Annotated in this window: 56 protein-coding genes (2 of these 56 cut by a window edge); 30 read left to right on the top strand and 26 right to left on the bottom strand. The window is 68.8% G+C overall.

The genetic code is table 11. The features are described from left to right. The 4 genes from ACIBG5_RS28645 to ACIBG5_RS28630 form a co-directional block, all read left to right on the top strand. Positions 1–1,070 carry the 3' portion of a hypothetical protein gene (locus ACIBG5_RS28645; RefSeq protein ID WP_396394562.1) on the top strand. 10 nt of this gene lie to the left of the window's left edge, so the window shows 1,070 of its 1,080 coding nt (coding positions 11–1,080); its start codon lies beyond the left edge, outside the window; the stop codon is at positions 1,068–1,070. A gap of 364 nt (positions 1,071–1,434) precedes the next feature. Beyond that, the gene (locus ACIBG5_RS28640) at positions 1,435–1,938 is read left to right on the top strand and encodes a helix-turn-helix domain-containing protein (protein ID WP_396394561.1); all 504 of its coding nucleotides are present in this window, start codon (positions 1,435–1,437) and stop codon (positions 1,936–1,938) included. Positions 1,939–2,072: 134 nt separating this feature from the next. Further along, a complete protein-coding gene (locus ACIBG5_RS28635) occupies positions 2,073–2,609 on the top strand; it encodes a dihydrofolate reductase family protein (protein ID WP_396394560.1) in 537 nt (178 codons plus the stop codon). A 339-nt stretch (positions 2,610–2,948) separates the two neighbouring features. After that, on the top strand, positions 2,949–4,130 hold the full coding sequence (locus ACIBG5_RS28630) for a M20 family metallopeptidase (RefSeq protein ID WP_396394559.1): 1,182 nt from the start codon (positions 2,949–2,951) through the stop codon (positions 4,128–4,130). Positions 4,131–4,176: 46 nt separating this feature from the next. Here the strand turns inward: ACIBG5_RS28630 and ACIBG5_RS28625 are convergent, their stop codons facing one another. Together ACIBG5_RS28625 and ACIBG5_RS28620 are read right to left on the bottom strand one after the other, a co-directional pair. Beyond that, complete coding sequence (locus ACIBG5_RS28625) at positions 4,177–5,610, bottom strand: pre-peptidase C-terminal domain-containing protein (protein WP_396394558.1); 1,434 nt, start codon at positions 5,608–5,610, stop codon at positions 4,177–4,179. Positions 5,611–5,712: 102 nt separating this feature from the next. Beyond that, a complete protein-coding gene (locus ACIBG5_RS28620; RefSeq protein ID WP_396394557.1) occupies positions 5,713–7,149 on the bottom strand; it encodes a M12 family metallo-peptidase in 1,437 nt (478 codons plus the stop codon). A gap of 150 nt (positions 7,150–7,299) precedes the next feature. On the opposite strand from ACIBG5_RS28620, the gene ACIBG5_RS28615 reads away from it, so the two are divergent. Next, positions 7,300–7,746, top strand: coding sequence for a YciI family protein (locus tag ACIBG5_RS28615; RefSeq protein ID WP_396394556.1), 447 nt, complete (start codon positions 7,300–7,302; stop codon positions 7,744–7,746). Here the strand turns inward: ACIBG5_RS28615 and ACIBG5_RS28610 are convergent. Both ACIBG5_RS28610 and ACIBG5_RS28605 read right to left on the bottom strand, forming a co-directional pair. After that, positions 7,728–8,831, bottom strand: coding sequence for a zinc-dependent alcohol dehydrogenase family protein (locus ACIBG5_RS28610; RefSeq protein ID WP_396394555.1), 1,104 nt, complete (start codon positions 8,829–8,831; stop codon positions 7,728–7,730). The genes ACIBG5_RS28615 and ACIBG5_RS28610 overlap by 19 nt on opposite strands. After that, complete coding sequence (locus tag ACIBG5_RS28605; protein ID WP_396394554.1) at positions 8,828–9,244, bottom strand: acyl-CoA thioesterase; 417 nt, start codon at positions 9,242–9,244, stop codon at positions 8,828–8,830. The genes ACIBG5_RS28610 and ACIBG5_RS28605 overlap by 4 nt, the downstream gene beginning before the upstream one ends. Positions 9,245–9,267: 23 nt before the next feature. On the opposite strand from ACIBG5_RS28605, the gene ACIBG5_RS28600 reads away from it, so the two are divergent. Genes ACIBG5_RS28600 through ACIBG5_RS28590 form a run of 3 tightly spaced genes read left to right on the top strand, consistent with a single transcriptional unit; the run spans position 9,268 to position 11,804 of the window. Beyond that, positions 9,268–9,891, top strand: a complete 624-nt coding sequence (locus ACIBG5_RS28600; protein WP_396394553.1) for an alpha/beta fold hydrolase — start codon at positions 9,268–9,270, stop codon at positions 9,889–9,891. A gap of 16 nt (positions 9,892–9,907) precedes the next feature. Next, on the top strand, positions 9,908–10,390 hold the full coding sequence (locus ACIBG5_RS28595; RefSeq protein WP_396394552.1) for a DUF4188 domain-containing protein: 483 nt from the start codon (positions 9,908–9,910) through the stop codon (positions 10,388–10,390). A 55-nt stretch (positions 10,391–10,445) separates the two neighbouring features. Continuing rightward, complete coding sequence (locus ACIBG5_RS28590; protein WP_396394551.1) at positions 10,446–11,804, top strand: MFS transporter; 1,359 nt, start codon at positions 10,446–10,448, stop codon at positions 11,802–11,804. On the opposite strand, the gene ACIBG5_RS28585 is transcribed toward ACIBG5_RS28590, so the two are convergent. From ACIBG5_RS28585 to ACIBG5_RS28570, 4 genes are all read right to left on the bottom strand, one after another. Then, a complete protein-coding gene (locus ACIBG5_RS28585) occupies positions 11,706–12,893 on the bottom strand; it encodes an ABC transporter permease (protein WP_360451535.1) in 1,188 nt (395 codons plus the stop codon). The two genes, ACIBG5_RS28590 and ACIBG5_RS28585, sit on opposite strands and share 99 nt — an antisense overlap. 149 nt (positions 12,894–13,042) lie before the next feature. After that, on the bottom strand, positions 13,043–13,729 hold the full coding sequence (locus ACIBG5_RS28580; protein WP_396394550.1) for an ABC transporter ATP-binding protein: 687 nt from the start codon (positions 13,727–13,729) through the stop codon (positions 13,043–13,045). Then, positions 13,726–15,021, bottom strand: a complete 1,296-nt coding sequence (locus ACIBG5_RS28575) for a peptidoglycan-binding protein (protein WP_396394549.1) — start codon at positions 15,019–15,021, stop codon at positions 13,726–13,728. The genes ACIBG5_RS28580 and ACIBG5_RS28575 overlap by 4 nt, the downstream gene beginning before the upstream one ends. Further along, positions 15,018–16,076 carry a hypothetical protein gene (locus ACIBG5_RS28570; RefSeq protein ID WP_396394548.1) on the bottom strand — a complete coding sequence of 353 codons (1,059 nt, stop codon included), beginning with the start codon at positions 16,074–16,076 and terminating at the stop codon, positions 15,018–15,020. Before ACIBG5_RS28570 ends, ACIBG5_RS28575 begins: the two co-directional genes overlap by 4 nt. 277 nt (positions 16,077–16,353) lie before the next feature. On the opposite strand from ACIBG5_RS28570, the gene ACIBG5_RS28565 reads away from it, so the two are divergent. The 4 genes from ACIBG5_RS28565 to ACIBG5_RS28550 are packed head-to-tail and all read left to right on the top strand — an operon-like array spanning position 16,354 to position 19,986. After that, positions 16,354–17,067 (top strand): response regulator transcription factor, encoded by a 714-nt coding sequence (locus tag ACIBG5_RS28565; protein ID WP_396394547.1) that lies wholly within the window; start codon positions 16,354–16,356, stop codon positions 17,065–17,067. Continuing rightward, entirely contained in the window at positions 17,057–18,919 is a 1,863-nt protein-coding gene (locus ACIBG5_RS28560; RefSeq protein ID WP_396394546.1) for a sensor histidine kinase, read from the top strand. Before ACIBG5_RS28565 ends, ACIBG5_RS28560 begins: the two co-directional genes overlap by 11 nt. 59 nt (positions 18,920–18,978) lie before the next feature. Further along, entirely contained in the window at positions 18,979–19,350 is a 372-nt protein-coding gene (locus ACIBG5_RS28555) for an MmcQ/YjbR family DNA-binding protein (RefSeq protein WP_396394545.1), read from the top strand. Between the two features lie 24 nt (positions 19,351–19,374). Continuing rightward, positions 19,375–19,986: a hypothetical protein gene (locus ACIBG5_RS28550; RefSeq protein WP_396394543.1), complete on the top strand. Its 612-nt coding sequence runs from the start codon at positions 19,375–19,377 to the stop codon at positions 19,984–19,986. Here the strand turns inward: ACIBG5_RS28550 and ACIBG5_RS28545 are convergent. The 6 genes from ACIBG5_RS28545 to ACIBG5_RS28520 are packed head-to-tail and all read right to left on the bottom strand — an operon-like array spanning position 19,973 to position 25,409. Beyond that, positions 19,973–20,929, bottom strand: coding sequence for an LLM class F420-dependent oxidoreductase (locus ACIBG5_RS28545; RefSeq protein ID WP_396394541.1), 957 nt, complete (start codon positions 20,927–20,929; stop codon positions 19,973–19,975). The genes ACIBG5_RS28550 and ACIBG5_RS28545 overlap by 14 nt on opposite strands. A gap of 3 nt (positions 20,930–20,932) precedes the next feature. Beyond that, a complete protein-coding gene (locus tag ACIBG5_RS28540) occupies positions 20,933–21,679 on the bottom strand; it encodes an SDR family oxidoreductase (RefSeq protein ID WP_396394540.1) in 747 nt (248 codons plus the stop codon). 8 nt (positions 21,680–21,687) lie between these two features. Next, positions 21,688–22,389, bottom strand: a complete 702-nt coding sequence (locus ACIBG5_RS28535; RefSeq protein WP_396394538.1) for a histidine phosphatase family protein — start codon at positions 22,387–22,389, stop codon at positions 21,688–21,690. Continuing rightward, a complete protein-coding gene (locus ACIBG5_RS28530; protein ID WP_396394536.1) occupies positions 22,356–23,405 on the bottom strand; it encodes a phosphotransferase family protein in 1,050 nt (349 codons plus the stop codon). Before ACIBG5_RS28530 ends, ACIBG5_RS28535 begins: the two co-directional genes overlap by 34 nt. Further along, the gene (locus ACIBG5_RS28525) at positions 23,398–24,177 is read right to left on the bottom strand and encodes an SDR family NAD(P)-dependent oxidoreductase (protein WP_396394534.1); all 780 of its coding nucleotides are present in this window, start codon (positions 24,175–24,177) and stop codon (positions 23,398–23,400) included. Before ACIBG5_RS28525 ends, ACIBG5_RS28530 begins: the two co-directional genes overlap by 8 nt. Continuing rightward, positions 24,174–25,409: an acyl-CoA dehydrogenase family protein gene (locus ACIBG5_RS28520; RefSeq protein ID WP_396394532.1), complete on the bottom strand. Its 1,236-nt coding sequence runs from the start codon at positions 25,407–25,409 to the stop codon at positions 24,174–24,176. Before ACIBG5_RS28520 ends, ACIBG5_RS28525 begins: the two co-directional genes overlap by 4 nt. 57 nt (positions 25,410–25,466) lie before the next feature. Here ACIBG5_RS28520 and ACIBG5_RS28515 point away from each other — a divergent pair, with 57 nt between their 5' ends. Then, entirely contained in the window at positions 25,467–26,054 is a 588-nt protein-coding gene (locus ACIBG5_RS28515) for a TetR/AcrR family transcriptional regulator (RefSeq protein ID WP_396394530.1), read from the top strand. 86 nt (positions 26,055–26,140) lie between these two features. Next, the gene (locus tag ACIBG5_RS28510; protein WP_396394528.1) at positions 26,141–28,045 is read left to right on the top strand and encodes a discoidin domain-containing protein; all 1,905 of its coding nucleotides are present in this window, start codon (positions 26,141–26,143) and stop codon (positions 28,043–28,045) included. 5 nt (positions 28,046–28,050) lie between these two features. Here the strand turns inward: ACIBG5_RS28510 and ACIBG5_RS28505 are convergent, their stop codons facing one another. Both ACIBG5_RS28505 and ACIBG5_RS28500 read right to left on the bottom strand, forming a co-directional pair. Beyond that, positions 28,051–29,310: an amidase gene (locus ACIBG5_RS28505; protein WP_396394526.1), complete on the bottom strand. Its 1,260-nt coding sequence runs from the start codon at positions 29,308–29,310 to the stop codon at positions 28,051–28,053. A 23-nt stretch (positions 29,311–29,333) separates the two neighbouring features. Next, the gene (locus ACIBG5_RS28500; protein ID WP_396394524.1) at positions 29,334–30,335 is read right to left on the bottom strand and encodes a sigma-70 family RNA polymerase sigma factor; all 1,002 of its coding nucleotides are present in this window, start codon (positions 30,333–30,335) and stop codon (positions 29,334–29,336) included. A 132-nt stretch (positions 30,336–30,467) separates the two neighbouring features. Between ACIBG5_RS28500 and ACIBG5_RS28495 the strand changes: the two genes are divergently transcribed. Further along, positions 30,468–31,052 (top strand): dihydrofolate reductase family protein, encoded by a 585-nt coding sequence (locus tag ACIBG5_RS28495; protein ID WP_396394522.1) that lies wholly within the window; start codon positions 30,468–30,470, stop codon positions 31,050–31,052. Positions 31,053–31,187: 135 nt separating this feature from the next. Beyond that, a complete protein-coding gene (locus ACIBG5_RS28490; RefSeq protein ID WP_396394521.1) occupies positions 31,188–31,646 on the top strand; it encodes a GNAT family N-acetyltransferase in 459 nt (152 codons plus the stop codon). Here ACIBG5_RS28490 and ACIBG5_RS28485 read toward each other — a convergent pair. Next, complete coding sequence (locus ACIBG5_RS28485; RefSeq protein ID WP_396394519.1) at positions 31,628–33,064, bottom strand: ATP-binding protein; 1,437 nt, start codon at positions 33,062–33,064, stop codon at positions 31,628–31,630. The genes ACIBG5_RS28490 and ACIBG5_RS28485 overlap by 19 nt on opposite strands. Positions 33,065–33,117: 53 nt before the next feature. After that, entirely contained in the window at positions 33,118–33,729 is a 612-nt protein-coding gene (locus ACIBG5_RS28480) for a hypothetical protein (RefSeq protein ID WP_396394517.1), read from the bottom strand. 53 nt (positions 33,730–33,782) lie between these two features. On the opposite strand from ACIBG5_RS28480, the gene ACIBG5_RS28475 reads away from it, so the two are divergent. Beyond that, on the top strand, positions 33,783–34,559 hold the full coding sequence (locus tag ACIBG5_RS28475; RefSeq protein WP_396394516.1) for an aminotransferase class IV: 777 nt from the start codon (positions 33,783–33,785) through the stop codon (positions 34,557–34,559). A gap of 3 nt (positions 34,560–34,562) precedes the next feature. Here the strand turns inward: ACIBG5_RS28475 and ACIBG5_RS28470 are convergent, their stop codons facing one another. Genes ACIBG5_RS28470 through ACIBG5_RS28460 form a run of 3 tightly spaced genes read right to left on the bottom strand, consistent with a single transcriptional unit; the run spans position 34,563 to position 37,431 of the window. Further along, a complete protein-coding gene (locus ACIBG5_RS28470) occupies positions 34,563–35,114 on the bottom strand; it encodes a hypothetical protein (RefSeq protein WP_396394514.1) in 552 nt (183 codons plus the stop codon). A 56-nt stretch (positions 35,115–35,170) separates the two neighbouring features. After that, positions 35,171–35,932: a hypothetical protein gene (locus ACIBG5_RS28465; RefSeq protein ID WP_396394513.1), complete on the bottom strand. Its 762-nt coding sequence runs from the start codon at positions 35,930–35,932 to the stop codon at positions 35,171–35,173. Positions 35,933–35,970: 38 nt separating this feature from the next. Further along, complete coding sequence (locus tag ACIBG5_RS28460) at positions 35,971–37,431, bottom strand: CCA tRNA nucleotidyltransferase (protein WP_396394512.1); 1,461 nt, start codon at positions 37,429–37,431, stop codon at positions 35,971–35,973. Between the two features lie 24 nt (positions 37,432–37,455). Between ACIBG5_RS28460 and ACIBG5_RS28455 the strand changes: the two genes are divergently transcribed. From ACIBG5_RS28455 to ACIBG5_RS28415, 9 genes are all read left to right on the top strand, one after another. Continuing rightward, on the top strand, positions 37,456–39,738 hold the full coding sequence (locus tag ACIBG5_RS28455) for a hypothetical protein (RefSeq protein ID WP_396394510.1): 2,283 nt from the start codon (positions 37,456–37,458) through the stop codon (positions 39,736–39,738). After that, positions 39,731–41,377 (top strand): murein biosynthesis integral membrane protein MurJ, encoded by a 1,647-nt coding sequence (murJ, locus tag ACIBG5_RS28450; protein ID WP_396394508.1) that lies wholly within the window; start codon positions 39,731–39,733, stop codon positions 41,375–41,377. The genes ACIBG5_RS28455 and murJ overlap by 8 nt, the downstream gene beginning before the upstream one ends. A 160-nt stretch (positions 41,378–41,537) precedes the next feature. Beyond that, a complete protein-coding gene (locus ACIBG5_RS28445; protein WP_396394507.1) occupies positions 41,538–43,202 on the top strand; it encodes a hypothetical protein in 1,665 nt (554 codons plus the stop codon). Further along, complete coding sequence (gene sigM / locus ACIBG5_RS28440) at positions 43,199–43,894, top strand: RNA polymerase sigma factor SigM (RefSeq protein WP_396394505.1); 696 nt, start codon at positions 43,199–43,201, stop codon at positions 43,892–43,894. The genes ACIBG5_RS28445 and sigM overlap by 4 nt, the downstream gene beginning before the upstream one ends. Positions 43,895–44,024: 130 nt before the next feature. Continuing rightward, complete coding sequence (locus ACIBG5_RS28435) at positions 44,025–44,789, top strand: anti-sigma factor family protein (protein WP_396394504.1); 765 nt, start codon at positions 44,025–44,027, stop codon at positions 44,787–44,789. A gap of 109 nt (positions 44,790–44,898) precedes the next feature. Beyond that, the gene (gene trxB / locus ACIBG5_RS28430; protein WP_396394503.1) at positions 44,899–45,885 is read left to right on the top strand and encodes a thioredoxin-disulfide reductase; all 987 of its coding nucleotides are present in this window, start codon (positions 44,899–44,901) and stop codon (positions 45,883–45,885) included. 29 nt (positions 45,886–45,914) lie between these two features. After that, complete coding sequence (trxA, locus tag ACIBG5_RS28425; RefSeq protein ID WP_396394501.1) at positions 45,915–46,244, top strand: thioredoxin; 330 nt, start codon at positions 45,915–45,917, stop codon at positions 46,242–46,244. Between the two features lie 44 nt (positions 46,245–46,288). After that, positions 46,289–47,425 (top strand): N-acetylmuramoyl-L-alanine amidase, encoded by a 1,137-nt coding sequence (locus ACIBG5_RS28420; RefSeq protein ID WP_396394500.1) that lies wholly within the window; start codon positions 46,289–46,291, stop codon positions 47,423–47,425. Positions 47,426–47,516: 91 nt separating this feature from the next. Continuing rightward, positions 47,517–47,867, top strand: coding sequence for a VOC family protein (locus ACIBG5_RS28415; RefSeq protein WP_396394499.1), 351 nt, complete (start codon positions 47,517–47,519; stop codon positions 47,865–47,867). Between the two features lie 46 nt (positions 47,868–47,913). On the opposite strand, the gene ACIBG5_RS28410 is transcribed toward ACIBG5_RS28415, so the two are convergent. Then, on the bottom strand, positions 47,914–50,064 hold the full coding sequence (locus tag ACIBG5_RS28410; RefSeq protein ID WP_396394498.1) for an MMPL family transporter: 2,151 nt from the start codon (positions 50,062–50,064) through the stop codon (positions 47,914–47,916). Between the two features lie 83 nt (positions 50,065–50,147). On the opposite strand from ACIBG5_RS28410, the gene ACIBG5_RS28405 reads away from it, so the two are divergent. Next, complete coding sequence (locus ACIBG5_RS28405) at positions 50,148–50,474, top strand: PadR family transcriptional regulator (RefSeq protein WP_396394497.1); 327 nt, start codon at positions 50,148–50,150, stop codon at positions 50,472–50,474. On the opposite strand, the gene ACIBG5_RS28400 is transcribed toward ACIBG5_RS28405, so the two are convergent. The 4 genes from ACIBG5_RS28400 to ACIBG5_RS28385 form a co-directional block, all read right to left on the bottom strand. Next, entirely contained in the window at positions 50,454–51,107 is a 654-nt protein-coding gene (locus ACIBG5_RS28400; protein WP_396394496.1) for a permease prefix domain 1-containing protein, read from the bottom strand. The two genes, ACIBG5_RS28405 and ACIBG5_RS28400, sit on opposite strands and share 21 nt — an antisense overlap. A gap of 30 nt (positions 51,108–51,137) precedes the next feature. Beyond that, complete coding sequence (locus ACIBG5_RS28395) at positions 51,138–51,530, bottom strand: DUF2784 domain-containing protein (protein ID WP_396394495.1); 393 nt, start codon at positions 51,528–51,530, stop codon at positions 51,138–51,140. Positions 51,531–51,542: 12 nt separating this feature from the next. Further along, positions 51,543–52,199 carry a GNAT family N-acetyltransferase gene (locus ACIBG5_RS28390; RefSeq protein ID WP_396394494.1) on the bottom strand — a complete coding sequence of 219 codons (657 nt, stop codon included), beginning with the start codon at positions 52,197–52,199 and terminating at the stop codon, positions 51,543–51,545. A gap of 85 nt (positions 52,200–52,284) precedes the next feature. Continuing rightward, positions 52,285–52,473, bottom strand: coding sequence for a hypothetical protein (locus ACIBG5_RS28385; protein WP_396394493.1), 189 nt, complete (start codon positions 52,471–52,473; stop codon positions 52,285–52,287). Between the two features lie 198 nt (positions 52,474–52,671). Here ACIBG5_RS28385 and ACIBG5_RS28380 point away from each other — a divergent pair, with 198 nt between their 5' ends. The 3 genes from ACIBG5_RS28380 to ACIBG5_RS28370 all read left to right on the top strand — a co-directional run. Further along, positions 52,672–53,982: a PLP-dependent aminotransferase family protein gene (locus ACIBG5_RS28380; RefSeq protein ID WP_396394492.1), complete on the top strand. Its 1,311-nt coding sequence runs from the start codon at positions 52,672–52,674 to the stop codon at positions 53,980–53,982. A 134-nt stretch (positions 53,983–54,116) separates the two neighbouring features. After that, positions 54,117–55,067, top strand: coding sequence for a D-alanine--D-alanine ligase (locus ACIBG5_RS28375; RefSeq protein WP_393385914.1), 951 nt, complete (start codon positions 54,117–54,119; stop codon positions 55,065–55,067). 7 nt (positions 55,068–55,074) lie between these two features. Further along, positions 55,075–55,152 carry the 5' portion of an SURF1 family protein gene (locus ACIBG5_RS28370; protein ID WP_396394491.1) on the top strand. It continues 786 nt past the right edge of the window, so only the first 78 of its 864 coding nucleotides appear in the window; its start codon is at positions 55,075–55,077; its stop codon lies off the right edge, out of view.

Below are 55,152 nucleotides of genomic sequence, written 5' to 3'. Positions count from 1 at the left end.
CCGTGGTCGCCGCGCCAGCGGCCTCGTTGGAGGAGCTGCTGGCGCGCAGTGGGCAGGTGGCAGTCGAAGTGTCCGGCGCAGGTCAGACTGCGTGGAACGGGCAGGTGGTTGAGACGGTCGGTGAAGTCCTCGGCCTCGCGCACTGGGACGGCACGCTGTATCTGGACAGCGAGTGCATCCTCGATCCACTGCGGCAGATGTACGCGCATGCGGGTGAGGAGCAGCCGCTCCCGGTCCTCGTCCAGTACCGCGAGTCGCTCGCCACGCTGCTGCACGAGCACGCGCACTTCCTCGGCCCGGCCGGCGCGACGCAGGAGGCGGCTCGGGGCGCCTTCACGCGTCCCGGCAGCCGCCAGCTCGAGGAAGGCGTCGCCGAAGCCTGGGCTCAGGACCACCTCAACGAGTACCTGACCCGCCTAGGCGTGGATAAAGTTGCCCCCGGCATCGAAGACGCCCGCGGCGGCGGCTACTACGCAGCCTTCGTCCCCGCCGTCCGCATCCTGGCTGCCGACCTGGAGACCCGCGGCGACCTCCAGCCCGGCGAGGTCCTCCGAGCCCTCAACCAGCAAACCGCCGAGGGCCAGTTCCCCCTCCTCACCACCCTCGTCTACAACTCCACCCGCCTCCCCGACCTCGAACGGTCGGACACCAGCACCCGCAACCACCTCGAAGCCATCCTCCGTCAAGGCTTCGCTCACCTCGACACCTTCGAACTCGCCCCTGCCGGCCTGGCCGCCGATCGATCCCGCTCCACCACCACAGCCCTCCTCCACCACCTCACCACCGAGATCCACAAAGCCGAGTCCCACTACACCCCCACCCACGAACTCCGACCCCCAACCCCACTCCCCCCGACCCCCGGCCCCCTCAAGACCACCCCACCAACTCCGCAACGCCTAACCTTCACTCCACCCGCCGCGCCCCACTCCACCTACAGATCCGCCCCGTCTCCCCTACAAACAGCCCTAGCCGGCATCTCCCCTCCCACACCGTCCGCCACCACCCGACCGGCGACACAGACCACGATCTCCACCCGGCCACCCGGTGTAGCGCGATGCCTACAGCGCTAGCCCTCAGCCCGGCAGCAACTGGTGCTCAGGCACCGCGCGTCAGCTACTCGCGCGCCCCACGCCGTGTGTTTCCGGCCGCTCGCTTCGCCAGGTGTTCCGTTCCGGCTGGCCTGCGTGGTCGACGTTTGCATCGTGGTGCAGGCGGTTGCGTGGGGTGCGCGGACGGGTTTCACTACGCTGCATGGGGCTCGACAGTCGCATTGTCGGTGGGCCGGTCGGGCCCTTGATGCAGGTTTGGTCTGCGGAGTGCGATCGTCCGACGGCATTCAGCTCCCTTGCCTCGACTACCGCGGGTATTGGGTTCGCACGGATTGGCGGGACCTGGGCTGTGCACCTGCGCGGTCCGGCGACCAGGGCGACGACCATGGTGTGTTCGGCCGACTCGGAGTACTTCGGAGCTGACTTCCGCCTCGGGGCGTACCTGCCGATGTTCCCGCCGGCCCGGCTCACCAACATGCGGGACGCGGTACTGCCGATCCTGTCGGACGGTCGCATCCTGCTGGACGGTCGGGCGTGGGAGATGCCGACTCCGCAGAACATCGACGTGTTCTTCGACCGGCTACGGCGTGCGGATCTGATGGTGTTCGATCCGCTGATCGACGAGTTGCGGCACGGCGTCGTGCGCACCATGCCGAAGCGGACCGTGCAGAGCCGGTTCGTGCGGGCGGTCGGGCTTCCACTCCGCACGCTGGAGCTGATCGAACGCGCAAGACGGGCGGTCCGGATGCTGCACGCGGGTAAGACGATCGCGGAGGTGGCCACCGAGGCGGGGTACTACGACCAGCCGCATCTGACCCGGTCGCTCCGGCAGCTGATTGGCCATACCCCGGCGGAGGTGGCGCAAGGCAGCGTGGTTTTAGGACTGTGAGCCGGACCGTGAGCTGGACCCGAGAGCCGGACCGTGAGCTGGACTGGGAGCTGGGCTGGGAGCTGGGCTGGGAGGACTCGGAGCTGCGTTTCCGTACAAGACGGATCTGATGCGAGTCAGTATTTTCCGTCGCCATGAGACTCATCGAATCGACGTACATCTCGCTGGACGGCATGGTGGCCGGGGATGCCTTCTGGGGTGCGCAGCAAGGCTTCCAGGGCGACCAGCACAACGAGCAGGCCGCGAAGCTGCTGAACGCCGCCGATGCGCTGCTGATGGGGCGAGCGACGTACGACGTCTTCTCGACCTCGTGGCCGGACCGGCCCGGCGAACTGGCCGACGCGATCAATCCGCTGCCGAAGTACGTCGCGTCGCGGACGCTGACCGACGCGACCTGGAACACCGAGGTCCTGCAGGGCGACGCCGTCGAGGCGGTCGCACAACTGAAGGCATCGCGTGAGGGGACGCTGCTCAAGTACGGCACCGGCTCGTTCAGCCAGGCGTTGGTGGAGGCCGGGCTCCTGGACGAGTTGCAGCTTTGGGTGCACCCGTTCGTCGCCGGGTCCGGAGAAGGTTTGCTGTCGGGGATCGCGCCGACGCAGATGAACCTGGCGGCCGTCACCGAGGTCGGCAACGGCGTAGTCATTCTCACCTACACCCCGAAGCAGTAGCCGCGCCCGCTGCGATCACACCACCCGCAGCCACGCCACGCACCAACCCGGCCCGGTCGACGCCCGAGCACGCGCAACCAGGAACGGAGGGTGGCAGCACGCGACGGAACGAGCCGGTGCGAGCGCGCAGCGGAACGGGGGCGGGAGCATGCCGCGGAACGGGAGTGGGAGCTCGCGCCACGGACCCGGGGGTCGGGGCACGCGACCGAACCGGCGCGCGGGAGCGCGGTGACAGGAGTGCGCGTAGGTGTTGTGTGGGGTCCGGGGAGTCACTGATGGGTGGGCCGCGCGGGGTGCGGGTACGGTGGCTCGGGTCCGGCGAGGTGTGAGGAGTGGCTGATGGATCTGGTGCGGGAGAGTGCGGGGATCGCGCCGGGGGTGGTTGAGCTGCGGCGGGAGTTGCATCGGAATCCTGAGGTCGGGCTCGAGTTGCCGAAGACGCAGGGGCTGGTGCTCGACGCCATCGCTGGGTTGCCGTTGGAGGTGACGACCGGGCACGAGGTGACGTCGGTCGTCGGCGTACTGCGAGGTGGGCACCCGGGCCCGACGGTGCTCCTCAGAGGCGACATGGACGCGTTGCCGGTGATCGAGGCGACCGGCCTGGACTACGCATCCGCGAACGGCAATATGCATGCCTGCGGCCACGACCTGCACACGGCCGGCCTCGTGGGTGCCGCGCAGTTGCTCAGCGCGCATCGCGAGGAGCTGCACGGGAACGTCATCTTCATGTTCCAGCCGGGCGAGGAAGGACTCGGCGGCGCCGGGTACATGATCCGGGAAGGGTTGCTGAACGCCAGCGGCGAGAAGCCGATCGCCGCGTACGCCGTGCACGTGTGGGCCCTGGCCGCGAAGGGGGTCTTCCAGACCCGGCCCGGCACGATGATGGCCAGCTCGAACCGGCTGCACATCACCGTGCACGGCAAGGGCGGGCACGGTTCACAGCCGGAGAAGTCGGTCGACCCGGTGCCGGTCGTCGCCGAGATCGTGCTGGCGTTGCAGAGTTACGTGACGCGGCGCGTGAACCTGTTCGACCCGGTCGTCATCACCGTGACGCAACTTTCCGCCGGGGTCGCGATCAACGTGATCCCCAACTCGGCCACGCTCGGCGCTACCGTACGGACGCTGTCCGACGCGAGCCTCGAGCAGCTCTCCCACGAGCTACCGGCGCTGGCCGAATCAATCGCCTCGGCCCACGGTTGCACCGTCGACGCGACCCTCGCCAGGCAGTACCCGGTCACGATCAACGACGCCGGACGTACGGCGGAGACGCAGTCAAAGTTGGCCGACCTGCTCGGACCAGAGCGGGTCGAACCGCTGGCGAACCCGTTGATGGGAGCCGAGGACTTCTCGATGGTCCTCGCAGAGGTGCCCGGCACGTTCATCATGCTCGGCGCGCGCCCCGACGACGTCTCCGAGGACGAGGCTCCGTCGAACCACTCGAGCATCGTCCGTTTCGATGACGACGTTCTGGCCCACCAGTCCGCGGCCCTCGCGCATCTCGCTGTCTCACACCTGACGTGAGAGCCTGTGGCTGGCCGGTCCGCCAGAGACCGGCCAGCCACAGGGATCAGGAGGGCGCGATGCCGAGGGTGTAGGCGCCGCGGCTGCCGTAGGTGGAGTACCCGGTGTTCAGCGGGTCCCCGTAGCCCACGTTGTCGATCCGCAGGTAGTAGGTACCCGGATGGAGGGTGCTGGTAACACTCGCACCAAGGCCGGTCGGCGTGCCGGCGTCACTCTGGCCCGACGCCGGGTCGGCCGAGGCGACGACAGAGCCCGCGCTGTCGAGCAGGTCGAGCTTGATGTCGAGGTCGCCACCGGTAGCGGCCGCACTCGCGGTCGCGGTGTAGTTGCCTGCGGCACTGACGTCGACGCGGTAGACGTCGGTGTCGTCCTCGGCCGCGACCACACCGGACGCCGGCGTACCGACGGTCAGCGCGGCGGCGTCACCGGTCGTGCCACCTGCCTCGTCGGCACGCAGAGCGAGGCCGTGCGAGCCGACAACCGCGTAGTCGTCTTCCTTGTTGTTCGCGTCGGCGTACTCGCCCTTGCTCCACTGGCTCATGCCGCGGTAGTAGCCGACTCCCATGATCGGAGCCCACGCGCCGTGGCCCTGGTAGTAGCCGACGGTCGACGTGCCGTCGTGGCTCAGCCCGACGTTGTGGCCGGCTTCGTGGGAGGCAGCCTCGGCGAGGTTCTTCGCACCGGTGCCGACGCCCTTCGTGAACACCAGCGCCGGCTGGTAGTAGTCGTGCTGGCTGGTGCTGTCGTAGACACCGACGTACGCGACGCCACCGCAGCCGCACCCGGACTGGTACCAGGTGTCCGGATCGATGAGCACCCGCGTGCCGTACTGCTCGTCCGACGCACCGGACCGGTCGATCGCGGACTGCGGTGGCTCCTGCGTGGTCACGTCCACATCAAAGGTGCTGTAGTCCTCGGCAACCCGAGCCCACACCTCGCGTACGACGTCCTGCTCGGCGGTGCTGTAGTTCGCCGGATCGCCATCGGTGTCGTACGCCGACACGTTGACCGGATCGATCCCCTTGGACGCGTTCCACGCCGTACCGGTGATGGTGTGACCGTCGAAGTCCAGGTAGATGACCCGGTTGGAGCCCGGCCTGCTGTGCAGCTCGAACGCCGGACCGGTGGCTCCGGCAACGGCTTCGGTCGCCCAGCGCGGCGACGCCTCCGGTGCCTTCTGGGCGGCCGTCAGACCAGGCTCGCGGAAGAACAACTTGCTGTCGGCATCCAGCCAGCTGGTCTTGTCGGTGGCGAGGATGCGCTGCAACTGCTCCTCGGCCAGACCGTTGCGCTCGGCGATCTCGTCCAGCCGCGACTGGACCTCGCCGAGCGCCGAAGTGCCGGGCGTCGCTTCGGCGAGCAGTTGGTCGATCGGCTTCTGATCTGCGTCGGCCTGAGTACCGGCCGCGACGGCCAGACCTCCGAACACGACTGCACCGGCGCATGCGAGCGCGCCGGTGCGGCGGAACTTGCTCTTCATTCAGGAATCTCCTCACAGATTCCCCCGGGGCGGGCGGGTCCCCCCCATGACCCGGGGCCGTCGATCTCGGTGGGAACGACGGCCCCGGGTGACTCAGGTGTTTCAGCCGGCGCTGACGCGCACCGTGTAGGCGCCACGGCTGCCGTACGTCGAGTAACCGGTGTTCGCAGGGTTGCCGTAGCCGGTGTTGTCGACCCGCAGGTAGTAGCGGCCCGCGGTGACCTGCCGGCTGATGCTCGCGCTCAGACCGGTCGGAGTGGCGGAGCTGGACTGGCCGGCCGCCGGGTCGGCGGAGGCAACGACGGCACCCGACGAGTTCAGCAGCTGCAGTTTGATGTCCAGGTCGGCCCCGGACGCGGCCGAGTTCGCCGCGAAGGTGAAGGTGCCGGCGGACAGGTCGATCCGGAACATGTCGACGTCCGAGTCGTTCGCGTAGATGCCGTTCGCGCTGGTGCCGAGGGTGAGAGCCGTGGCGGCAGTGGTGGTGTTGCCGTGGTCGTCGGCGCGCAGCGCCAGACCGTTCTGGCCGATGACTGCGAAGTCGTCTTCCTTGTTGTTGGCGCCGGTGTACTCGCCCTTGCTCCACTGGCTGATCGCCTTGGAGTAGCCGACGCCCATGATCGGTGCCCAGGCGCCGTGACCGGCGTAGTACCCGACGGACGCCGTACCGTCATGGCTCAGGCCGACGTTGTGGCCGGCCTCGTGTGACGCTGCCTCGGCGATGTTCTTGGCGCCGGTGCCGACACCCTTCGTGAACACCAGAGCGGGCTGGTAGTACGAGTGCTGGCTGGTGTTGTCGTACACACCTACGTACGCGACGCCGCCGCACCCGCAGCCGGACTGGTACCAGGTGGTCGGGTCAATCACGACGCGGGTGCCGTACTGCTGGTCGGACGCACCGGACCGGGTGATCGCCGCCGCGGCCGGCTGCTGCGTGGTCACATCCACGTCGAACGGCGCGTAGTCCTCGGCCACCCGGGACCAGACGTCGCGTACGACGTCCTGCTCGGCGGTGCTCCAGGTGCCCGGGTTTCCGTTCGTGTCGTACGCCGTCACGTTCACGGTGGCGGGTTTGCCGTTCGTGTTCCACGCCGTACCGCTGATGGTGTGGCCGTCGAAGTCCAGGTAGATCACCCGGTTGGACCCGGGCTTGCTGTGCAGCTCGAACGCCGGACCTGTCGCGGCGGCAACGGCACGCGTCGCCCAGCGCGGGGACGGCGCGGCGGCAGTCTGCTTGGCGCCGGAGACTGGTTCGCGGTAGAAGAGCTTGCCGTCGCGGTCCAACCAGCTGGTCTTGTCAGTGGCCAGGATCTGTTCCAGCTGGGCGGCCGGCATGCCGTTGCGGTCGGCGAGCTCGGTGACCCGGGACTGGATCCGGCCGAGGGCCGACGTGCCCTGGACCTCCTGGCCGAGCAGTTGGTCGATCGGGGTGGGGGCGGGTTGCTGGGCATCGGCCTGGTTACCGGCGATGACGGCGATCACGCCGAAGGCGGCAGCACCGGCGATGACGGCACCGATGCGGCGGGGGCGGGTTTGCATAACTGGGGTCCTCCTCAGGGACTCCGCGTGTCTCACTTGACATACCTCACGAGCGGTGCCCGTGAACACACTGTGCGTAGCCTGCCTGAAGGGTTGCTGCCGGGTCTAGATTCTTCCCAGGATTTAACAGCGACTTGGGAGGGGTTCCCGGTGCGTTATCTGATGATTTTCCAGGCCACGGACACGTCCGAGGGCGGCGAGCTGGCGAGCGAGCGGAGCCTGACCGAGATGGGTCTGGTGATGGCGGAGATGGCCGAGAAGGGTGTCCTGCTGGCCGGCGAGGGTCTGCTGCCGAGCTCCCAGGGCTTCCGGATGCAGCTGGACGGCGGCGGCAAACGGCGGGTGGTCGACGGCCCGTTCGCCGAGACCAAGGAGCTGATCGCCGGGTTCTGCCTGATCGAGGTAGCGTCCCGCGAGGAGGCGGTCGAGTGGGGCTGGCGCTGCCTGGCGGCCGACGACGGCAACACCGGGACGCTCGAGCTCCGGCAGGTCGCCGCCCCCGAGGACTTCGGTGACGAGTTCACTCCCGAGGCCCGCGCCCGCGAAGCGACGACCTTCCTGAAGGCCGCCGAGAACCTTCAGAAGAGCAACACCTGACGGACCGAGGTGCCGGCGGCCAGGTCGTCGAAGGCCTGGTTGAGGTCGTCCAGTCCGACGGTCGCGCTCAGCAGGCGGTCGACCGGGAGCCGGCCGGCTTGGTAGAGGGCGATGTAGCGGGGGATGTCGCGGCTCGGGACCGACGAGCCGAGGTACGAACCCTTCACCGTGCGTTCCTCGGCGACCAGGCTGACCGCGGGCACGCTGAACGACTGCGACGGATGCGGCAGCCCCACCGTGACCGTGGTGCCGCCGCGCCGGGTGGCGGCGTACGCCTGCTCGAGCACCTTCGCGTTCCCGACGGTCTCGAAGGCGTAGTCGGCTCCACCTGAGGTCGCCTCCCGCACTTCCTCGACGGCGCCCTCACCAGCAAGAACTGTGTGCGTCGCGCCCAGGGACTGGGCCAAGGCCAGCTTCGACGGTACGACGTCCACCGCGACCAGCGGATGCGCGCCGACCAGCGCAGCACCCAGGAGCGCCGACAGCCCGACACCGCCAAGGCCGAAGACGACCGCGCTACGCCCCGCCCGGACCTGTGCGGTATTGACGACCGCGCCGACTCCGGTCATCACCGCGCAGCCGAACAACGCCGCGATCTCCGGCGGCAACGACGGGTCGATCTTGACCGCGGACCGCGCCGACACCACAGCGTGGTCGGCGAACCCGGACACCCCGAGGTGGTGGTACACCCCGTCCAGCCGTCGTACGCCGGACAGCAGCGTGCCGGCCGTGTTCGCGGCGGCACCCGGCTCGCACAACGCCGCCCGGCCCTCGGCACACGGACCGCACTCGCCACAGGCGGGTACGAAGGCGAAGGCCACGCTGTCACCGACGGCGAACCCGGGCGCCTCCGACCGGACGACCTCACCGGTCGCCTCATGCCCGAGCAGCATCGGCATGACCCGGGGTCGCGAGCCGTCGATCACGGACAGGTCCGAGTGGCACAGCCCGGCGGCGCGGATCCGGACCAGGAGCTCACCGGGGCCGGGCGGCGCCAGCTCGAGCTCCTCGATCCGCAGCGGCCGTGACTCGGCGTACGGACCGGGCAGACCCATCTCTCGCAGTACGGCGCCGCGCACGATCATCCGGTGATCCCTTCCAAGGCCTGGCGGATGCGGTCCGGGATCGGCACCGGCCGGCGGTCCTCCCGCGCCACGAACACGTGCACGAACCGCCCGGTGGCGGCCGGCTGGTCCGAGCCCTCGCGGAACAGACCGATCTCGTACCGCACACTCGAGTTTCCCAGCTGTCCGGCCCTCAATCCCGCGTCGACCGTGCCCGGGAACTCCAGCGACTCCTTGAAGGTGCACTGCGAGTCCACACACAGCCCGATCACGTCGCCGCGGTGGATGTCGAGCCCGCCGGTCCGGACCAGGAAGTCGTTGATCACGGTGTCGAAGAAGCTGTAGTACTCGACGTTGTTCACGTGCCCGTAGACGTCGTTGTCCTTCCACCGCAACGTGATCGCCAGAAAATGCGGAAACGACGTCCGATCCATCCGCCCACCATAAGGTGACCGGTATGCACTACGTCCTGATTCCGGGCGCCGCCTGTACGTCGTGGCACTGGCACCCGGTCACCGACGAACTGCGGCGCCGCGGCCACACGGTGACTCCGGTCGACCTGCCGTGCGATGACCCGGCGGCGGGTCTGGAGCAGTACGTCGACACCGTGGTGGGCGCCGTACCGCACGGTGAAGAGGTCGTGCTGGCGGCGCACTCGCTGGGTGGATTCACCGGGGTGATGGCGTGTGAGCGGCTACCGGTGCGGGAATTCGTGCTGGTCGCCGCGATGGTGCCGGCACCCGGCGAGCGGATCAGCGAGTGGTGGGAGACGACCGGTTACGACTGGGCCGGGGACGGCGTTGACACGTTCTTCCATGATCTGCCCGCAGAGTTCGCGGCCGAGGCGCGGCGGGAGTTGCGGGAGCAGAGTGACGGGCCGATGAACGATCCGTGTGCGATCGAACGGTGGCCGGAGGTTCCGACCCGGGCGGTGATCGGCCGGGACGACCTGTTGTTTCCGGCAGACTTCTTGCGGAGGGTGACGCAGGAGCGGCTGGGGTTCAGGCCGGACGAGATGGCCGGTGCTCATTTTCCGATGCTCGGGCATCCGGTGGCGCTGGTGGAGTATCTGCTGAGCTGAAGGGGAGGGGCCAGGGATGAGTGTGATCGAGGGGCGGCAGACGGCCGCGTACGAGGGCGAGATCGTGGTGTTCCTGATCGGGTTCCGGATCAACTCGCTGCGCGCGCTCAAGGCGTGGTTGCCGGTGGGGAGAGCGATGAGCCCGATGCTGCGGGAGTTGTCGAAGGATCCGGACGGCGGGCTGCTCGGGTTCCGGACGCTGCCGACGTGGCGCGGCGTGACGATGATCCAGTACTGGGAGTCGGTCGAGAAGCTGGAGGCGTTCGCCAACGACAGCAACCGGACGCACCGCCCGGCCTGGCTGGACTACTTCCGCAACTCGTTCAAGGGCGGCGGCGCCGGCATCTGGCACGAGACATACATCGTCCCGGCCGGCAACACCGAGACCGTCTACGGCAACATGCCGCCCATCGGCCTCGGCAAGGTCGCCGGCGTGGTCCCGGTCGGCCAGCGCGGTGAGACAGCCGCCGAACGCCTGCACCGACCAGCCGACGACTGAACCGGGCAGGACCGAGCCGACCGGGCTCGACTGGCCCGGCGGTTACAGTGCAGGCGTGCGGTTCATCCGGGATCTTGGGACGCTGCTGCGGCGCCGCGACTTCCGGCGGCTGTTCGCGGTGCGGTTGACGTCGCAGTTCGGTGACGGGGTGTTCCAGGTCGCGCTGGCGTCGTACGTGCTGTTCTCGCCGGAGCGGGCGCCGGACGCCGGGGCGATCGCAGGGCTGTTCGCGGTGGCCTTGCTGCCGTACTCGATCCTCGGTCCGTTCACCGGTGTACTGCTGGACCGGTGGTCGCGGCGGCAGATCCTGTTCGGCGCCAACCTGACCCGGGCAGTCCTGGTCGTCGGCATCGGCGCCATCGTTGCAGTGGGCAACGCGGGCCTGCCGTTCTACCTGGCGGTCCTGCTCACCCTCGGCGTGAACAGGTTCCTGCTGTCGGGCCTGTCCGCCGGCCTCCCCCACGTGGTCGAGCGGGACGAGCTCGTGATGGCGAACGCCGTCACTCCGACCTCCGGTACGGCGTCCTTCCTCATCGGTGGCGGTGTCGGCGCAGGGGTCAAGCTGATCGTCGACTCGGATCTCGCCGTCCTCGCACTCACCGTGATCGTCTACCTGACCGCCGCCTTCCTGGCGCTCAGGCTGCGGCGCGACCAGCTCGGCCCGGACCTGACAGGTGACGAGCCCGGCGTGATCGAGGCCGTCCGTGGCATCGCCAAGGGCCTCGTCGACGGCGGCCGGCATCTGCGACAGCGCAAGCAGGCTGCGCTCGGACTGGCCGCGATCGGCGCGCTGCGCTTCTTCTTCGGGCTCATCACCGTTGCGATGATCCTGCTGTACCGGAACTACTTCTACGGACCCGACCGGCTCGACGAGGCGTTCGGTGCGCTCGCCATCGCCACCGGCGCGGTCGGGGCCGGCTTGTTCACTGCCGCACTCGTCACGCCCTGGGCCACCCGGGTGATGACGCTGCGGCAGTGGATCACCTTGCTGTTCGTCGCTGCCGCCGTGGTCACCGCGATGCCCGGCGGCCTCTACACGCAGCCCGCGATCATCGTCTTCGGCTTCCTCACCGGCTTCTGCGCACAGGGCGTGAAGATCAGCGTCGACACCCTCGTCCAGACGGATGTCGACGATGTGTATCGCGGCCGGGTGTTCTCCCTCTACGACATGATCTTCAACGTCGGGCAGGTCTCCGCGGCCGCACTCGGCGCGGTGATCCTGCCCGACAGCGGGAAGTCGTACGCCGTCCTCGCCTTCGTCGCCCTCGGCTTCGCCGTCACCGCCTTCGTCTACGCACGGCTCAGCCGCGACGGGTCAGGTGCCACGCAGGGCCGTGATCGGCTGGATGGCGGAGGCCTTCCAGGCGGGGTACGTGCCGGCGACCAGGCCGATGAACGCACCCAGCAGGGGTGAACCGAAGGCCAGCCGATTGTCCAGGATCGGGGTCCAATCGCGGACCCACGACACCCCGACAGTGAGCAGTACGCCGACCGCGGTACCGAGCAGCCCGCCGAGGAAGCCGACGATCACGCTCTCGACCAGGAACTGGATCGCGACGTGCCGCCGGGCGGCTCCGAGGGCGCGGCGCAGGCCGATCTCGGAGATGCGTTCGAGCACCGACAGCAGCGTCACGTTCGCGATACCGAGGCCGCCGACGAGGAGTGCGACCGCGCCGAGCAGCAGGAACAGCGCATTCAGGTCCGACTCGACACCCTTGCGGACCGCGCCCTGCTTCGGCGGCGCGTCGACCTTCAGCGTGCTCGGGTTGTTCGGCTGGATCGCGATCGGCGCCTGACCGGCGATGAGTTGCGCCGCGCCGACCTGGGTCCGGATCTCGACCGCGTCCGGCGATTCCAGGTCGTACGCCGCCTTCGCCGTACCGTTCGGCATGATCACCGCGTCGTTCAGCTCGGCCCGGCCGGTGACGGACTCGAGAATGCCGATGACCGTGTAGGGCTCGTCGCCGATGAAGACCGCCGGCTGCGCGTCGACCCGGTTGATGCCGAGCCGCTCGGCCGCATGCTTGCCGAGCACAACGACCTTGTCACCGCGCTGGTCGTGACCGGCGTCGAAGAACCGTCCGGTGCCCAGTACGCCGCGGACCGCGTCGAACAGACCGGCGGACGCCGCCATCACCTGGAGCGCCTTGCCCTCGCCGCCGTTCACCCCGGCGACGTTGCGAACCAGGTCGTCGCCGATGTCGAGGTTGCTGACGGTGCCGACCGCGTCGACGCCGTTCAGCCGCTGGATCCGCTCCGGCGCGTCCCACGGCAACTGCGTCGCCGCCTCGCCTTCCTGCCCGCCCTTGTCGTCCGGCTGTACGACGACCCGCGTCGCCGCGGCCAGGTCGAACCGCTGAGTGATCTGCCCAGCCGCCGTCTGCCCGAGCCCCACAGTTCCTACCAGAGCGGCGATACCGAGCACAGTCCCGAGCGTGGTGAGAATCAGCCGTGTCGGCCGGGCGGCCACCCCGGCCAGCGCCTCGTCGAGCAGGTCCCGCACAGCGGGACGAGATCGAAGGCGCGACCGGCTGGGACGGGGCATGCCCGCACGGCGGATGAGACCGGCGAGCGCCAGGCGGGGCCGCGGCCGCCGCGGCCCGCGCCTGGTGGTGGACGGCCCGCCGGCGGGATCCGGGGGGCCTGCTGGGGTTACCACTGGAGGGTTCCGTCGACGATGCGGACCTGGCGCTGGGCGCGGCGGCTGACGTGATCGTCGTGGGTGATGACGGCCAGCGTCATCCCCTCGTGGTGCAACTCGTCGAACACTGCGAGGATCGCCTCCGCGTTGGCGCTGTCCAGGTTTCCGGTCGGTTCGTCCGCGAGCAGCAGACTCGGCTCCGCGACGAGCGCTCGTGCGATCGCGACCCGTTGCCGCTCACCGCCCGAGAGCGTGGTCGGCGCGAAGTCCATCCGGTGCGCCAGACCGACCCGCTCCAACGCGACTCGCGCCCGGGCCAACCGCACTCGCCGCGGCACCCCGACGTACACCATCGAGAGTGCGACGTTCTCCAGCACGGTCCGATGGTCGAGCAGGTGGAACGACTGGAACACGAACCCGATCCGCTCTCCCCGCAGTACGGCGCGACGCCGCTCCCGCAGGCTCATCGTGTCGACCCCGTCCAGCCGGTAGACGCCGCCGGTCGGGTTGTCGAGCAGCCCGAGCAGATGCAACAGCGTCGACTTTCCCGATCCGGACGGCCCGACGATCGACAGGTACTCGCCCTGCCCGATGATGAGGTCGACGTCCCGGATCGCCTGTACTTCGGGTGGTCCGGGGAAGAACCGGCGTACGCCGATCATCTCGACCACCGGCGCCGGCAAAGCCACGGCGGTCATCGTCCGACCACCACTTGTTCGCCGTCGGCCAATGATGCGTCGCCACTCGGGCTGACCTGCGCGAACCCGTCGGCCGACAGTCCGACCGTGACCGGCACGAGCTCGACCTTTCCGTCGCGCAGCACCTCGACCCGGGATCCGCCGTCCGAACCGGCAGACAGGGCCGCGACAGGGACCGTGAGTACCTTGCCGTTCGTGCTCTTGACCGGGATCGTCACCCGGACGTTCGCATCCCGCAGTTGCTCCAACTGCTTCGCCGTCAGCGTGTTGGGCCCGACCACGACGTCGTACTGCTCGCCGTTGCGGGTGACCCGGCGGACCTTCGCGGCGACCGACGTACCGTCGCCGAGGGTCAGGCTCGCGGTCATGCCCGCCTTCAGCCGCTCCGCGGTCTGTGCGTCGACCTTGAGGGTGACGACCAGGGAGGCGCCGCTGGCCGACATGACCACGCCGTTCACCGTGCCGCCACGCTCGACCTTCACGTCGTCGACCCGGCGCGGCAGGGTCTTCACGTAGACCACCTCGGACACCGGCAGCGGGGTGCCGGCCTTCGACTGCGCGTCCGCCAGCTCGTCCTCGGCGTCGTCCAGGTTCTCCTCCGCATCGTCGACCGCGCCCTGCTGAACGCTCAGGTCCTTGGCCTTCGCGGCCTTGGCCTGCTTCAACGCAGCCTTGGCCTGGCGGAGCGCGTTCTTCGCCGCGTCGACGCCCTTCTCCGCGGCGTCGACCGCCTGGGTGAGCCGCTCGTCCGGTTCGGGAGCGTCGTACCCGGCCTTCTCGTACAGGCGCTCCACCGCCCGTGAGGTGCTGCCGTCGTACTCGTCGTCGACCGTGCCCGGGTCGAGGCCGAGCCGGTCGAGGGTCTGCTCGAGCTGGAGCACGTCCGGTCCCTTGCTGCCCGGCGTGAGCGTGCGGTACATCGGCAGTACGCCGGCCAGGCCGATCACGGGGCGGCCGGTGATCTCCAGCAGCGCCTTCCCCTCGGTGATGGTCGACCCGACCTTCGGCACCTTGCCGGTGACGATCGCCGGGGTGGTCAGTCCGCTCGTCTCGACCCGGATGTTCACCGCGCCGTCGAACGACGCGTCACCCCGGCCGACCACCTTGCTGGACAGCGCCTTCTTCTCCACCGGCACGGTGATCTGGGAGGCCTTCGGTGCCGCCGTCTTCGCCGCCGCGTCCTCCGGTGAGGTGATCCGCGTGCCGGCCACGACGCCGACCCCGAGCGAGACGGCCGCCACCGTGGACACCCCGACCAGGACCCGGCGCCGCGACTTGGGCGATGTGGTCACCGGTTCGCCATTCCGTCGCGATATGCCTCCAGCTCGGCCTTGTGCTGGTCGACGAACTCCTTCTCCATCGCGTACTGCACCGTCTTGTACGACTCGTCGTACACCTTGGCGCGGCACTTCTGGTCGGCCACCGCGAGGTCGGTCTCGAACTTGCGCAGCTCGGACAGCTTGGCCGAGTCCACCTTGTCGAACGACGGCGGGCCGGTGATCGTCTTGCCCGCGCCGGACTTGGTCGGCGGCTGCGTGCCGGTCAGCTCGTTCAGTTTCTGCTCGACCTTCTGCCGCGGGTCGTCGATCTTGGTGAAGCCGGAGTGGCCCGCGTCGGCCAAGCAGTCGGCCCAGGCGGTCGTCGCGTCGACCACGCGCTGGTCGTCGTCGATCCGCTTCTGCAGCGCCTGGATGTCCTTGAACAGCGACTCGTACTTCTGGAACTCGGCCGCGCGGTCCTGGGACTTGCCATAGACCTCCTCGACGGCCTTCCCGCGGCAGCCCAGGTCCTGCTTGCCGCTGTCGGCCGGGCCGCCGCCCTCCTTCGGTGCGATCACAACCGTGCCGTTGGCGGTCGCGTTCGGGCCGTTCAGGGCGGTGTCGTAGGCCTTCTTCGCCTTCGCCGACAGGGCGTTGCGGATCTTCGTGTTCGGGTCGGTGTCGTCGGCGGCCTTGGACCAGTCGATCGTGCTGATCCCGTAGCCGTACTGCTGGGCGAACTTGTCCAGCGGCAGGTTGAAGGCGTCGTTGAACTTGTTCTTCGGCTGCGACTCCGGCGGTACGGCGACGTACTCGAAGCCGGCGTCCTTCATGCAGGCGACGGTGGCGTCCTCGACCTTGCGCTGCTTGGCCAACTCCTCCTCGGACGACCCCTGCCCGCCGCCGGCCCGGATCGAGATCCGCATCCCACCGCCGCCGGAGCTCATGAACCCCTCACCCATGTACTCCGCGAGCGGGCTCTTGTCGCTGTCCTGCTGATCGCCGCGCGCGGCCGGATCCTGGCCGCTCCCGCAGCCGGCCAGCGCCAGGACCGCCACCAGGGCGAGTGCTTTCCGTGAGGTTCTCATGGCTGTGGAGCGTGCCGTCCGGCCGGTGAAGAACCTGTGAAGGAGCCATTTGCACCCGATGCTCTCAGTCGATCTTCATCGGATTCTCATGAATCTGGTTCACATTGAGGTAGTACCCCGAGCCGGGTGACGGTCGAGTGCTGGAGGTGTCCAGGTGAGTGCATCGCAAGGCGGAAGAGCTGACTCGATGTTGGTTTATCGTGTCTGCTCTTCCAACGCAGCGAGGTGCTTGCCTGGGCGCCTCCAGTGCCGACCGTCACCCGGCTCGGGGTACTAGATGCCAGCGCGGATTCTCGTCGCCGAAGACGACCTGAAGCAGGCGGAGCTGATCCGGCGGTACCTCGAGCGGGAGGGGCACCTGACCGTCGTCGTGCACGACGGGCGGGCCGCGATCGACGAGGCCCGCCGGCGCAGCCCTGACCTGCTGGTGCTCGACGTGATGATGCCGAAGGTCGACGGCCTGGACGTCTGCCGGGTACTACGGGCCGACCGTGACACTGGCGCAGACGTGCCGATCATCATGCTGACCGCGCGCTCCACCGAGGACGACCTGCTGCTCGGCCTGGACCTCGGCGCCGACGACTACCTGACCAAGCCGTACAACCCGCGCGAACTGGTGGCTCGGGTGCGGACCGTACTGCGGCGCACCCGGAGCAAGGCCGAGGGTGAGGTGTACCGCGTCGGCGAACTCGAGATCGACCCGAGCCGGCACGAGGTCCGGCTGGCCGGCCGCCTGCTCGAGGTGACACCGGCCGAGTTCAAGATCCTGGCCTGCCTGGCCGCCTCACCCGGGCGGGCCTTCTCCCGGCAGCAGTTGCTGGAGCACGCGTTCGGGTTCGACCACTACGTCTTCGACCGGACCATCGACGTTCACGTGATGAACCTGCGCAAGAAGGTCGAGCCGTCACCCGGCACACCGGCGTACCTGAAGACCGTGTACGGCGTGGGCTACAAGCTGGCGGACAAGGTGGTGACGTCGGATGCGTCGTAGTGTGCTCGTCCGCTTCCTCGGTCTGTCGCTCGCGGTCGCGCTCGGCGCGGTGATCGCGACCGCGGTGATCGCGACGTACAGCACCTCGGAGAAGCTCCAGGGTGAGATCGACGCGAACACCGGCCAGTTGCAGGTCGACGGCGAGATCTTCGGCACCCTGTCCGACTACGCGGCCAACCACCCGACCTGGGCCGGTGTCGACAGAGAGGTCCACCGGCTCGCGGACCAGCTCGGGCGACGGGTCGCGCTGACCGAGCCGGACGGCACCGTCATCGCCGACTCGGCCCGCATGCTCGGTGCCGGGCCGGCGCTCCCGTCAGTGCCGGCGGCAACCATCGACGCACGGAGCCAGGGCGGCGGCTTCGCGTACACCGGAGCGGTGAGCGCTGTCGCGTTCCGCAAGGCAGCGGTGGTGATGGCGGGCCAGGCGATCACCAGCAAGCCGTCCGCGCCGCTCCCACCGATGTATTTCGGCTGGGGAATGACCGACGAGGAGGCGCGCGCACGCGATCGGCTCGCGGACAAGGCCGCTGCTTGCTATGAGGCCGAAGGCAAGAGCACCGTGGTGTCGAAAGTGCAGGGCACGCCCCAGGTGATGGTCGAGTCGGACCGGTCGGTCGACGGCGTCAGCATGATGCAGTTCGCCAAGCCCGGCCAGGGGGCCAAGGACAAGTGCGTGCCGGCCGGGCTGAATGCGCCGAGCGCGAAGGCCAAGGTGGTCAACGACGACGAGGTCCGCCGGGCGACCGAGTGCCTGGACAAGGCCGGCGAGACGTACACGATCGCCGCCGAGAACGGCCTCCGGATGGTGCTGCCGGACAACAAGACCGACGTCACACCGACCTTCGCCGACTGTACGACGCAGGCCCGCACACAGGCCCTGACGCCGTACGTCGCTCCGGAGGCAAAGCTCTACCTGGGTGCGAAGAGCACGTTCAACGTGTTCTCCGGTGAGGGCATGCTGCGGACCGCGGCGACCGCGCTCGGCGTACTGCTGATCGCGGCGCTGGTGATGATCTTCGCTGGGCGCCGGCTGGTCCGTCCGATCGTGGCGCTGACCGGAGCGGCCCAGCGGATGCGGAACGGCGACCATGCGGCTCGGGTCCCGGTGACCGGGAAGGACGAGGTGTCCCGGCTCGGGCACGCGTTCAACGCGATGGCCGAGTCGATCCAGCAGCACGACCACCAGCGCAAGGCCATGGTGAGCGATGTCGCCCATGAACTGCGGACCCCACTGGCCAATATCAAGGGCTATCTGGTCGCGTCCGAGGACGGCGTCGTACCGCTGGATCGTGAGCTGGTGACGTCGTTGCTGGAGGAGACCGGACTGCTCGAGCATCTCGTCGCCGACCTGCAGGATCTGGCGCTCGCGGACGCCGGCATGCTCCGGCTGCACCGCGCGCCGCGGGACCTGTCCGAGCTGGCGCAGCAGGTGGTATCGGCACATCGACCGGCCGCGGAGACCGCCGGCGTATCGCTGACGGCCGACGTACCCGAGTCAGCTCCGGCCTCGATCGACAGCGCCCGGATTCGCCAGGCACTCGGCAACCTGGTCTCGAACGCGATCCGCTTCACGCCGTCCGGCGGCCAGGTCGTGCTCGGCGTACGACGTGTTGCCGACGGCTACGACCTGACCGTCACCGACAACGGCAGCGGAATCGCGGACGAGCACCTGCCACACCTGTTCGACCGGTTCTACCGCGCTGAGCAGTCCCGCAACCGGACGACCGGCGGCAGCGGCCTGGGTCTCGCGATCACCAAACACCTCGCCGAAGCACACGGCGGCCGCATCACCGTCACCAGCCGCCCCGGCGACGGATCGGTCTTCACGATCTGGGTCCCGGCTGGTTGACTCGGCGTGTGGCGGGCCGGAAAGCGCGAGTGGCGGATGTCCATGAGGTTGCCTTGGGGATGCCGCACGTCACCGTCTGGAAGAAGGACACCGACAGCGAACGCCCGGTGTACCAGGTCGGCGGGAAGTCGTTCGTGTTCTTCCGGACGGCGCGACCGGACGCGTTCGACCCGGACACCGGCGAGCGGTACGACGACGTGATCGTGTTCTGGGTGGAGTCCCAGGACGACAAGCTCGCGCTGGTGTCGGACGAGTCGAACCCGTTCTTCACCACCCCGCACTTCGACGGCCACCCGTCGGTCCTCGTCCGGGCGAGCCGGATCGGCGAGCTCACCAAGCAGGAACTGACCGAGATCGTCCAAGACGCCTGGCTCGCCCAGGCCTCCAACCGCCGAGCCACCACCTGGCTCGCCGACCATCGGCTGAGCTGACCTTCCGACTGCCAAACTGAGCAGGTGAGCTACCCACCGGGCGGACCGGCCGCGCCCAACTACGGACAACCACCGCGCAAGAACCGAGCCGGTCTGATCATCACCCTGCTCGTGGCACTCCTGATTGGGGTCCTGATCACGGGCGGCGTCCTCGTCGTCAGGCTGGTCTCCGGCCGGCAGACGCCAACCGCGGCGCCCACCAAGATCGTCTCGGTGGCAGTCAAGACGCCGAACCCGTCACTGAAGCTCCCGACCAGAACGATCCAGCTGCCCACGGGCAAGCCGACGACCAGGCCGTCGGCCACCCAGCAACCCGCCAGATCACCGGAGCCGCCCGGAGCCGCCGTGGCCAACGTGGCCCGGCGTTTCGTTGCTCAGCTCAACGCCAACAACCCCACCACCGCGACCGCGTTGGCCTGTCGGAGCGCGAAGCAGGTGATCCCCTTCCTGATGCACCAGTACCTGAAGCCGCCGACCCGGCTCACCACGGCGATGACCCCGATCGGTCAGCAGATCACGTTCGTCGTCCAACTGTCGGGCACCACCAAAGGCGCGACGGTGTCGGGCATCGTCGTGATCCAGCAGCTTGCGCCGGAGCCGACCTGCGTCCGCGCCTTCTCGGTCACACCGGGCTGAGCGGCGCGAGCGCGCGAGCGGTGTCGAGGAGGTCGGTGCCGGTCGGCAAGGTCGCGATGATCGGGGTGTCCAGGCCGTTGGCGACGTACCGGGCGATGTGCTCGCGGCACTCGTCCGGGGTGCCGTGGACGATCAGGTCGTCCAGGACCTCGACCGGTACGGCGGCCATCGCGGCGTTCCGGTCGCCCGTGGCCCAGGCCGCGCGCATCTCTTTCATCGCGGCGCCCCGGCCGAGCCAGTCGTGGAAGGCGGCGTACCCGGGCACGGTCAGGTAGGTCGCGATCAGGAAGCGGCCGATGTTGCGCGCCATCTCCGCGTCCTCGGTGACGCAGACGAAGATCCGCGCGGCCAGTTCCTTGTCCGGCCCGAGCTCAGCCCGCACCTGGCGTACGTCGTCGGCCGACAACCAGTTGGTGATCGCGCCGTCCGCCTCCCGCGCGGCCAGCTTCAGCATCTGCGGACGCAGCGCCGCGAGCATGATCGCCGGCGGCACGTCCGGCGCCTTCTCCAGCCGGAACCGCTGGATTTTGAAGCTGTCGAACTCCCCGTCCACCCGCTCCCCCGCGAACGCCTGCCGCAGGAACCGCAGTACGTCGCGGGTCCGGGCCAGCGGCGGGTCGTACGCGATCCCGTTCCACCCGGTCACGATGGTCTCCGACGACGCCCCGATCCCGAGCACGAACCGCCCCGGCGCCAGCTCCGCGAGCGCGGCCGCGCTCATCGCCAACGCAGCGGGCCCCCGCGTGTGCACAGGTACGACGGCAGTCCCCAGCCGCAACCGGTCGTCCCACTCGGACGCCAGCACCAGCGGCGTGAACGCGTCCGCGCCGGCCACCTCGGCCGACCACAGATCCGTGTAGCCCAGCGACGCCAACTCAGCGACCAGCGGCCGATGGTCGCGCAGCGGCACCCCGGTCAACGGAACGGTCAGACCCCAACGCATCAGTCAGATCATCCTCTTCAGCAACGGCAGTGGTGCGTACCGCATCACCCGGGCGAGCGGGCTCCACGGCCACGGCGGCACGTACGCCGTCGCCTTCTCCGCCTCGATCGCCGCGACGATCGCACGGACGCCGGGAACAGTGTCGACGATCAGCGGGGTGTTCGCGAGATGCTCGTTCATCTCCGAGCGGATGTACCCGGGGAAGATCGTGCTGATCTTGATCGGCTTGCGGAGCAGCTCCAACCGGAGCCCTTCGGCCAGCGCGGCGACACCGGCCTTCGTCGCGGCGTACGTCGTGACCGTCTTCGGCAGCCCGCGCACCGCCGAGACGGACGAGATGAACACGAGGTGCCCCGCATTCCGCGCCCGGAACAGCTCCATCGCCGCCTCGGCCTGGGCGAGTGCGCCGACGAAGTTGGTCTCCGCGGTCTGCAGGTTCGCGTCGAACCGCCCGGTGCCCAGCGGTGCGCCCTTCCCGAGGCCGGCGTTCACGATGACCCGGTCGAGTCCGCCGAGCTCGGCGTCTGCCTTCCGGAACACCTCGAAGACCTGCTCGTGATCGGTGACATCGAGCTTGTGGATCACCACGGTCAGCCCGGGATGCCGCTCGGTCAGCTCGGCCCGGAGCGCCTCCAGCCGGTCCTCGCGGCGCGCGGTGAGCGCGAGGTTGTGGCCCTTGGCGGCGAACTGCCGGGCCATCTCGTCCCCCAGCCCGGCACTGGCGCCGGTGATCAAGATGTTGCGTCTCATGGGGAGCCTTATCTGTAGGAGAGCAACTCGCTGCCGTCGAGATGCCCGTGCTCGTTGTAGCTCACCACAGTCAGTCCGCTCCGACCGGACACGACCTTGGTGATCGCGGTGTTGATCGTGATCGGGTTGAGCCGCGACCACAGCTCATCGCTACCGGACAGCAGCCGGCTCACCACGGCCGCGATCGGACCGCCCGACGTGAAGACCACAGCAGTCTCGCCCTTGCCCAGTCGCTCGGCGGTACGTCGTACTGCGGCTTCGGACCGGTCACAGAAGGCGCGGAACGTCTCGGTGTAGCCGCCACCGCCCTCGACCCAGCGCTGGGTGGCGGCGGTGAACATCTGCTGGAAGGCACGCTCGGGGTGGCCGGTCCGGCTGAGGTCGGCCAGCATCACCGCACGTCGCTTGTAGGCGGGCTTGTGCGCCACGACCAGCTCGGTGTGATCGAACTCGTCGAAGCCCTTGTCCTCTTCAGCGGTCGCTTCGGCGAGCGCGAGCGCCGCGGTCTGGGCGTGCCGCCGCATCGAACCACGCAGCACGAGATCCGCGGTCACCCCGCGGGCGAGCAGCGCCTTTCCGAGCACGGTCGCCTGTTGCTCGCCTTGGGGCGAGAGCTGGTCGTAGTCGGTCCGGCGGAAGGACGCCTGGGCGTGCCGGACGAGGTAGATGACGGCCATCAGGCTCGCCGCATGATCCGGCGGCAGCGCCACTCGAGCAGGTTGACCGGCCGCCACATGGTCTTGAACCGCGGGTTGTGGGTCTGCTTGTGGTGGTAGCGGTAGTAGATCTGCTGCGCGATCACGGCCAGCCGGAACAACCCGAACACCTCGTAGAAGGCCCAGTTCTCCGGTTTCAGTCCGGACCGCTCGGCGTAGTACGCGACGATCTCGTCCCGCGTCAGCATGCCGGGTACGTCGGACGGCTGCAGGCGGAACCGGCGGAACGCCCAGTCGTCGTCCGCCTGGACCCAGTACGCCATCGCGCTGCCGAGATCCATCAACGGGTCGCCGAGGGTCGCGAGCTCCCAGTCGAGAACGCCGACCACCCGGAGCGGGTCGTCCGGCGCCAGCACCACGTTGTCGAGGCGGAAGTCGTTGTGGATGACGCAGGTGCGTACGTCGGCCGGTTGGTTCTCGGCCAGCCAGGCCATCACGCGCTCGTAGCTCGGCACGTTCCAGGTCTTGGCCTTGCGGTACCGATCCGACCAGCCGTTGATCTGGCGTTCGACGTACCCCTCGCCTCGGCCGAGATCGGCCAGCCCGGCGGCCTCGGCATCGACGGCGTGCAGCTCCACCAAGGTGTCGATCAGCGTGTAGCCGAGCTGCCGGGTCTGGTCGGCGGTCAGGTCGACGCCGAGCGCGGACGTCCGCGGGATCGTGCCCGCGATCCGCTCCATCACGTAGAACTCGGAACCGATCACCGCGTCGTCGTTGCAGTGGGCAACCATGGTCGGGACGTACGGAAAGACCGGTTTGAGACCGGACTGGATCCGGTACTCGCGGCCCATGTCGTGCGCGCCCTTGGCCTTGGTCCCGGCCGGCGGGCGGCGCAGGATCAGGTCGTGGCCGTCGTACCGCAACAGATAGGTCAGGTTGGACGCACCGCCGGAGAACTGCTTGACCTCCGGCAGTCCGGCCGGCAACTCGGTCTGCTGCCGGAGCCAGCGGTCCACCGCCGGTACGTCGAAGGCGTCCTCCTCGCGGACCGCCCGCGCGCCATCACCCACGGGCAGCGGCCTCGGCGCGCTCGCGGGCCCGGGCGGCGATCTTGCGCATCTGCCGGTCGTACAGCGGCCGGGCGAACCGCTTGGTCCGCCACGCCATCAGCGCCGGCCGGTCCGGGATGATCAGGAACTGCTTCTTCTTGATCCCCGCGATCACCCCGGCCGCGATGTCGTCCGCCGTACGCGGCGACTTCTCGATCAGCTGCCGCGCCGTCGCGCCCATGGCGGTGTCCTCGCCCTGGATCGAGTCGCCGAGATTCGTCCGGAAGAACGACGGGCAGACGACGGAGACGGTCACGCCGTACGGATGCAGCTCGTGCGACAGCGTCTCCGAGAGCGCGACGACACCGGCCTTGACCGTGTTGTACGAGCTCATCATCGGCGGGTGAACCAGACCGGCCGCGGACGCGGTGTTGACGATGTGACCCGAGCGCTGCCGCTTGAAGACCGGTGTGAACGCACGACAGCCGCGGACGACACCCATCAGGTTGATGTCGACGACCCGGTCCCACTCGTCCAGCGTCTCGACGTCGATCCGGCCGCCGGTGGCGATCCCGGCGTTGTTCACCAGGATGTCCAGGCCGCCCCAGTTCTGCTCGCACCATTCGACCGCCGCGGCCCAGTCCTCGGAGCTGCGGACGTTCAGCCGCAGATAGTCCTTCGGCCCGTCGTCGGCGACGTCCGTACACAGCACCTGGTGGCCGTCGGCAACGAACCGGGCGACCAGCGCGGCGCCGAGCCCGCTGGCGCCGCCGGTGACGAGGACGCGGCTCACTTGACCTCCCGGGGCAGGTACGACGCCAGTTCGAGCCTGGCGATGACTCCACGGTGCACCTCGTCGGGGCCGTCCGCCAGCCGCAACGCCCGCGCACTCGTCCACGCGGCCGCGAGCGGGAAGTCGTCCGACAGCCCGCCGCCACCGTGCAACTGGATCGCCATGTCGATCACGTCCTGCGCCATCCGCGGCACCGCGACCTTGATCTGGCTCACCTCGCTCAGCGCACCCGCCAGCCCTTCGGTGTCCAGCAGGTACGCCGTCTGCAGCACGAGCAACCGGGCCTGGTTGATCGCGATCCGGGCGTCGGCGATCCGCTCGCGGTTGCCGCCCAGGTTGACGATCGGCTTGCCGAACGCGGTCCGGGTGGTGCCACGCTCCAGCGCGAGCTCGAGCGCCATCTCCGCCAGGCCGATCAACCGCATGCAGTGGTGAACCCGGCCCGGACCCAGCCGTCCCTGCGCGATCTCGAACGCCCGTCCGGGCCCGACCAGGATGTTCGACGCCGGCACGCGGACGTCCGTGAACGACACTTCGCCGTGGCCGTGCGGCTCGTCGTACCGGTGCATCGTCGGGAGTAGACGCTCGACCTTCACACCAGGGGTGTCCCGCGGGACGAGCACCATCGTGTGCCGCGCGTACCGAGGGGCGTCCGGGTCCGTGAGGCCCATGAAGATCAGGAGCTGGCAGTCCGGGTGACCGACGCCGGTGCTCCACCACTTGCGGCCGTTGATGACGACCTCGTCGCCCTCGATGACCGCGGTCGCCGCCATGTTGGTGGCGTCCGCCGACGCGACGCCCGGCTCGGTCATACAGAACGCCGACCGGATCGCGCCGTCGAGCAGCGGTTCCAACCACTGCTTCTTCTGCGCGGCGTCGCCGTACCGAAGCAGCACTTCCATGTTGCCGGTGTCGGGCGCGTTGCAGTTGAAGACGTACGGCGCCAGGAACGACCGGCCGGTGAGCTCGGCGATCGGGGCGTAGTCCAGGTTCGGCAGGCCCTCGCCGTACTGCTCGTTGCCGGGCTCGGCCGGCGGGAGGAAGAGGTTCCAGAGTCCCTGCTTGCGGGCCTTCGCCTGCAGCTCCGCGAAGACAGGCTGCGGCTGCCACGGATCGGCGGCCGCCCGGGTGGCGGCCTGCATCTCCGCCTCGACCGGCTCGATCTCAGTCCGGATGAACTCCGCTACCCGGCCGATCAGCTCACTCGCCCGGGCGGAAGGTTCGAATCCCATCAAGACTCCTTCAGGTCGCCTTGACCGTAGCTCAGCCCCTAAGCAATGCTCAATAGCATGGATCACCGACTGACAGCGGAGGACCGCAAGAAGCAACTGGTCCGGATCGGGCTGATGATGCTGCGCACCCAGCCGATCCACGAGCTGTCGATCGACGCGATCGCCGGGCAGGCCGGCATCTCCCGCAGCCTGCTGTTCCACTACTTCCCGAGTAAGCGTGACTACTACGTCGCCGTGATCTCAGCCGCCGGCCGCCGCCTCCTGCGCGTCACCAAGCCGGACGACTCCCTCCCGCCCGACGAGCAACTGCACGAGATGCTGATCCAGTTCGTCGCGTTCATCACCCGCCGGCGCACGGCGTACATCTCCTTCGTCCGGGGCGCCGCCGGCGGCGACAACTACGCCGTCAAGGTGTACGACGAGACCCGCGCCGGCCTGACCAAGCGCGTGCTGACGTACCTCGGCCTCCCCGAGGTCGCCGAGTCACCGGCCTCGAGCGAGTACACGCGGGTTCACGCCTGGCTCGCGTACACCGAAGACCTCGCCATCGAATGGTCCGGCCTCCCGGAGAAGGACCGCCAGTCGACCGACAAAGAACTGGTCACCCACGCCATCGAAGCCCTCCACCTGCTGCGGAAGCTGTAAGCCGGACCGCCGCACTCTTGACAGACCCCACACCCGAGCGTTGTCTGAGGCCGCTCGTGGGAGTCGGGGTCGACGTAAGGAGTGCGATGAGAAGACAGGCATTCGGGGTTGCTCTGGCACTGGCCGTGAGTTCGCTGACCGTTCCCGCCGCCGAGGCCCAGCCCTCGACCAGTCAGGCGCGGGTTTGGGTGACGACGCCGGATCGGGTGGAGCTCCTGCATGAGCGGGCCCCGGTTGCGTTCCAGCGCGGGGCCAGCGACCTGACCACGATCACGGTCGACCCACGTACGTCGTACCAGACCATGGATGGCTTCGGCGCCTCGATCACTGATTCGTCCGCGAACGTGCTGTACCGGCTCAGCCCGCAGGACCGCGAGCAGACGATGCGCAAGCTGTTCGACCCGAAGCAAGGCATCGGCGTCAGCTTCCTGCGCCAACCGGTCGGGTCGTCCGACTTCACCGCCGAGGCCGAGCACTACACGTACGACGACGTACCAGCGGGCCAGACCGACTTTGCGCTGAAGCAGTTCAGCATCGCGCACGACCAGCAGCAGGTACTCCCGCTGCTGCGCCGCGCCAAGCAGCTCAACCCCACGCTGAAGGTGATGGCGACCCCGTGGAGCCCGCCGGCGTGGATGAAGACCGGCGACTCGCTCGTCGGCGGCCGGTTGAAGGACGACCCCGCGGTGTACGACGCCTATGCGCGGTACCTGGTGAAGTTCGTCCAGGCGTACGCCACGGCCGGCGTACCGGTCGACTTCATCTCCGTGCAGAACGAGCCGCAGAACCGCAAGCCCAGCGCGTACCCCGGCACGGACATGCCCGTCCGGCAGGAGGCCGCGGTGATCTCGGCGCTCGGACCGCTGCTCCACAAGGCGAGTCCGCGGACGAAGATCCTCGGCTACGACCACAACTGGACCACGCACCCCGGTGACATCGAGTCCACTCCGCCCGGCGAGGACCCGGAGACCGACTACCCGTACAAGCTCCTGCAGACACCAGCGGCGAAGTGGATCGCGGGTACGGCGTACCACTGCTACTCCGGTGACGCCTCGGCCCAGACCGCACTGCACAACGCGTTCCCGTCGAAGGGGATCTGGTTCAGCGAGTGCTCCGGATCGCACGGGCCGGACGACACCCCGCCGCAGATCTTCCGCGGCACGCTCACCTGGCACGCGCGCAACCTGATGCTCGGCACCACCCGCAACTGGGCGAAGTCGGTGGTCAACTGGAACATCGCGCTCGACTCGACCGGCGGCCCGCACCTCGGCGGCTGCGACACCTGCACCGGCCTGGTCACGCTGCAGCCGGACGGCACGGTCACGACCGATGCCGAGTACTACACGATCGGCCACCTGTCGAAGTTCGTGAAGACGGGTGCGGTCCGGATCGGCAGTACGTCGTACGGGACGACTGGATGGAACGGGCAGCTGATGTCCGCCGCCTTCCGCAACCCGGACGGTACGACGGCTCTCGTCGTACACAACGAGAACGACGACCCCCGGAGCTTCGCGGTGGCGGTCGGTGACAAGTCCTTCGAGTACGAGCTGCCGGGTGGCGCGATCGCGACGTTCACCTGGGGACGCGTGTCGGCGGACGTCCCGCAGCCGGTCTCACTCGACGGCGCGACGGCGACCGCATCGGTGAACGGCGCCGAGGCAGGTATGGCGATCGACGCCGACGGCTCGACGGTGTGGACGAGCAAGGAGGCACAGGCGCCGGGTCAATCGGTGCAGGTGGACCTGGGCTCGCCTCGCTCCTTCCGCCAGCTCGCCCTCGACAGCGGCGGCCAACTCGGCGACTTCGCCGCGACCTGGAGCGTTGCCGTAAGCAACGACGGCACCCACTGGTCCAAGCCGATCACCGGCAACTCAACCGGCCAACTGACCACCGTCACCCTGCACCCGACAGTCGCCAGGTACATCCGCGTGACCTCAACCTCCACCAGCGACCACTGGTGGACCCTCGCCGACCTCCGCCTCTACCGCTGACCCTGCTACGACAGTTGGGATTCGATCCAACGGGCTGTGGCGGCGGCCTGGTTGTTGGTGGTGGCGATCAGCTGGAGGCCGACCGGGAGGCCGTTGGTCGGGAGGGGGAGGCTGATGGCTGGGTGTTTGGTGAGGTTGGCCAGGCGGGTGTTCTTGAGTAGCTGGGACCGGATCGCCTTGCTGCCTTCGGGTGTGGCGGCGTCGGCGATCAAGGGCGCCGTGCAGAGAACAGTCGGAGTGAGTACAGCGTCCACCCGTGCGAGGACGCGCTCCAGCTCAGCCGTGATCTCGATCGCCCTGGACCGGGCAGCGCCGTACTCCGCGGGCGTGACCTCCGCCGCCTCGCGGAGCCGCTCCTGCACGTCGGTTTGGTACTGCGCCATCGACCGTCCAGTGTGATTCGCCACCGCCTCGGGGCCCTGGATATGAGCGGCAGTAGTAAAACTGTCTCCCCAATCGGGCAACTCGACGTCGACCAACTCCACGCCCGCCGCCGAGAGACGACCCAGCGCGGCCGCCCACGCCGCACCAACCTCGTCAGTGAACTCGAGGTACTCCGGATTGGTCACCACACCAAGCCGCGTCGGCGGAGCGGCGGCAAACGTGGTGTCAGAAAGTACAGACAGTGCATAGACCGCATCGGCAACAGTCGAGGTCAGTACGCCGACGTGGTCAAGGCTCTGCGACAACGGGAACACCCGGTCGGCCGGCAGCGTCCCGTACGCCGGCTTGAAGCCGACCACTCCGCACAACGCCGCCGGGATCCGCACCGACCCAGCCGTATCCGTACCGATCGCCAACGGAACCACCCCGGCCGCGACCGCAGCACCAGCGCCCGCGCTGGACCCACCCGTCATCCGCGACGGGTCATGCGGGTTGCGGCAAGGCCCGAGCCGATTCGACGTACCCGTGCAGCCGTACGCGAACTCGTGCGTGTGACTCAGCCCGATGATGATCGCACCGGCCGCCCGCAACCGGCGTACGACGTCAGCGTCCTGCTGCCCGACCTCGTCCATCGACGCCGACCCGCAACGGTACGGCCATCCCTCGACTTCGACGATCTCCTTCATCAGAACCGGCACACCCGCGAGCGCGCCGCTCCGGTCGTGACGTGCCGCGCGCTGCAAGGCTCCGTCGGCGTCGAGGTGGACGACAGCGTTCGTCCCGGCCGTCTCCTCGGCCCGGATGAGCGCAGTCCGGATCAGCTCAACAGGATCCACCTTGCCGGCCCTGACATCGGCCGCGATCTCCTCCAGCGATTGCACGCTCTCATCACACCATGTCGGCCCTATCCCAAGTCCCGCGGTCCGGGCAGTGATCGGGGCAGTCCGAACGACGGGAACACACTGTTCTCGAACCGGGTCATGGCGCAGATCCGGTCGCCGGCAACAGTGAGGACGAGCAGGCCGGTGCCGTGGCGGACGCCGGTCGGAGCGTGCAGATAGATCCCGAACGCCGGCTGCCTGTTGGCCCGGGTCGGTACGAGATCGAACCTGCGCCCCGTCCCGAACAAGTCGGAACAGAAGCGGCCCACGACGTCCCGGCCCTGGTACTCGAGCGGCAGCGGCGGCATCGACATGAACACATCGTCGGTCAGCAGGTCCACCAGCGCAGCGATGTCGGCCGCTTCGTACGCGCTGACGAACTTGGCCACGAGCACATCCTCGGCAGGCGACCCTGCGACGGCAGTGTCCGGCCGCCGTTGCTGCAGGCCGGCACGGGCCCGCTTGAGGGCGCTCTTGACCGAGTCGACGGTCGTGTCCAGCATGTCGGCCGTCTCCCGCGCGTGGAATCCGAGGACGTCGCGCAGGACGAGTACGGCGAGCTGACGCGGTGGCAGCAGTTGCAGCGCAGTCACGAAAGCCAGCGAGATGGACTCGGTCTGCTCGTAGCGGGCCTCCGGGCCGAGCGGCAGATTGATCGCATCCTCGAGAAGCTCGTCCGGGTACGGCTCGAGCCAGGCGACTTCGCCGAGCCGGGTCGGCTCGGGCGGTTCGATACCGGGGATGTCCCACTCCTTGGCCGGACGGCGGCTGGCCGAGCGCAGCGCACTGAGGCATCTGTTGGTGGCGATCCGGTAGAGCCAGGTGCGGATCGAGGCGCGGCCCTCGAACGTGCCGAGACCCCGCCAGGCCGACAACAGGGTGTCCTGGAGGGCGTCCTCGGCATCCTGGAACGAACCGAGCATCCGGTAGCAGTGCACGTGCAACTCGCGGCGGTGCGGTTCGGTCAACGCCCGGAACGCGTCGCCGTCCCCGTCCCGCGCCCTGCTGATCAGGTCTGCTCTCATCGACTCCACTCTCGCCCTCGCTGGTCCTTCCACTCTGTACCGACGCCGGCCGAGTCCCGAAAGGGGCGCCCCCTTCTTCGCCGGCACCGCGTCTGCACCAGTCGTAGCGACAAATCGACGAAGGAGCATGACATGGGAAAGATCGTCGTCAGCGAGAACATCTCGGTCGACGGAGTCATCGAGGACGCGACCGGTGACGAGGGCCTCGGGCGCGGCAGCTGGTTCACCTGGATCACCGACCGCGACCGCGAAGAGTGGGCCAAGACCGAAATCGCGGAGGCGGTGGGAGCCGACGCGCTGTTGATGGGGCGACGTACGTACCACTGGTTCGTCGCACGCGGCTGGACAACCCGGACCGACGTCTGGGCGAACCGGCTGGCCGACGTGCCGAAGTACGTCGTCTCATCCTCACCTCTCGAAGGTCCCGACTGGAGCAACTCGACAGTCCTGAAGGGTGACGTGGTGGAGCAGGTCGCGGCGCTGAAGAAACAGGTGGACGGAGAGATCGTGGTCTACGGCAGCGGCAGCCTCGTGCCCACGCTGATCGAGCACGACCTCGTCGACGAACTCCGGCTGATGACCTACCCGATCGTGGTCGGGGCCGGCGGACGGCTCTTCGGCGAGACCAGTCTCGTGAAGCCCCTGCGCCTCATCGAGACCCGCACGATCGGAAGCGGCATCGCTCTCCTCACCTACCAACCAGTCCAAGACGCCTAGCCGGCCTCGCGGCAGCTCCCGCTCATCAGAGCACGTCGAGCGTGGAGCTGCCCCTGGCAGTCCTCACGCCTGTCCGTCGCGCCGGAGAGGAAACGGAAACAGCAGCGTCATGCCAGGTTGCTACCGTCCGGACGCATGACGACGGAGCAGATCGAGGGACTGGAGGTCCGGGCGGTCCCCGGCACCGACCCCGCACTGGTCCTGCTGACCACGGCTCAGCAGGCCGAGCTCGCCGCGATGTACGGCGAGGACCAGCCGCTCGTCGCTCTCCACGCCGACATCTCCTTCACCCTGCTCGTCCTCGACGGCACTCCGGTCGGCTGCGTCGGCCTGCAACCCGTCTCCCCCGGCGTCGGCGAGATCAAGCGCATGTACGTCGAACCGTCCTCACGCGGCTGGGGTCTGTCCCGGATCCTCCTCGAAGCGGTCGAGTCCCAGGCCCGCGCGACCGGTCTCACCCGCCTCCGCCTCGAGACCGGCACCCACCAAACCCAGGCCATTGCCCTCTACACGAACCACGGCTACACCCCCACCCCGCCGTACCCACCGTTCGAAACCGAACCAGCCTCCCTCTGCTACGCGAAGGATTTGTAGAGACGGTCGAGTCCGATCGTGAGCACCTCCGGATCGAGACCCGGCTCGAAGCCGGCGCCGCTGTAGCACACGAGCTTCGTCTCCGAGGTGTCGTAGTTCCGCGACAGCAACTGCCGGGCCCGCTCCAATCGCTCGACGTGCCGGCTCCCCATCACCTCGCCCCACTTCGCCTCACCCAGGGACAGCAGCTTGCGGCGCTGCCCGGGAACAGTCGGAGCCAGCACCACGACGTCCACCTCGATCTGACTGCGCCGACTGTGATCCGGTACGACGCCCGCGCCGATCTGTCCCGGCAGTTCGCCGAAGAGCTCTGGCGGTGCGGCCAGCGCGAAGTCCCGGCAGAGCTGCTCGAAGTGCGGGCCGACGACCTGCGAGGAGAACCGTGCTCTGGCCGCCTCCCAGACGTTCTCGGCCCGGCCGCTCTCCAGCAGTCCCCACTGCGGCCGCATCACCACGTGGTAGAAGACCACGAGCGGCTCGGCCACCTGATAGGTGGATCGCCGGGCGCGGAAGACGTCCTCCCGGCGTCGCAGCAGTCCGCTGTCTTCGAGGACCGTCAGCTGATGTCCGATGTCGGTCGCCTTCCGGCCGACGTAGTTCGCGATCCCACCGCGCGTACTGTTGCCTGCAGCAACTGCTGCGAGCACCGAGTGGTAAAGCGCACTGTCGCGGACATCCATCTCCTCCTCCAACAGGTACCGCGCCTCGCGGAACAGCGGGTTCACCGGGCTGAGGACCGTCCGCAGGATCCAGTCGTCGAAGTCGCCCGCCGACGCCGGAATGTCGTCGTCCACGAAGCGCCGGTACGCCGGGGTGCCGCCGGTCACCGCATGCACGAGCACCGCGAGCTTCGGATCGGCCAGGTCCCAGAACTCCGCCGCCAACCGGTAGTCGAACGGGCGGACGACCATCTCCAGGCTCGCCCGGCCGCGGAGCGGAGCGTTGCCGGACAACAATCCACCCATCACCGACATCGCCGAACCGCACAGCAGCACGGAGGTCGGGCGCCCACCGGACGCGGCCTGATCCAGTTCGCGCTGCAGGATCGACGGCAGAGCCGGCGAGACCTTGCTCAGGTACGGGAACTCGTCGATCACGAAGGGTCCACGGGCTGGATCGATCGAGAACAGGAACCGGACGGCGTCGTCCCAGCCGTCGAACCGTGGCGGGGAGGACAGGTCCAGATGCGTGCCGACCGCCGTCGCGAACAGAGCAAGGGACTCGGCCTCCGTCGCTTCGGTCGCCCCGAAGTACAGCCCGGCCGCTTCCTCGGCCAACCCCTGCACCAGGAACGTCTTGCCCTGTCGCCGCCGGCCGCTGATGACAGCCAACTGTGGACGGTCCTTGGTCCGGCTCGCGAACCGGACCAGGTGATCCCACTCGGCGTCTCGCGCGAAGATGCGCTCAGGCTTCCTCATATTTTAGAACTATACTTATAATAAATACAGCTCTGCAACTTTGAGCAGGATCTCTAGAGGTTCAGGACGAGGTCTTCGCCTTCGGGGTGGAAGCCGAGTTTGTTGAGGTACGGCGTGGACTCGCGCATGCGGGGTGGGGCGAGGACCTGGCGGAAGCCGTGGTCGGTGAAGACGTCGCTGCGGCGGTAGACGAACTCGCCGGGGGTGAAGTCGCGGTACTTCGGGAGCACGTAGTCGAGGTCGATCTGCGCACGGCCGTCGCCGGCGTCGTGGGCCAGAACCACGCCGACGGTGCGGTCGCCGTGCTGGACCAGGAACGCGTACGGGCTGGCGCTCGGCGTGAAGCCGGGATTGAACCGGCTGATGTCCTTCTCATGCTGCGTCAGTACATGGCCCAGGTACGCGTCGGTGTCGTTGACCTGCAGCACCTGGTACTCGGCCTCGTCGTGCCGGTGCCGGAGCAGGCGCCACAGGTGCACCACGTTGATCACCGCCAGGACGGCGTTCATGCCGACCATCGGCCACACCCCGATCGCCAGGTTGAACACGACCAGGATCACGCAGCCGATCAGGTTCAGCACCCGCAGTCGCAGGATCCGGGCCTGCAGCAGGGACGCGACGACCAGCGCGGATCCGCCCCACCCGATGATGCTCAAGACGTCCACAGCGCGAGGGTAGACCAGACGGCCCGCTGGTCCGCTCAGGTCAGACTGTCGCTGTGACCGACTTTCTCCTGCTCAACGGCGAACCGCTGCGCACCGTCGACGCTGCGTTGCTCCGGGCAACCAGCTACGGACACTTCACCTCGATGCAGGTCCGGGCCGGCCGGGTCGACGGGCTCGACCTGCACTTCGACCGCCTCGACCGCAGTTCCCGCGAGGTCTTCGGCCGCCCCGTCCCTGCCGACCGTGTCCGCGCCGACCTCCGGACCGCACTCGACCACGCCGGCTCCGGCGACCTCTCTGTCCGAGTCAACGTCTTCGCCTCCGATGGCGAGCCCGGTCTGCTCATCCGCGTCAGCCCACCGATCGAGCCCGGCGTACAGCCGCCACGCCTGCTCGCGTTCGAGCATGAGCGTGCTGTCCCGCACCTCAAGCACACCGGCACGTTCGACCTCATGTACTACGGCCGCCAAGCCGAGGCCGCCGGGTACGACGACGCGATCTTCCACACCACCACCGGCGAGATCTCCGAGGCCTCGATCTGGAACATCTGCTTCGCCCGCGGCACCACGATCGTGTTCCCGGCCGCGCCTGTCCTCCCAGGCATCCGCCAGCAACTCCTGCAGCAAGGCCTGCCCGACTTCGACACCACCCCGATCACCCTCGCGGACCTCCCGTCGTACGACGCGGCCTACCTGACGAACTCGATCGACCCGGCCCTCCCGGTCGCGTCGATCACGACCGAGCAAGGCACCACGACGTACGTCGCTCATCCGCCCTCGCGCGACACGATCACCAAGGCCTACACAGCCCTGCACCCACAACCCATCTGAGCGTCAGCCAGCCGTGTGAACTCGCGCAGTCGGCCTACCCTCGAACAGCGCGAGCGCCTGCTGACCGGCGCCCGCCGCACCGGAGCCGAAGTACCCGTTCGCGTACGGCGCGAGCCCGGCGCCCACCTGCCAGTACGGCATCCGACGTCCGGAGTACTCCACGTCGCGGACGAGCGGTTGGTCGCCTGCCGCCAGTCGGGCAGCGTCGTCGGCGCAGGCCGGGAGCCGACCGTGATCCGATTCGCTCCACAGCACATCGGTCGTGGACGGGCCGTGCCTCGTGTCGAAGACGCACGGCACCCGGCGCCCGGGAACGGGCTCTCCGGCAAGCCGGACACGGAGACAGAGCAGCTCGTACTGTCCCGTCGCCACCGCCTCCGTCGCGGCATGTATTGCCTGGTTGCCTTGTAGTTCGGCCAGCGCTCCCCTCGCGGTGGCGTACGCCTGCTGGGCGGCGACGTAGTTGTGTCGGCTCTCACGGTCCATCGCCTGGGTCGACAGCCTGCCGACCTCCGCGCCCAGCTCCGAGACGTCCTCCTCGGTGAGGGTCCGCATCAGTGCGAGGGTGCTGGCGCGTCGTGCCCCCAGCAGGGCTCGTAGATTCCAGGCGTTCACCCGTCGCCGCCTCCGCCGCCGTCGCCTCCCCCGTCGAAGCCGCCATGGCCCCCGTCGAACCCGCCGTGGCTGATCCCGCCGTCCCAGCCTCCCCAGCCGCCGGGCGCGCCGGACTGGCCCTCGAACGCAGCCAACGCGATGAAGGTGGAGCCCCCGCCGTGCGTGAAGTAGCCCCGGCCGTACGGCGCGACAGCGGTGCCGGCCTCCCAGTACGGAACCCGCCGCGTGCCATAGCGGACATAGCGAATCTCGGGATCGTCGCGCACCTTCACCCTGGCCGCATCCTGTGCGCAGGCCGGCACCGTGCGAGTGCCTCGACCCGGCCAGGTCCAGACGACGTCTGTTGTCGACGGGCCGTGCTGCGGATTGAAGAAGCACGGCACCCGCCGCTCCGGGATCGGCTGGCCGTCGACTCGAGCCAGGACACACACCATCGCGTAGCGTCCGCCGGCGAGCGTCTCGGTGATCGTGCTGATGTCCTCCGCCGACGTCAGCTCCCGCACCGATCGTTGCGCGGATTGGTAGGCGTCGAGAGCTTGCTGATAATCCTGCCGCGATTCGGCATCCAGATCACGACCCGCGACGCGTTCGCCCAGCCGCCGCAACTCCTCCCCGAGCAGCGTGACATCGTCGTCCGCGAGCACGCGGATCTGCTCGAGCTCGGCGCGATCGAGGCGCCTCGATCCCCGCCGGACCCACAGATAGCGGGCCGCCAGGGCCAACCCACCGGCCCCCAGGGCGGCCAACAGCCACTCCATCCACCGAAGGTACCGCCGCCAGTACACGCGCGGAACGCTCAGGAGCGCTCGGACCACCACTGCAGGAGTGCTTCGCGAGCGCGGTCCGGACCGATCGGGCCCTGGTCGAGGCGGAGGTCCATCAGAAACCTGTACGCCTCGCCGACCTCGCGGCCGGGCTCGATGCCGAGGATCTCCATGATCTGGTTGCCGTCGAGATCGGGGCGCAGGGCATCGAGCTCCTCCTGCTCCTGGAGCCGCTCGATCCGCGCCTCGAGGTCGTCGTACGCCGCCCGCAGCGCCTCGGCCCGGCGCCGGTTGCGGGTGGTGCAGTCGGCGCGGGTGAGGATGTGCAGCCGGTCGAGCTGGTCGCCGGCGTCGCGGACATAGCGCCGTACGGCGGAATCGGTCCACTCGCCGGTGCCGTACCCGTGGAAGCGCAGGTGGAGCTCGACGAGCTTGCCGACCTGGTCGATCTGCTCGTTGCTGAAGCGCAACGCCTTCATCCGCTTGCGGGCGAGCTTCGCGCCGACCACGTCGTGGTGGTGGAACGTCACCTTGCCCGCGCCCTCGAAGCGCCGGGTCCTCGGCTTGCCGATGTCGTGGATCAGTGCGGCGAACCGGACGACGAAATCGGGCGTCGGAACAGTTAGGCGGGATTCGAGGTCGATGGCCTGATCGAGGACGGTGAGCGAGTGCTCGTACACATCTTTGTGCCGGTGGTGCTCGTCCACCTCCAGCCGCAGCGCGGGGAGCTCGGGCAGGACGTGATCAGCCAGGCCGGTGGACACCAGCAAGTCGAGGCCGATCCGCGGGTGGTCGGAGCAGATCAGCTTGACCAGTTCGTCGCGGACCCGTTCGGCCGACACGATCGTGATCCGCTCGGCCATCGCGGTCATCGCGGCCACGACCGCCGGGTCCGGGGTGAACCCGAGTTGCGCGGCGAACCGGGCCGCCCGCATCATCCGCAGCGGGTCGTCGGAGAACGAGTCCTCCGGGGTGCCCGGCGTACGGATCGTCTTGCTCGCCACGTCCTCGATGCCGCCGTACGGGTCGACGAACCGGTGCGACGGGAGCAGTATCGCCATCGCGTTCATGGCGAAGTCGCGCCGAGCCAGGTCGCCCTCGAGGCTGTCGCCGTACGCGACCTCCGGCTTGCGCGAGGTGGGATCGTAGGACTCCGACCTGTAGGTCGTGATCTCCAGAACCCACTCGCCCTTACGACTACCGATGGTGCCGAACGCCTTGCCGATGTCCCAGACATGGTCCGCCCAGCCGGACAGCAACCGCTCGACCACGTCGGGGTGCGCTGACGTGGCGAAGTCCAGATCCTTGCTCCCCCGGCCCAGGAGAATGTCCCGGACGGGCCCTCCGACCAGGGCGATTTCGTGGCCGGCGGCGGCGAACCGGCTGCCGAGTTCGTCGACGACCGGCGCGATCCGCAGCAGGGACTGGACCGCTTGCTGCTGGACGGCGGACAACGATCCGGCAGAGGCTGACTGGTCGGCAAAGGGTGACACGGGGAACTAGGTTACGGTGACGGCGTGTTCAGACGGCGACTGAGGCTCTCCGCGGCGGCGGGTGCGGGCCTGCTGGTTGTTGCCTGCGCAGCGTTCTTCGGCGTCCAGCCGACCGCCGCGGCGCCCGGCGACGAACTGACTGTCGCCGTCAGCATCGACTCGTTCACGCCGGTGGCGCCGAAACCCGGCAACCCAGTGGTGATCAAGGGCCGGGTGACGAACACCAGCTCGGTGACGTTCGACGAGCCCCAGGCGCTCGCCTGCATCGACCGGACCCGGCTGGCCAGCTCGGCCGACATCGCCGACGTCTCCGCCGAGCAAGACATCGCGATGCGGGACCGGAACAGCTGCGCCAACCTGACCGACGGAACGGCTTTCCAGCCTTTCGAGCAGCCGCTGGCACCGAAGGCATCGGTGGACTTCACCCTCACCGTGCCGTGGGAGCAGTGGCGGATCTCGGACCGCACCGGTGCGTACGTCGTCGGCGTCGTGTTCCGCGGTCAGCCGCCGGACAGCGACCGCATCACCATTGGCCGTGCCCGCACGCTGATGCCGGTGATCTCCGAACCGCTGCCCCGCAAGGTGAAGACCGCGCTCGTCATCCCATTGCGGCACCGGCCGACCCAGCTCGGCGGGTCACGGTTCACGAACGACTCGCTGGCCCAGTCGCTGTCACCGACCGGGTCCCTCGGCCGGTTGCTCGCCCTGGGCAAGCAGCACACGGTCAGCTGGCTCGTCGATCCCGCGATGCTCGACGAGGTCCGCCAGATGGCCAAGGGGTACGAGATCGTCGGTGCGGGCGGCCAGACGACCAAGGGGACCGGACAGGCGACCGCGGCAGCGTGGCTCAAGGAGTTCGAGGCGAGCCGCATCCGCGGTAACCAGGTCGTCCTGCTCCCGTACGGCGACCCGGACGTGGCCGGCCTGATCGACTCAGGCGAACCGTTGAAGAAGCTGGTCGCGCAGGCACGAACCACCACCGAGCGATACAACCTGGCGCCTGCCTTCACCAATGGGCTCTGGCTCGAGGGCGGCGCCGCGGCCAGCCGCTACCTCGCCGCCGCGTCCGGCGGCTTCGCCGGTGCCACCGACCAGGACCTGAACCTGGTCAGCAGCTCGTCCTGGTCCGCTGACGACCGTCCGGCGCTGACCAAGAGCCCGGTGTACGACGTCATCACCCCGGAAGGCCCGAACCGCAGCGTCCGCACCGTGATCGCGGACTCCGCGCTCACCAGTGGCGGTCCGGATGCAGACAGCGACGACAGCCCTGTCCAGGTCCGGCAGCGGTTCGCCGCCGAGACCGCGCTGATAGCTGCCGAGGGCAAGGACAAGAACCCGGCCACGGTGGTCGCGCTACCGCCGCGCGGCTGGGATGTCGAGGGCCAGGCCACCGCCGCACTGGCCGGGAGCCTGACTCTGCCGTGGATCACGGCCACGGACGTCGCCCAGGCGGTCGCGAGCACGCCGAGGCCGCCGACCACCAAGGCACCCGCGGCACCGAAGTCGAACGGCGGCCTGACCGGTGTCCAGCTCGACGGCATCAAGCAGCTCGACGAAGCGATCACGACCATGCAGAACCTGCTGGCGAACCCGGACGACCTGCCCCAGGTCATGCCGCAGGCGCTGCTGCGCTCCACCTCGACCAGCTGGCGCGGCTTCCCGGACGAGGCCCGGTACTTCGCCGCGGTCGAGCTGGGCTCGGTCAACCTGCAGCTGAACAAGGTGCACCTGGTCAACAACCCGGTCAACGGCGAGCGCCGGGAGATCAAGGTCAACCTGGCCGGCAGCAAAGGCACGTTCCCGCTGACCATCACGAACAGCACGCAGTGGTCGGTCCGGGTCGGCATCATCGTGACGTCCGCCAACCGCACCGACCTGCGGATCGAGCCACAGCAGAGCCGGATCCTGGCCGCGGGCCAGAAGTGGACGCCCCGGATCAACGCGAGCGCGGAGCAGAACGGCCTGATCCGCGCCAACGCGCAGGTGATCACGTCGTCCGGTCGTCCGGTCGGCGACTCCGAGGAACTGCTGATCCAGGCCAGCCAGTACGGCAGCGTCGGCTGGATCCTGGTCGGCGCGGCGTGCGCGCTGCTGTTCGGTACGTCGTTCGTCCGCATCTACCGCCGGATCCGGACCGAGCGCCGGAGCCCGTCACACCCCACGACCGAGGCCACCCCCGACCCGCTCCACCCGGCTCCCCTCGAGACCAGCACCGACACCACCACCGACACGACGACCGGTGACCCCGCCCCCGACGAAGTGCCCGAGGCGTCGCTGATAGAAGGAGTCGGTTCGAAGGATGGCTGACCGCACCCTGCGCTCCGCGGGGGTGATGGCAGCCGGAACGGTGCTGTCCCGCCTGCTCGGATTCGTCCGGATCGCCCTCCTCGCGGCCGCCGTTGGCACGGCGCTGCGGGCCGACATCTTCACCGCCGCGAACACGATCCCGAACAGCCTCTACATCCTGCTGGCCGGCGGCGTGTTCAACACCGTGCTGGTCCCGCAGTTGGTCCGCGCGATCAAGAACCACCACGACGGCGGTCAGGACTTCACCAACCGCCTGCTCACGTTCGGCTTCGTCGTACTGGCTGTCGTGACGGTCGGCTGTGTCCTGCTGGCGCCGGCGATCGCCCAGATCTACATGCCGTCGGAGCTGGACGACCCGTCCCGGGCGTCCGAGCGGGCGTCGATGGTGATGTTCGTCCGGCTCTGCCTGCCGCAGATCTTCTTCTACGGCGCGTTCGTCCTGGTCGGCCAGGTGCTGAACGCGCGGCGTCGCTTCGGCCCGATGATGTGGGCGCCGATCGCGAACAACATCGTCGCCTGCGCGTCGATCGTGATCTTCCTGATGATCTACCGCACCGGCGACCCTCCAGCCACGTACAGCCACAGCGAGGAGCTGCTGCTCGGTCTCGGGCACACGGTGGGCATCGCCGTCCAGCTGCTGGTGCTGCTGCCGTACCTGAGGGCGAGCGGGCACCTGTATCGGCCGAAGTTCGGTCTGCGCGGTACCGGTCTGGGTCACACTGCCCGATTGGGCATCTGGACCGTGCTGTTCGTCGCGGTGAACCAGGTGACGCTGGCCGTGGTCACGCGACTCGCCATCGCAGGTAGCGCGTCGGACGACCCGGGTGCGAAGGCGGGTCTGTTCGCCTACAGCACGGCGATGCTGATCATCCTGGTGCCACACGGCATCGTGACCGTGTCGCTCGCGACGGCGGCGCTGCCGCAGATGTCGGCGCTCGCGGCCGATGGCGAGCTGACCGAAGTGGAACGGTTGTCGGCCCGGTCGATCCGGCAGACGCTGGCGATCGTCGTACCGGCGGCGGCCGCCATGATCGCGTTCGCGTACCCGATCGTCACGGTGATCGCCGGCTACGGCTCGGGCAAGGACAACCTGACCCTGATGTCGTACACGCTGATGGCGCTGGCGCTCGGCCTCGTGCCGTTCACCGTGCAGTACTTCCAGCTGCGCACCTTCTACGCGTTCGAGGACACCCGCTCGCCGTTCTTCCTGCAGTGCGTGATCGCGGCGACGAACATCGCGGCGGCGGTGATCGGGGTCCGGGTGGTGCTGGACCAGGAGAACCTGCGGTTCAGCGGTGTCGTCCTCGGCGGGGCGTACGCGCTGACGTACCTGATCGCCGTACTGGTGTCCCGGCCGGTCCTCCGCCGGAACGTGCCGGCGGTGCACGGTGCCGGGATCGGTCTGCCGCTGCTCGCGATGGTGATCGCCGCCGTCCTCGCGGTGCTGGCCGGGCGCGGGGTGCTCTGGCTGCTCGGCATGGCGGTCGAGTGGTCCGGACCCCTCGGCGCGCTCCTCGAGCTCGCGGTGGCCGCCGTCGTGATGCTCCCGGTCTACGCCGGGGTGGCGAGGGTACTGAGGATCCACGAAGTCAACGACGTGGTGTCCATGGTCACATCGAAGCTGCCCGGACGCCGCTGAACCCGATGGCTTGTGCACTCGTGCACCACTTGAGGGATCAGGGGGGCACTACGATGGGGCTGCGGTCAGGCAGCCGGCTGATCGCGACCGGGTCCCCGCCGACCGGATCCGGGGCGCCAGACGCAGGCCGACCAGTGCATCGAGGAGGGCGAGAGACACCGTGTCGAACCAGACCGTCAGTCCTGGTGCCCTGCTTGCCGGCCGGTACCGGATCGCCGAGCTACTCGCGGAGATCGACGGTGCACGGGTGTGGCGGGCAGTGGACGAGGTACTCAGTCGGGCCGTCGTCGTGGACATCCTGCCGGTCGGCGACCCCAGGACCAACCTGCTCTTCGACGCCGCGCGGCGCGCGGCCGCCGCGGCCGACCCCCGCTTCCTGCGCGTGCTCGACTGCGACATGCAGGACGGCGTCACGTACTGCGTCCGCGAATGGGCGGGCGGCCGTCCACTGGAGCGGATGCTCGCGACCGGCCCGCTGACCGGTCAACAGGCCGGCTGGCTCGCGCGCGAGGTGTCCGAAGCGCTGGAGAACCTGCACCGCACCGGTCTCTCCCACGGCTCGATCAGCCCGTCGACCGTCGTGGTCACCGACGCAGGTGCGATCAAGGTCGTCGGACTCGCCACCGAGGCGGCGCTCCGGTCCACCGGCCCGGGTTCGCCTGAGCACGACATCCATGCGCTCGGTGAGCTGCTCTACGCCTCCCTGACCGGCCGTTGGCCCGGTCCCGGCCCGGCCTGGGGGATGCAGCCGGCGCCGTTCGAGCATGGCCGTCTCCTCAGTCCCCGCCAGGTGCGAGCCGGCGTACCGCGCTCCCTGGACGACATCTGCGACCGGCTGCTGAGCAATCCGCCGCGTCACCACACTCCGCCGATCACCAGCGCCGCCGGCCTGTCCGCCGCGCTGTCCGGCGTCGTCGGCAGTTCACACGAGCCGCCGAACCAGATGGACGAGACCGTTCAGGTCGCCCGGCAGAACGGCAGCATCGACGACGCCACCCAGGTGGTGCCGCAGACGTCGCCGCCGGCTCTCGACCCGACGCCGCCGGCGTACGAGAGCAGCAACGGGCACGAGACGCACTCGGCGTACTCGACCGCGGCCGAGACCCGGCCGATGCGGCGGCAGCCACCGCCGCCGCCACCGTCGAACGGGAACGGCCGGCGCCGGGCCGACGACCCGAAGCCGAAGCAGAAGGGCTCGTGGGGCGGCCGGATCCTGATCCTGCTCGCCATACTCGCGCTGCTGTCCGTGGTCGCGATGGCGCAGTTCCTGCTCAAGGGCGCGATGAACAACGACCAGGACGACGGCACCGACAGCGGCGCCAGCAAGCCGCCGGCCACGAGTACGACGCCGTCCGCGACCGGTGGCCCGGTCAAGATCGTCAGCGCGAAGGACTTCGACCCGCCGCCGGACGGCAACGGCAACGAGCACCCGGACGACGTCGGGAAGTCCTACGACGGCAAGCAGGACACGAGCTGGACCACGATGTCGTACAAGAACAAGCCGAACTTCGGTGGCCAGAAGGAGGGCGTCGGCATCATCTACGACCTCGGCGAGCCGACGGCCGTGTCGAAGGTGCAGGTCGCGCTCAAGGGCGACAACACCAGCCTGGAGCTGATGGTGCCGAAGGGTGACACGAGCAAGTCGCCGGACACGGTCAGCGGCTGGACGTCCGTCGCCACCGAGGAGGACCAGCCCGAGGGGACGACGACGCTGACTCCGTCGGGGCCGACCCAGACGCAGTACGTTCTGGTGTGGCTGACGAAGATCCCGAAGGACGGCAGCGGGTACCGGGGCGAGATCTCGGAGGTCACAATCCAGAAATGACACCCGAGATCAGTCGGATCGGGCCGCCTGAACCCGTCGGCCAGCCCGCCGCACCGGCTGGACCGGTCAGCTACGACCAGCTCGACGACCACGAGCTGCTCCGGCTGCACGTCGCGGGCAACCCGGACGCGTTCGGGTACCTGGTGCGGCGGCATCGGGACCGGATGTGGGCGGTCGCGATCCGCACCCTGGGTGAGCCGGAGGAGGCCGCCGACGCGCTGCAGGAGGCGTTCATCTCGGCGTTCCGCCGGGCCGACTCGTTCCGCGGTGATGCCAAGGTGACCACCTGGCTGCACCGGATCGTGGTGAACGCCTGCCTGGACCGGATCCGTCGCCGTCAGGTCCGGGCCGCCGACCCGTTGCCAGAGGACGAGGACCGCGCCGCCGAGTTGGCCGGCCCCGCCGGGGACGACCCGGCCGAGGTCCGCGAACGCCGGCTCGACGTACTGAACGCGCTCAAGCAGATCAACTCCGACCAGCGCAGTGCGCTCGTCCTGGTCGACATGGAGGGCTACTCGATCGAGGAGGCCGCCGCGATCCTGGGCTGCGCACCCGGCACGGTGAAGTCCCGCTGTGCCCGTGGACGGGCCCGGCTGCTGCCATTGCTCAGACACTGGCAGACCACTCGAGCCGGCTCCGAGGCGCCCGACGTACCCGCAAAAACTGCTGCCGAAGCGGTGGGAACCGAATGAGCGGGTACACCGTCGAAGCGGAGTCGCCTCGTTCTGGCGACTACGCTGCCCGATGCCTCGACCGGAGCATTTCAGCCATGAGCACACCGCGCCCGATCCCGGGCACCTCCCGTGAGGAGGCGAGTTCCCGATGACCGATTCCGGTCTTCCGACCAGTGAGCACCTCGAGCACCTGGACCCGGACACCATCGCCGACCTGATCGAGAACCTGCTACCCGCACCCGAGGCCCACCGGGCTCGTGAACATGTGAAGGCCTGTCCGGACTGCCAGCAGACCTTCGACGCGCTGCTGCAACTGTCCGCGGACCTGGCCGACGAGGGCCGGACGGACATCCCGATGCCGGCTGACGTCGCCGAGCACCTCGACGCCGTGATCGTCTCGGAGTCGATGCTGCGCTCGTCGACGATCGGCGTGCACTCCCTCGCGCAGATCCGCGAGGAGCCCCGTCGGCATCTCCCTAAGCTGCTGGGTGCCGCGGCGGCCGTCGTGGTCGTCGCGGCGATCGGTGTCGGCGTGGTCTTCGCCACCAAGGACAACGCGCCCGGGAACACGGCCGATACGACCCCGACGACCGCGCTGCCGACCGGTGCGCCGACGATCTCCACCTCGGATGTCGGCCCGGACGCACAGCGTTGGATGGAGAACTCCGGCGGCACGCTGCTGAACGGCTCGCCGGACGAGCTCGCCTGCGCGAAGAACTTCGCGGCCGGCCGCCCCAACCCGCAGCTCCGGCTGGTGCAGCCCGCCAAGGTCGACGACAAGCGCGCCACGGTGATCGGTCTGCAGGGCGGGTCGCCCCAGGACATCCAGGTCTTCGTGGTGACCGGATGTAGCGATTCCGGGGGCGCCGCTGACCCCATCTATGACACCACGGTGACGCTGCGCAACCGCTGAGACGGCGATGCGGCACCACGGCCCGGCGATGGGTACCGTGGGAATGGTCGGCCTCTAGGATCCGTTGAGTACGACGTACCAGTCTCGACGACAACGAGGAAACGCCTGCATGAGCGACTCAGGAGTTCGCAACGTCATCATCGTCGGCTCCGGTCCGGCCGGTTACACGGCCGCCGTGTACGCCGCACGCGCCCGCCTGGAACCGCTCGTGTTCGAGGGCTCTGTCACGGCCGGTGGCGCACTGATGACCACCACCGACGTCGAGAACTACCCCGGCTTCTCGCAGGGCATCATGGGTCCCGCGCTGATGGATGAGATGCGCCAGCAGGCCGAGCGCTTCGGCGCTGAGCTGGTGGCGGACGACATCGTCTCGGTCGACCTGACCGGCGAGATCAAGGTGGTCACCGACTCCGCGGGCACCGAGCACCGGGCCAAGACCGTGATCCTGGCCATGGGCTCCGGCTACCGCAAGCTGGGCCTGCCGGACGAGGACCGGATGTCCGGCCACGGCGTGTCCTGGTGTGCGACCTGTGACGGGTTCTTCTTCCGTGAGCACGAGATCGCCGTCGTCGGCGGTGGCGACTCCGCGGTCGAGGAGGCCACCTTCCTGACCCGCTTCGGCAAGAAGGTCACGCTGGTGCACCGCCGCGGCGAGCTGCGCGCGTCGAAGATCATGGCCGACCGGGCGTTCGCGAACGACAAGATCGACTTCGCCTGGAACTCCGAGATCGCCGCGATCCATGGCGACGACAAGCTGACCGGCGTGACCCTGCGGGACACCGTGACCGGTGAGACCCGGGAGCTGCCGGTGACCGGCCTGTTCATCGCGATCGGGCACGACCCGCGTTCGGAGCTGGTGAAGGGTCAGGTGCACCTGAACGAGGACGGCTACGTCCTGGTCCGGGAAGGCAGCACCGAGACCAACCTGCCGGGCGTCTTCGCCGCCGGTGACCTGGTCGACCACACCTACCGGCAGGCGATCACCGCCGCCGGCACGGGCTGTGCCGCCGCCCTGGACGCCGAGCGCTTCCTGGCCACCTTGGAGCACGAGGCGACGGCCGCGGGTGCCGCGGCCACCGAGCCTGTCTCCGTCTGAACCTCACAACCACTGAAGGAGTTACGCCCGTGGGCGAGAAGATGAACGCCGTCACCGACGCCGAGTTCGACCAGACCGTGCTGAAGAGTGACAAGCCGGTGCTGGTGGACTTCTGGGCCGAGTGGTGCGGCCCGTGCCGCCAGGTCTCCCCGATCCTGGAGGAGCTGGCGCAGGACCACAGCGACAAGCTCACCTTCCTGAAGATGAACGTCGACGAGAACCCGGTCACCCCGAGCAACTACCGTGTTACGGGTATCCCTACCATCAACGTCTACGTGAACGGTGAGCTGGCCAAGTCCATCGTCGGCGCCAAGCCGAAGGCGGCGCTGCTGAGGGAGCTGGCCGACTTCACGTCCTGAAAGCTCGGTAGGACCCCGTCCGCCACGGCAAGGAGCAGTTTCTGATGACAGTGTCACCGTCTGGCCCCCAGGGCGTGTACCGGATCGGCGACAGCGGTGAGGCGGTCGCCGAGATCATCGGCAAGCTCCACCGGTTAGGACTGCTCACGGGCGGTCACGACGTCTACGACGAAGCGACCGCCCACGCCGTTCGGGGCTTCCAGCAGCAACGGGGCCTGATGATCGACGGGGTTGTCGGCCCGCAGACGTACCGGGCGATCGACGACGCGCGCTGGCGGCTGGGCGACCGGCTGCTGACGTACGTCGTCTCGCACCCGCTGACCGGTGACGACGTACTGGCTCTGCAGGCGAAACTGCAGGAGCTCGGCTTCGCGGTCGCCCGGATCGACGGGATCTTCGGACCGGACACCCAGCGTGCGGTGACCGACTTCCAGCGCAATATGGGCCTGCCGGGTGACGGCACCTGTGGCCCGTCCACGTTCAAGGCCTTGCAGCGGATCAAGCCGATGGCGACGGGTGGCCGGCCGGATGCGTTGCGCGCGTCCGAGGCCGTTCGCGCGGCCGGCCCGCGGCTGTCCGGCAAGACCGTGGTGATCGACGCCGGTCACGGCGGTTTCGACTACGGCTGGGAGGGCTACGGCCTGCGCGAGTCCGACGTCGCGTACGACCTGGCCTCCCGGATCGAGGGTCGCCTGGGCGCGACCGGCGTACGGGCGTATCTGTCCCGGGGACGGGACCAGGGTCCGGACGAGTTGGCCCGGGCCGCGTTCGCGAACGAGACGGACGCCAACCTGTGCGTGTCGCTGCACACCGACGGGTCGATGAACCCGGAGGCCCAGGGTGTGGCGACGTACTACTACGGCAACGATCTGCACGGCGCCTCGTCGAGCGTCGGTGAGCAGTTCGCCGGGCTGGTGCAGCGCGAGATCGTCGCCCGTACCGACCTGCTGAACTGCCGCACCCATGCCAAGACCTGGGATCTGCTGCGGCGCACCAAGATGCCCGCGGTCCGCCTCGAGATCGGCTACGTGACCAACCCGCACGACTCCGCTCGCCTGGCCGACCCGGCCTTCCGCGACGTGATCGCCGAGGCCATCGTGGTCGCCATCCAGCGTGTGTACCTCCCGCCGGAGCAGGACGCTGCCACCGGCATGCTCCGTTTCGGCCAGTTGACGGTCTAGTCGATTCCGGGATGGGTCGTTCGTCATCTGAATGAGCGCTACTCGCCCGGCGATCACGCCGGGTGGGACGTCATTCAGTTGGGAGGGGCTCATGGCACATCCAGTCGTCCACACCGAGATCCGATCGGCGGACCCGGACGCGACACGTCAGTTCTTTGCGGACCTGTTCGGATGGAAGATCGCGTCCGAGGGCGGGTTCCCGGGCTACACGTTCATCGACACCGGCACACCGGACGGTCCGTACGTCGCGATCAGTCCGCGGCAGGGCGCCGAGGACGAGGTGCTGTTCTTCGTGGCCGTCGAGGACGTGGCGGACACGCTCGCACGTGCCGAGAAGCTGGGCGGCAGTGTCGTCCAGCCGATGCAGCAGGTGCCCGGCACGAGCTTCGCCGTGTTCGCAGACGCCCAGGGCCACAAGATCGGAGTGGCCGCCAGCGAATGATCACCCCGGGGCGGGCCGCGCAGGGGGCGGCCCGCCTCCAACCGGTTCAGTCCTTCTCGAGGGCGATCCTCGGGAGCACTCGGTCGAGTCCGCGTGGCAGCCACCACGCGCGATCGCCGAACAGCCGCAGGATGGCCGGGACAAGGACGCATCGGATCAGCACCGCGTCCAACAGCACCGCGGTGGCGAGCCCGAGCCCGAACTGCTTCAGCATCCGGTCCGGGCTGAGCAGGAACGCGCCGAACACCACGATCATGATGGCGGCCGCCGCCGTGATCACGCTGCCGGTGTTGGCCAGCCCTTCGCGGACCGCCTCCTTCGCATCCTTGGTACGCCGCCACTCCTCGTGGATCCGGGACACCAGGAACACCTCGTAGTCCATCGACAGCCCGAACACGATCGCGAAGATCATCACTGGCACGAACGCCTCGATCGGACCCGGCTGTGCACCGAACCAGCCCTGCTGGAAGACCAGCGTGATGACGCCGAGCGAGGCGCCGATGCTGAGCAGGTTCAGCACAGCTGCCTTCAGCGGGATCAGCACGGACCGGAACACCGCCATCAGCAGCAGCGCGGACAGTCCGACCACGACGAGCACGAAGATCGGCAGCCGATTGCTGACCGCGGACGCGAAGTCGTCGGCCGCAGCGGTCGCACCACCTACGAGGTACGTCGCCCCGGTCTGCGACTCGAGCGCCGGCAGGGTGTCGTTCCGCAGCCGCTCGACCAGGTCACTGGTCGCCGCGTCCTGCGGTGCCGACTTCGGGAACGCCAGTACGGTCGCGACCTTGCCGTCGGGCGTCAACTGCGGTGGCGTGACCGCGGCGATGTTCGGATCGGCGGTGAGCGTACGGCCGAGCGCCTGAGTTGCTGCCTGGTCGCCTTCGGACACGACTACCAGCGGACCGTTGAATCCCGGCCCGAATCCCTGAGCCAGCAGGTCGTACGCCTTCCGACTGGTCTTGGCCGGATCGTCCGTCCCGGCATCCGCGAAGCCGAGCCGCATGTCCAGCGCCGGCAATGACAACGCGACCAGGGCGATAGTCCCGAGCACCAGCGGCACCCACGGTCCACGCTGCACTGCGGCTGCCAGCTTCCGCCACCCGTCTCCCGGCGTACGGCGCTTCTTCGCGGCATGCTTGCGGACACTCCGCTCGATGCGCTTCCCGAACAGCGTCAGCAGAGCAGGCAACAGACTCACTGCGGCGAGCATCGTCATCAGCACGGTAAGGGTGACACCGAGCGCGACGCCTTGCAGCGAACCAAGCCCCAAGGCGAGCAGCCCGAGCAGTGCGATCACGACAGTGCAGCCGGCGAACATCACCGACCGACCCGCGGTGTCCAGGGCAACCATCGACGCGGTCGCGCGATCGATCCCGTCCTTCAGCAACTCGTGGCGGTAGCGGGAGAAGATCAGCAACGCGTAGTCGATGCCGACACCGAGCCCGACCAGGATCATCACCGGTGCGGTGTAGTCGGGCACGGTGAACAAGTGTGACGCCAGCACCAGCAGTCCCAGCGTGCTGCCGACCGCGAACAGGGCCGTCAGCAACGGCAGAGTTGCCGCAAGCAACGATCCGAACAGGAGCACCAGGATCACCAGCGCGGCCAGGATGCCGGCGCCTTCGGACGCACCACCCGCGCTCTCCGCCGCCGACCGCGCCAGGTCGCCGCCAACCTCGACGGTCAGACCGGGGACCCGGAACTGCTGAGCCTTCTCGATGATCGTGCGGACGTCCTCGATCGGCATGTCCGCCACGGCGACATCCAGACTCACCGTCGAGTACGCCGTACGACCGTCTGGTGACAGTGATCCGGGAGCAGTGAACGGGTCGGCCACCGACGCCACGTGCGGGAGGCCGCCGACGGCCGCCAGCATCGAGAGGACTCGCGGCTTTTCCGGCCGGAGCCCGCCGTCGGCGTGCATGACGATCTGCACCGAGGCGGTCTCACCCTGCGGCTGGTGCTCGCGGAAGATGTCGGTCACTCGCTGGGAGTCGGTCCCAGGAAGCGAGTTGTCGTTCCTATAGCTGTCGCCGACCACCGTCGACGCGGCGGTGACCGCGACGAGGGCGACCACCCAGAGCAGCAGGGCAAGTCCGGCGTGCCGCATCGACCACCCGGACACCCGGTGCAGCAATCCGGGCCGTCCACTGACCTTCCGGGGCGGGCGTCGTACTGGGGTGTCCACGGTCATCGCCGGGCCTCCTCACATCCTGATAAGTAGATTGGCTACATGTTGCCTCTCGACACTAGCAGGCATATGAGTAGACTGGCTACATGAAGGCGGATGCGCTGCGTGGGCACCTCGATCCGATGATCCTGGCGGTCGTCGAGTCCGAACCGCTGCACGGCTACGCGATCATGGAGGCCCTGCTGGAGCGCAGCGGCGGCGAGCTCGACCTGCCCACCGGCACGCTGTACCCCGCGCTGCGGCGGCTGGAGCGGGCCGGCTACCTGGCCAGCGAGTGGAGCACGGTCGGCGGCCGGAAGCGGCGGACGTACCAGCTCACCTCGGCCGGCGAGAAGATGCTTGCCTCAGGCAAGCAGGAGTGGCTGACCTTCCGGGCTGTGGTCGAAGGCGTTCTACGCCCGGGCCAGGCGTAGGCAACGGCCGGCCTGAAGACCGACGAACGCCAGCGGCAGAACGACGAACGTCCCGACGACACCGAACGCGGGAAGGTCGGGCGTGCGACCGCCGGTCGCCGACATCGCGACACCGATCAGGCTGATCACGACGGCGTTGACCAGAGCGAAGACTGCAGTCACGCGAGTGACGTGCTGGCGGACAAGTGCGTGGCGCAGGCCGATGCCCGCCGCGATGACGGCCAGCACCGCACCGGCGATCGCGAACATGCCGACGGTCCGGACGAGCGACTGCAGGAACTCGTTCACCGGGTTCGGCGTTGCCGGGTCCTGGTTCCAGCTCCACACGCCCTCCTGCCAGACGATCGGCTGGATGATCAGCGCCAGGAACAGCAGCATCGCAGTCCGCCGGCTCTGGCTGACCGCGAGATCGGCGCGGTAGCCGGGGACGACGTCGGACAACTCCCCGAAGTCGGCCACCGCCTCGCGCTCGGCCTCGTCCCGGTCGAGACCGTCGGCCTCGAAGGCCTCGGCCGCGTCGACCAGGTGGTCCCGTGCCTCGGCGAGCAGGTCGGCCTTCCGCCGGCGCGGGCCGGGCAGCGCCTTGCCGAGTGCGGTCAGGTACGCGTCAACCGGCGTACTGGTGCTGGACACGTCTTCCAGTATGGGGATGCCGGGGCCCGATCACGTCCGGGGTCCCACTGACTCTCCCCTGAGCTTGGTCTTCCGCCAGTGCCGCAGGACGAAGAACCCGACGTAGGAGATGATCACCAGGGCGAATCCGACCTTCTCCGCGACGGGTGTCTGCCCTTCCGGCCACAGCGTGCCATTGAGGTAGTGATTGATGTACCCCGCCTCGTACGGCGTCTCGCCGCCCTTGCGCAGGAAGAACTTCTCCGCCCCGGTGAACGGGCAGTCGTAGTCGATGACCACGATCGCCACGCTCCACACCACGATGGCCAGGTGCGCCCAGATCACCTTGGGCCACTTCCAGGCCAGGAATCCGCCGAGGACGAAGAAGAGCAGGAAGGCGGCGTGCAGCACGAACATCACGTCCGCGAGGAAGCGCCAGATCATCGCGATCCCGCCTCAGGGGCCCGGCGTACGGGTGAGGGCGTCCCGGACCGTCGCCGGCTTGGGTGGTGAGTGCTCGGGCCGGATCGCGCCCATCAGCCGCTCCACCGCGGCCTCCATCTCGCTTCGCCACGTCACCGCTGAGCGCAGATCCAGCCGCAGCCTGGGGTTCCGCGGGTGCTCGCGGACGACGCCGAACCCCACCGCACGGAGGAACTCGGTCGGCCAGACGCATCCCGGCCCGTCCCAGCGGGAGTCGCCGAACGCCTCGACGGCACGGAACCCGCGCTTGAGCACGTCCTTCGCCACCGCCTGGATCAGGATCTTGCCCAGTCCGAGGCCGAGGTAGCGCGGCAGGATCCGCCCGGTCGCGAGTACGACGGCGTCCGGGCTCACCGGCGCGGTCGGGAACGCCTGGATCCTCGGTAGGTACGTCGCCGGGGCGTACACCGCGAATCCGGCCGGCTCGTCGTCGACGTACAGGACGACGCCCGCGGTGCCCCAGTCGAGCAGCAACTGCGACAGCCATGCCTCTTTCTCGAGGCCGGTGTCGCCGTTGTGGTCAGCCTGCTTGGCGGCGACCGGGTCGAGCTCCCAGAACACACAGTCACGGCATGGCACCGGCAGCTCGCCGAGATTGGCGAGCGTCAGCGGTTCCAGCCGTCGGGCCATCAGCGCGTCCGGTCCGCGGTGCCCGGTGTCCGGTGGGGCGACGTACTGCCTGTTAGCTTCATCACTTTGGGTCTCACCCTGCGGTTCACCGGGCCGCCGGAGCCGGAGTGGGAGCCGCGGCCCGCACGTCCGGGGTCTCGGTCGCCTCCGGGGCGACGTACCGTTGCTGCACCTTGGCGGCTGGTTGCCGCCGGAAGAGCTCGCCGGCGAAACCGGCCAGCACACCCAGTACCAGTCCACCGAGCGTCCACCCGGCAGTCTTGCCCACGCTCATCCCAGATTCCTGCCTTCCGCTCCACCTCTCAGGCCGCCCCGCACCGCAGACTGTCTCAGCAGCCAGTCCGCGGCATGGTCGGAACCTGCCCCTATAAGGCATGGTAGTGAGAGGTCACGCCGTTCCACAGCCCAGGCGCGCTCGGGATGGTCCGGCGTAATCTGGTGACTTCCCCCTCGATCACCGTGGAGTGGCTCTGTGAGTGCTGACGTGCCTGATGTCCGGCAGACCCGTCTCGACAACTACGTCGACCGGTACGCAGCACGGACCAAGGGCATGACCGCATCCGAGATCCGGGCACTGTTCTCGGTCGCCAGCAGGCCCGAGGTGGTCTCGCTGGCCGGCGGCATGCCGAACATCGCCGGACTCCCCCTCGACGTGGTCGGCGGCGCGGTCCGCGACCTGGTGACTGACAACGGCGCGGTGGCTATGCAGTACGGCTCTGGCCAGGGCGATCCGGTCCTGCGGGACCAGATCTGCGACATGATGCGGCTCGAGGGGATCGACGCCCACCCGGACGACGTCGTCGTGACCGTAGGGAGCCAGCAGGCCGTCGACCTGGTCACGCGCGTGTTCTGTGACCCGGGTGATGTGGTGATCTGCGAGGCGCCGTCGTACGTCGGTGCCCTCGGTGTCTTCCGTGCGTACCAGTGCGAGGTCGTTCACGTCGCGATGGACGACGACGGCGTCGTGCCGGAGGCGCTGGAGCAGGCGATCACGGCGGTGCGTGCGGCCGGCAAGCGGATCAAGTTCTTCTACACGATCCCCAACTTCCACAATCCGGCCGGTGTCTCGCTGTCCAACGAGCGGCGGGCGCGGGTGCTGGAGATCTGTCAGCGCGCTGACTTGCTGGTGCTGGAGGACAACCCGTACGGGTTGCTCGGCTTCGACGGCGAGCCGCAGCGGGCGCTGCGCGCCGACGACCGCGAGGGCGTGATCTACCTCGGTTCGTTCTCGAAGACGTTCGCGCCGGGCTTCCGGGTCGGCTGGGCGGTCGCGCCGCACGCCGTACGCGAGAAACTCGTGCTGGCACAGGAATCCGCGACCCTGTGTCCACCGGTCTTCAGTCAGCTCGCGATCTCGTCGTACCTGACCCGGCACGACTGGCTCGGGCAGGTCAAGCAGTTCCGGGAGATGTACCGGGAGCGCCGCGACGCAATGCTGGCGGCGCTGACCGAAAAGATGCCTGCGGCAACGACCTGGACCAGGCCGGGCGGCGGGTTCTATGTCTGGCTGACTCTGCCGGACGGGCTGGATGCGAAGGCGATGCTGCCGCGCGCGGTCACCGCGCGGGTGGCCTACGTCCCCGGAACCGCCTTCTTCGCTGACGGATTCGGGTCACAGTGCATGCGGCTGTCGTACTGTCATCCGACGCCGGAGCGGATCACCGAAGGCGTCGGCCGGCTGGCCGCGGTGATCCACGAGGAGCTCGAACTCCGGCAGACCTTCGGCCCGCTACCACCAGGCGCCGGGCACGGGTACGACGCCCCGGGTCCGGAGTTGACCTGACCTCCAGTGCGCAAAGGTTGCGCAATGGATCTGCGGGCGGCCGGGGGTCCTTGATGCGGTAGCGGTACCGTTCCAGTGGGCCTCGGGACCGGCGACCGTGCCGGAGTCGCCCACGAGTGATCGGGATATTTGTGATGAGTGATCTGGGTCGAGTGCTGGTACTGGCAGGCGGACTGTCACACGAGCGGGACGTCTCGCTCCGGTCCGGCCGACGGGTCGCCGACGCCCTGCGCAGCGTCGGCGTCGAGGTCGAGCAGCGCGACGTCGATGCGAGCCTGGTCGAGCGGCTCCGCGACGATCCGCCGGACGCGGTGTTCCCCGTCCTGCACGGCGTCACAGGCGAGGACGGCGCGCTCCGCCAGGTCCTCGACCTGTACGGCGTTCCGTACGTCGGCGCCGACGCGGCAGCGTGCCGGACGGCCTTCGACAAGCCGGTGGCATCCACCATGGTCGGCGCCGCCGGACTGCAAACGCCCTCGTCGGTGGTGCTTGGGCACGAGACGTTCCGCGAGCTGGGCGCCGCCGCGCTGATGGAGGCGGTGATCCACCAGATCGGGCTGCCGCTGGTGGTGAAGCCGGCCCGAGGCGGTTCGGCGCTCGGTGCGTCCATCGTGCGGTCGGCCGAGGAGCTGCCGTCGGCGATGGTGAACTGCTATGCCTATGGGCCGGTCGCGCTGATCGAGCAGTATATCGACGGGACCGAGATCGCGGTGACCGTGGTCGACACGGGCGATGGGCCACGCGCCCTGCCCGCGGTGGAGATCCGGCCGGACTCCGGGTTCTACGACTACGAAGCCCGCTACACCGCCGGCGCCACGCAGTTCGTCGTACCGGCTCAGCTGGGCGATGGTGTCGCGGCCGCGTGTGCTTCGGCTGCGGTCACGGCGCATGAGGCGTTGGGCTTGCGGGATCTGTCGCGGTCGGACCTCGTGGTGGACGCTTCGGGCGTGCCGTGGTTCCTGGAGGTCAATGTCGCTCCGGGGATGACGGAGACGTCGTTGGTGCCGCTGGCGGCCGAGGCTGCGGGCGTCGAGCTGGGTGTGCTGTGCCGCGACCTGCTGGCTGCGGCCGCGGCTCGTTGTTGAGGTCCTGATGGATGGACGGCCGCTGTGGCGGACAGTACTGACGCCGCGGTGGTCCGGATTGTTGCTTCTGGCATTGGCTATTGCT

Origin of the sequence: Kribbella sp. NPDC050241 (assembly GCF_044459685.1) — a bacterium.
Lineage (GTDB): Bacteria > Actinomycetota > Actinomycetes > Propionibacteriales > Kribbellaceae > Kribbella.
Note: the sequence above shows the minus strand (reverse complement) of the source record. Positions and strands in the feature narration are given on the sequence as shown.

What these genes read in the sequence shown, in the direction of transcription:
- ACIBG5_RS28640 (WP_396394561.1), top strand. Translation starts at nt 1,435, where the DNA reads ATGGTGTGTTCGGCCGACTCGGAGTACTTCGGAGCTGACTTCCGCCTC.
- ACIBG5_RS28635 (WP_396394560.1), top strand. Translation starts at nt 2,073, where the DNA reads ATGAGACTCATCGAATCGACGTACATCTCGCTGGACGGCATGGTGGCC.
- ACIBG5_RS28630 (WP_396394559.1), top strand. Translation starts at nt 2,949, where the DNA reads ATGGATCTGGTGCGGGAGAGTGCGGGGATCGCGCCGGGGGTGGTTGAG.
- ACIBG5_RS28625 (WP_396394558.1), bottom strand. Translation starts at nt 5,610, where the DNA reads ATGAAGAGCAAGTTCCGCCGCACCGGCGCGCTCGCATGCGCCGGTGCA.
- ACIBG5_RS28620 (WP_396394557.1), bottom strand. Translation starts at nt 7,149, where the DNA reads ATGCAAACCCGCCCCCGCCGCATCGGTGCCGTCATCGCCGGTGCTGCC.
- ACIBG5_RS28610 (WP_396394555.1), bottom strand. Translation starts at nt 8,831, where the DNA reads ATGATCGTGCGCGGCGCCGTACTGCGAGAGATGGGTCTGCCCGGTCCG.
- ACIBG5_RS28605 (WP_396394554.1), bottom strand. Translation starts at nt 9,244, where the DNA reads ATGGATCGGACGTCGTTTCCGCATTTTCTGGCGATCACGTTGCGGTGG.
- ACIBG5_RS28600 (WP_396394553.1), top strand. Translation starts at nt 9,268, where the DNA reads ATGCACTACGTCCTGATTCCGGGCGCCGCCTGTACGTCGTGGCACTGG.
- ACIBG5_RS28595 (WP_396394552.1), top strand. Translation starts at nt 9,908, where the DNA reads ATGAGTGTGATCGAGGGGCGGCAGACGGCCGCGTACGAGGGCGAGATC.
- ACIBG5_RS28580 (WP_396394550.1), bottom strand. Translation starts at nt 13,729, where the DNA reads ATGACCGCCGTGGCTTTGCCGGCGCCGGTGGTCGAGATGATCGGCGTA.
- ACIBG5_RS28570 (WP_396394548.1), bottom strand. Translation starts at nt 16,076, where the DNA reads ATGAGAACCTCACGGAAAGCACTCGCCCTGGTGGCGGTCCTGGCGCTG.
- ACIBG5_RS28565 (WP_396394547.1), top strand. Translation starts at nt 16,354, where the DNA reads ATGCCAGCGCGGATTCTCGTCGCCGAAGACGACCTGAAGCAGGCGGAG.
- ACIBG5_RS28560 (WP_396394546.1), top strand. Translation starts at nt 17,057, where the DNA reads ATGCGTCGTAGTGTGCTCGTCCGCTTCCTCGGTCTGTCGCTCGCGGTC.
- ACIBG5_RS28555 (WP_396394545.1), top strand. Translation starts at nt 18,979, where the DNA reads ATGCCGCACGTCACCGTCTGGAAGAAGGACACCGACAGCGAACGCCCG.
- ACIBG5_RS28545 (WP_396394541.1), bottom strand. Translation starts at nt 20,929, where the DNA reads ATGCGTTGGGGTCTGACCGTTCCGTTGACCGGGGTGCCGCTGCGCGAC.
- ACIBG5_RS28540 (WP_396394540.1), bottom strand. Translation starts at nt 21,679, where the DNA reads ATGAGACGCAACATCTTGATCACCGGCGCCAGTGCCGGGCTGGGGGAC.
- ACIBG5_RS28520 (WP_396394532.1), bottom strand. Translation starts at nt 25,409, where the DNA reads ATGGGATTCGAACCTTCCGCCCGGGCGAGTGAGCTGATCGGCCGGGTA.
- ACIBG5_RS28515 (WP_396394530.1), top strand. Translation starts at nt 25,467, where the DNA reads ATGGATCACCGACTGACAGCGGAGGACCGCAAGAAGCAACTGGTCCGG.
- ACIBG5_RS28510 (WP_396394528.1), top strand. Translation starts at nt 26,141, where the DNA reads ATGAGAAGACAGGCATTCGGGGTTGCTCTGGCACTGGCCGTGAGTTCG.
- ACIBG5_RS28500 (WP_396394524.1), bottom strand. Translation starts at nt 30,335, where the DNA reads ATGAGAGCAGACCTGATCAGCAGGGCGCGGGACGGGGACGGCGACGCG.
- ACIBG5_RS28495 (WP_396394522.1), top strand. Translation starts at nt 30,468, where the DNA reads ATGGGAAAGATCGTCGTCAGCGAGAACATCTCGGTCGACGGAGTCATC.
- ACIBG5_RS28490 (WP_396394521.1), top strand. Translation starts at nt 31,188, where the DNA reads ATGACGACGGAGCAGATCGAGGGACTGGAGGTCCGGGCGGTCCCCGGC.
- ACIBG5_RS28485 (WP_396394519.1), bottom strand. Translation starts at nt 33,064, where the DNA reads ATGAGGAAGCCTGAGCGCATCTTCGCGCGAGACGCCGAGTGGGATCAC.
- ACIBG5_RS28470 (WP_396394514.1), bottom strand. Translation starts at nt 35,114, where the DNA reads ATGCGGACCCTCACCGAGGAGGACGTCTCGGAGCTGGGCGCGGAGGTC.
- ACIBG5_RS28465 (WP_396394513.1), bottom strand. Translation starts at nt 35,932, where the DNA reads ATGGAGTGGCTGTTGGCCGCCCTGGGGGCCGGTGGGTTGGCCCTGGCG.
- murJ (WP_396394508.1), top strand. Translation starts at nt 39,731, where the DNA reads ATGGCTGACCGCACCCTGCGCTCCGCGGGGGTGATGGCAGCCGGAACG.
- sigM (WP_396394505.1), top strand. Translation starts at nt 43,199, where the DNA reads ATGACACCCGAGATCAGTCGGATCGGGCCGCCTGAACCCGTCGGCCAG.
- ACIBG5_RS28435 (WP_396394504.1), top strand. Translation starts at nt 44,025, where the DNA reads ATGACCGATTCCGGTCTTCCGACCAGTGAGCACCTCGAGCACCTGGAC.
- trxB (WP_396394503.1), top strand. Translation starts at nt 44,899, where the DNA reads ATGAGCGACTCAGGAGTTCGCAACGTCATCATCGTCGGCTCCGGTCCG.
- ACIBG5_RS28420 (WP_396394500.1), top strand. Translation starts at nt 46,289, where the DNA reads ATGACAGTGTCACCGTCTGGCCCCCAGGGCGTGTACCGGATCGGCGAC.
- ACIBG5_RS28415 (WP_396394499.1), top strand. Translation starts at nt 47,517, where the DNA reads ATGGCACATCCAGTCGTCCACACCGAGATCCGATCGGCGGACCCGGAC.
- ACIBG5_RS28410 (WP_396394498.1), bottom strand. Translation starts at nt 50,064, where the DNA reads ATGACCGTGGACACCCCAGTACGACGCCCGCCCCGGAAGGTCAGTGGA.
- ACIBG5_RS28405 (WP_396394497.1), top strand. Translation starts at nt 50,148, where the DNA reads ATGAAGGCGGATGCGCTGCGTGGGCACCTCGATCCGATGATCCTGGCG.
- ACIBG5_RS28395 (WP_396394495.1), bottom strand. Translation starts at nt 51,530, where the DNA reads ATGATCTGGCGCTTCCTCGCGGACGTGATGTTCGTGCTGCACGCCGCC.
- ACIBG5_RS28390 (WP_396394494.1), bottom strand. Translation starts at nt 52,199, where the DNA reads ATGGCCCGACGGCTGGAACCGCTGACGCTCGCCAATCTCGGCGAGCTG.
- ACIBG5_RS28385 (WP_396394493.1), bottom strand. Translation starts at nt 52,473, where the DNA reads ATGAGCGTGGGCAAGACTGCCGGGTGGACGCTCGGTGGACTGGTACTG.
- ACIBG5_RS28375 (WP_393385914.1), top strand. Translation starts at nt 54,117, where the DNA reads ATGAGTGATCTGGGTCGAGTGCTGGTACTGGCAGGCGGACTGTCACAC.